Source organism: Aeromonas sp. 160P, from assembly GCF_055193095.1.
Genome location: NZ_JBUXKV010000001.1, coordinates 169168 through 225521, shown reverse-complemented (window position 1 = coordinate 225521; position 56354 = coordinate 169168). Strand labels below are relative to the sequence as shown.

Annotated in this window: 50 protein-coding genes, 5 tRNA genes, 1 pseudogene and 1 riboswitch (2 of these 57 only partly in view); of the genes and pseudogenes, 28 read left to right on the top strand and 28 right to left on the bottom strand. The window is 60.6% G+C overall.

Annotated elements, in window-relative coordinates; translation table 11 throughout:
• Together ACY8FN_RS01095 and ACY8FN_RS01090 are read left to right on the top strand one after the other, a co-directional pair.
• A protein-coding gene (locus tag ACY8FN_RS01095) for a DsbA family protein (protein ID WP_463099005.1) crosses the window boundary here: on the top strand, positions 1-193 show its 3' end. It extends 557 nt beyond the left edge of the window; 193 of the gene's 750 nt are visible here — the last part of the coding sequence; its start codon lies off the left edge, out of view; its stop codon occupies positions 191-193.
• Positions 194-491: 298 nt separating this feature from the next.
• Positions 492-1394 (top strand): TSUP family transporter, encoded by a 903-nt coding sequence (locus ACY8FN_RS01090; RefSeq protein ID WP_463099004.1) that lies wholly within the window; start codon positions 492-494, stop codon positions 1392-1394.
• On the opposite strand, the gene ACY8FN_RS01085 is transcribed toward ACY8FN_RS01090, so the two are convergent.
• Positions 1309-2124 (bottom strand): hypothetical protein, encoded by an 816-nt coding sequence (locus ACY8FN_RS01085; protein WP_463099003.1) that lies wholly within the window; start codon positions 2122-2124, stop codon positions 1309-1311. The genes ACY8FN_RS01090 and ACY8FN_RS01085 overlap by 86 nt on opposite strands.
• 214 nt (positions 2125-2338) lie before the next feature.
• On the bottom strand, positions 2339-3625 hold the full coding sequence (gene hemL / locus ACY8FN_RS01080; protein WP_463099002.1) for a glutamate-1-semialdehyde 2,1-aminomutase: 1287 nt from the start codon (positions 3623-3625) through the stop codon (positions 2339-2341).
• Positions 3626-3868: 243 nt separating this feature from the next.
• Between hemL and clcA the strand changes: the two genes are divergently transcribed.
• The 3 genes from clcA (at position 3869) to erpA (ending at position 6482) form a co-directional block, all read left to right on the top strand.
• Positions 3869-5257 (top strand): H(+)/Cl(-) exchange transporter ClcA, encoded by a 1389-nt coding sequence (gene clcA / locus ACY8FN_RS01075; protein ID WP_463099001.1) that lies wholly within the window; start codon positions 3869-3871, stop codon positions 5255-5257.
• A gap of 91 nt (positions 5258-5348) precedes the next feature.
• Positions 5349-6044, top strand: a complete 696-nt coding sequence (locus tag ACY8FN_RS01070; protein ID WP_042658046.1) for a DUF6776 family protein — start codon at positions 5349-5351, stop codon at positions 6042-6044.
• A gap of 87 nt (positions 6045-6131) precedes the next feature.
• Entirely contained in the window at positions 6132-6482 is a 351-nt protein-coding gene (erpA, locus tag ACY8FN_RS01065; protein ID WP_042020983.1) for an iron-sulfur cluster insertion protein ErpA, read from the top strand.
• Positions 6483-6618: 136 nt separating this feature from the next.
• Here the strand turns inward: erpA and nhaC are convergent, their stop codons facing one another.
• Complete coding sequence (gene nhaC, locus ACY8FN_RS01060; RefSeq protein WP_463099000.1) at positions 6619-8028, bottom strand: Na+/H+ antiporter NhaC; 1410 nt, start codon at positions 8026-8028, stop codon at positions 6619-6621.
• A gap of 295 nt (positions 8029-8323) precedes the next feature.
• On the opposite strand from nhaC, the pseudogene ACY8FN_RS01055 reads away from it, so the two are divergent.
• A pseudogene (locus tag ACY8FN_RS01055) lies at positions 8324-8538 on the top strand (hypothetical protein).
• Here the strand turns inward: ACY8FN_RS01055 and ACY8FN_RS01050 are convergent.
• The 9 genes from ACY8FN_RS01050 to rsmC all read right to left on the bottom strand — a co-directional run bounded on the left by ACY8FN_RS01050 (position 8533) and on the right by rsmC (position 13539).
• A complete protein-coding gene (locus ACY8FN_RS01050) occupies positions 8533-8805 on the bottom strand; it encodes a late competence development ComFB family protein (protein WP_101323520.1) in 273 nt (90 codons plus the stop codon). The pseudogene ACY8FN_RS01055 and the gene ACY8FN_RS01050 overlap by 6 nt on opposite strands.
• A 109-nt stretch (positions 8806-8914) precedes the next feature.
• A tRNA-Leu gene (locus ACY8FN_RS01045) sits at positions 8915-9000 on the bottom strand.
• Between the two features lie 71 nt (positions 9001-9071).
• Positions 9072-9157, bottom strand: a tRNA-Leu gene (locus tag ACY8FN_RS01040).
• Positions 9158-9201: 44 nt separating this feature from the next.
• Positions 9202-9287 (bottom strand) — tRNA-Leu (locus tag ACY8FN_RS01035).
• Between the two features lie 44 nt (positions 9288-9331).
• Positions 9332-9417, bottom strand: a tRNA-Leu gene (locus ACY8FN_RS01030).
• Between the two features lie 53 nt (positions 9418-9470).
• Positions 9471-9556 (bottom strand) — tRNA-Leu (locus ACY8FN_RS01025).
• Between the two features lie 135 nt (positions 9557-9691).
• Positions 9692-11152 (bottom strand): glycogen synthase GlgA, encoded by a 1461-nt coding sequence (gene glgA, locus ACY8FN_RS01020; RefSeq protein WP_463098999.1) that lies wholly within the window; start codon positions 11150-11152, stop codon positions 9692-9694.
• A complete protein-coding gene (gene glgC / locus ACY8FN_RS01015) occupies positions 11142-12359 on the bottom strand; it encodes a glucose-1-phosphate adenylyltransferase (RefSeq protein ID WP_101323522.1) in 1218 nt (405 codons plus the stop codon). The genes glgA and glgC overlap by 11 nt, the downstream gene beginning before the upstream one ends.
• Before the next feature lie 151 nt (positions 12360-12510).
• Entirely contained in the window at positions 12511-13539 is a 1029-nt protein-coding gene (rsmC, locus tag ACY8FN_RS01010; RefSeq protein WP_463098998.1) for a 16S rRNA (guanine(1207)-N(2))-methyltransferase RsmC, read from the bottom strand.
• A 280-nt stretch (positions 13540-13819) separates the two neighbouring features.
• On the opposite strand from rsmC, the gene dapA reads away from it, so the two are divergent.
• Positions 13820-14692 carry a 4-hydroxy-tetrahydrodipicolinate synthase gene (gene dapA / locus ACY8FN_RS01005; protein ID WP_139694247.1) on the top strand — a complete coding sequence of 291 codons (873 nt, stop codon included), beginning with the start codon at positions 13820-13822 and terminating at the stop codon, positions 14690-14692.
• Between the two features lie 70 nt (positions 14693-14762).
• Here the strand turns inward: dapA and ACY8FN_RS01000 are convergent, their stop codons facing one another.
• Positions 14763-15731 (bottom strand): CYTH domain-containing protein, encoded by a 969-nt coding sequence (locus ACY8FN_RS01000; protein ID WP_463098997.1) that lies wholly within the window; start codon positions 15729-15731, stop codon positions 14763-14765.
• A 168-nt stretch (positions 15732-15899) separates the two neighbouring features.
• Between ACY8FN_RS01000 and ACY8FN_RS00995 the strand changes: the two genes are divergently transcribed.
• Positions 15900-16580: a TIGR00153 family protein gene (locus ACY8FN_RS00995; protein WP_042024112.1), complete on the top strand. Its 681-nt coding sequence runs from the start codon at positions 15900-15902 to the stop codon at positions 16578-16580.
• Positions 16581-16605: 25 nt separating this feature from the next.
• Complete coding sequence (locus ACY8FN_RS00990) at positions 16606-17871, top strand: inorganic phosphate transporter (protein ID WP_463098996.1); 1266 nt, start codon at positions 16606-16608, stop codon at positions 17869-17871.
• A 92-nt stretch (positions 17872-17963) separates the two neighbouring features.
• Here ACY8FN_RS00990 and ACY8FN_RS00985 read toward each other — a convergent pair whose 3' ends face one another.
• Positions 17964-20414: a bifunctional aspartate kinase/homoserine dehydrogenase II gene (locus ACY8FN_RS00985; protein ID WP_463098995.1), complete on the bottom strand. Its 2451-nt coding sequence runs from the start codon at positions 20412-20414 to the stop codon at positions 17964-17966.
• Positions 20414-21586, bottom strand: a complete 1173-nt coding sequence (metB, locus tag ACY8FN_RS00980; RefSeq protein WP_463098994.1) for a cystathionine gamma-synthase — start codon at positions 21584-21586, stop codon at positions 20414-20416. The genes ACY8FN_RS00985 and metB overlap by 1 nt, the downstream gene beginning before the upstream one ends.
• 210 nt (positions 21587-21796) lie before the next feature.
• On the opposite strand from metB, the gene metJ reads away from it, so the two are divergent.
• The gene (metJ, locus tag ACY8FN_RS00975; RefSeq protein ID WP_042024118.1) at positions 21797-22120 is read left to right on the top strand and encodes a met regulon transcriptional regulator MetJ; all 324 of its coding nucleotides are present in this window, start codon (positions 21797-21799) and stop codon (positions 22118-22120) included.
• 75 nt (positions 22121-22195) lie between these two features.
• On the opposite strand, the gene ACY8FN_RS00970 is transcribed toward metJ, so the two are convergent.
• The 3 genes from ACY8FN_RS00970 to nudE all read right to left on the bottom strand — a co-directional run bounded on the left by ACY8FN_RS00970 (position 22196) and on the right by nudE (position 25363).
• Complete coding sequence (locus ACY8FN_RS00970) at positions 22196-23467, bottom strand: aromatic amino acid transport family protein (RefSeq protein WP_463098993.1); 1272 nt, start codon at positions 23465-23467, stop codon at positions 22196-22198.
• 437 nt (positions 23468-23904) lie between these two features.
• Positions 23905-24717: a 3'(2'),5'-bisphosphate nucleotidase CysQ gene (gene cysQ / locus ACY8FN_RS00965; protein ID WP_463098992.1), complete on the bottom strand. Its 813-nt coding sequence runs from the start codon at positions 24715-24717 to the stop codon at positions 23905-23907.
• A gap of 37 nt (positions 24718-24754) precedes the next feature.
• On the bottom strand, positions 24755-25363 hold the full coding sequence (nudE, locus tag ACY8FN_RS00960) for an ADP compounds hydrolase NudE (protein ID WP_172954769.1): 609 nt from the start codon (positions 25361-25363) through the stop codon (positions 24755-24757).
• A 147-nt stretch (positions 25364-25510) separates the two neighbouring features.
• On the opposite strand from nudE, the gene yrfG reads away from it, so the two are divergent.
• Positions 25511-26191 carry a GMP/IMP nucleotidase gene (gene yrfG, locus ACY8FN_RS00955; protein WP_463098991.1) on the top strand — a complete coding sequence of 227 codons (681 nt, stop codon included), beginning with the start codon at positions 25511-25513 and terminating at the stop codon, positions 26189-26191.
• A 163-nt stretch (positions 26192-26354) separates the two neighbouring features.
• Here the strand turns inward: yrfG and ACY8FN_RS00950 are convergent, their stop codons facing one another.
• The 4 genes from ACY8FN_RS00950 to ACY8FN_RS00935 all read right to left on the bottom strand — a co-directional run bounded on the left by ACY8FN_RS00950 (position 26355) and on the right by ACY8FN_RS00935 (position 29018).
• Complete coding sequence (locus tag ACY8FN_RS00950) at positions 26355-26567, bottom strand: hypothetical protein (protein ID WP_101346191.1); 213 nt, start codon at positions 26565-26567, stop codon at positions 26355-26357.
• Between the two features lie 177 nt (positions 26568-26744).
• The gene (locus ACY8FN_RS00945; RefSeq protein ID WP_303844658.1) at positions 26745-27083 is read right to left on the bottom strand and encodes a DUF1294 domain-containing protein; all 339 of its coding nucleotides are present in this window, start codon (positions 27081-27083) and stop codon (positions 26745-26747) included.
• Positions 27080-27670, bottom strand: coding sequence for a sugar O-acetyltransferase (locus ACY8FN_RS00940; protein WP_463098990.1), 591 nt, complete (start codon positions 27668-27670; stop codon positions 27080-27082). The genes ACY8FN_RS00945 and ACY8FN_RS00940 overlap by 4 nt, the downstream gene beginning before the upstream one ends.
• Before the next feature lie 85 nt (positions 27671-27755).
• Positions 27756-29018, bottom strand: a complete 1263-nt coding sequence (locus tag ACY8FN_RS00935) for an MgtC/SapB family protein (RefSeq protein WP_463098989.1) — start codon at positions 29016-29018, stop codon at positions 27756-27758.
• A 215-nt stretch (positions 29019-29233) separates the two neighbouring features.
• On the opposite strand from ACY8FN_RS00935, the gene ACY8FN_RS00930 reads away from it, so the two are divergent.
• The 6 genes from ACY8FN_RS00930 (at position 29234) to cbl (ending at position 35030) form a co-directional block, all read left to right on the top strand.
• Complete coding sequence (locus tag ACY8FN_RS00930) at positions 29234-30235, top strand: sulfate ABC transporter substrate-binding protein (protein ID WP_303844665.1); 1002 nt, start codon at positions 29234-29236, stop codon at positions 30233-30235.
• Positions 30236-30291: 56 nt separating this feature from the next.
• Positions 30292-30867: an RBBP9/YdeN family alpha/beta hydrolase gene (locus tag ACY8FN_RS00925; protein WP_463098988.1), complete on the top strand. Its 576-nt coding sequence runs from the start codon at positions 30292-30294 to the stop codon at positions 30865-30867.
• Between the two features lie 270 nt (positions 30868-31137).
• On the top strand, positions 31138-31977 hold the full coding sequence (cysT, locus tag ACY8FN_RS00920; RefSeq protein WP_101346196.1) for a sulfate ABC transporter permease subunit CysT: 840 nt from the start codon (positions 31138-31140) through the stop codon (positions 31975-31977).
• On the top strand, positions 31974-32864 hold the full coding sequence (gene cysW, locus ACY8FN_RS00915) for a sulfate ABC transporter permease subunit CysW (protein WP_463098987.1): 891 nt from the start codon (positions 31974-31976) through the stop codon (positions 32862-32864). Before cysT ends, cysW begins: the two co-directional genes overlap by 4 nt.
• A gap of 27 nt (positions 32865-32891) precedes the next feature.
• Positions 32892-33959, top strand: a complete 1068-nt coding sequence (locus tag ACY8FN_RS00910; RefSeq protein WP_139730094.1) for a sulfate/molybdate ABC transporter ATP-binding protein — start codon at positions 32892-32894, stop codon at positions 33957-33959.
• Between the two features lie 123 nt (positions 33960-34082).
• Entirely contained in the window at positions 34083-35030 is a 948-nt protein-coding gene (gene cbl / locus ACY8FN_RS00905) for an HTH-type transcriptional regulator Cbl (RefSeq protein WP_139730093.1), read from the top strand.
• Between the two features lie 61 nt (positions 35031-35091).
• Here the strand turns inward: cbl and gbpA are convergent, their stop codons facing one another.
• Positions 35092-36516, bottom strand: a complete 1425-nt coding sequence (gene gbpA, locus ACY8FN_RS00900) for an N-acetylglucosamine-binding protein GbpA (protein ID WP_463098986.1) — start codon at positions 36514-36516, stop codon at positions 35092-35094.
• Positions 36517-36581: 65 nt separating this feature from the next.
• Positions 36582-36667: riboswitch (cyclic di-GMP riboswitch) on the bottom strand.
• A 264-nt stretch (positions 36668-36931) separates the two neighbouring features.
• Positions 36932-38614 carry a methyl-accepting chemotaxis protein gene (locus ACY8FN_RS00895; RefSeq protein WP_139721266.1) on the bottom strand — a complete coding sequence of 561 codons (1683 nt, stop codon included), beginning with the start codon at positions 38612-38614 and terminating at the stop codon, positions 36932-36934.
• A gap of 300 nt (positions 38615-38914) precedes the next feature.
• Here ACY8FN_RS00895 and ACY8FN_RS00890 point away from each other — a divergent pair, with 300 nt between their 5' ends.
• Complete coding sequence (locus tag ACY8FN_RS00890; protein WP_463098985.1) at positions 38915-39877, top strand: IS1595 family transposase; 963 nt, start codon at positions 38915-38917, stop codon at positions 39875-39877.
• A 54-nt stretch (positions 39878-39931) separates the two neighbouring features.
• The gene (locus ACY8FN_RS00885; RefSeq protein WP_463098984.1) at positions 39932-41797 is read left to right on the top strand and encodes a M3 family metallopeptidase; all 1866 of its coding nucleotides are present in this window, start codon (positions 39932-39934) and stop codon (positions 41795-41797) included.
• Between the two features lie 79 nt (positions 41798-41876).
• Here the strand turns inward: ACY8FN_RS00885 and ACY8FN_RS00880 are convergent, their stop codons facing one another.
• Complete coding sequence (locus ACY8FN_RS00880) at positions 41877-42113, bottom strand: hypothetical protein (RefSeq protein WP_463098983.1); 237 nt, start codon at positions 42111-42113, stop codon at positions 41877-41879.
• Positions 42114-42420: 307 nt separating this feature from the next.
• On the opposite strand from ACY8FN_RS00880, the gene ACY8FN_RS00875 reads away from it, so the two are divergent.
• Positions 42421-43725: a ferredoxin reductase family protein gene (locus ACY8FN_RS00875; protein WP_463098982.1), complete on the top strand. Its 1305-nt coding sequence runs from the start codon at positions 42421-42423 to the stop codon at positions 43723-43725.
• 10 nt (positions 43726-43735) lie between these two features.
• Here the strand turns inward: ACY8FN_RS00875 and ACY8FN_RS00870 are convergent, their stop codons facing one another.
• Positions 43736-46903: a S41 family peptidase gene (locus tag ACY8FN_RS00870; RefSeq protein ID WP_463098981.1), complete on the bottom strand. Its 3168-nt coding sequence runs from the start codon at positions 46901-46903 to the stop codon at positions 43736-43738.
• A gap of 279 nt (positions 46904-47182) precedes the next feature.
• Here ACY8FN_RS00870 and ACY8FN_RS00865 point away from each other — a divergent pair, with 279 nt between their 5' ends.
• The 6 genes from ACY8FN_RS00865 (at position 47183) to ACY8FN_RS00840 (ending at position 51829) form a co-directional block, all read left to right on the top strand.
• Entirely contained in the window at positions 47183-47659 is a 477-nt protein-coding gene (locus ACY8FN_RS00865; RefSeq protein WP_042059638.1) for a L,D-transpeptidase family protein, read from the top strand.
• Between the two features lie 120 nt (positions 47660-47779).
• Positions 47780-48472 (top strand): AzlC family ABC transporter permease, encoded by a 693-nt coding sequence (locus ACY8FN_RS00860; protein ID WP_463098980.1) that lies wholly within the window; start codon positions 47780-47782, stop codon positions 48470-48472.
• The gene (locus ACY8FN_RS00855; protein WP_438579107.1) at positions 48469-48804 is read left to right on the top strand and encodes an AzlD domain-containing protein; all 336 of its coding nucleotides are present in this window, start codon (positions 48469-48471) and stop codon (positions 48802-48804) included. Before ACY8FN_RS00860 ends, ACY8FN_RS00855 begins: the two co-directional genes overlap by 4 nt.
• Before the next feature lie 122 nt (positions 48805-48926).
• On the top strand, positions 48927-50453 hold the full coding sequence (locus ACY8FN_RS00850; protein ID WP_463098979.1) for a YjjI family glycine radical enzyme: 1527 nt from the start codon (positions 48927-48929) through the stop codon (positions 50451-50453).
• 11 nt (positions 50454-50464) lie between these two features.
• Positions 50465-51367: a YjjW family glycine radical enzyme activase gene (locus ACY8FN_RS00845; protein ID WP_463098978.1), complete on the top strand. Its 903-nt coding sequence runs from the start codon at positions 50465-50467 to the stop codon at positions 51365-51367.
• Positions 51368-51505: 138 nt separating this feature from the next.
• Positions 51506-51829 carry a DUF1820 family protein gene (locus ACY8FN_RS00840; protein WP_463098977.1) on the top strand — a complete coding sequence of 108 codons (324 nt, stop codon included), beginning with the start codon at positions 51506-51508 and terminating at the stop codon, positions 51827-51829.
• A 63-nt stretch (positions 51830-51892) separates the two neighbouring features.
• On the opposite strand, the gene ACY8FN_RS00835 is transcribed toward ACY8FN_RS00840, so the two are convergent.
• Positions 51893-52825 (bottom strand): LysR family transcriptional regulator, encoded by a 933-nt coding sequence (locus ACY8FN_RS00835; RefSeq protein WP_463098976.1) that lies wholly within the window; start codon positions 52823-52825, stop codon positions 51893-51895.
• Between the two features lie 178 nt (positions 52826-53003).
• A complete protein-coding gene (locus ACY8FN_RS00830) occupies positions 53004-54200 on the bottom strand; it encodes an amino acid aminotransferase (protein ID WP_463098975.1) in 1197 nt (398 codons plus the stop codon).
• A gap of 315 nt (positions 54201-54515) precedes the next feature.
• On the opposite strand from ACY8FN_RS00830, the gene bcsG reads away from it, so the two are divergent.
• Together bcsG and ACY8FN_RS00820 are read left to right on the top strand one after the other, a co-directional pair.
• Complete coding sequence (gene bcsG, locus ACY8FN_RS00825) at positions 54516-56174, top strand: cellulose biosynthesis protein BcsG (RefSeq protein ID WP_463098974.1); 1659 nt, start codon at positions 54516-54518, stop codon at positions 56172-56174.
• Between the two features lie 15 nt (positions 56175-56189).
• Positions 56190-56354 carry the 5' portion of a cellulose biosynthesis BcsR family protein gene (locus tag ACY8FN_RS00820; RefSeq protein ID WP_463098973.1) on the top strand. 39 nt of this gene lie beyond the right edge of the window, so only the first 165 of its 204 coding nucleotides appear in the window; it begins with the start codon at positions 56190-56192; the stop codon falls past the right edge of the window.

The following is a 56354-nucleotide window of genomic DNA, read 5'->3' as shown; positions in this document are numbered from 1 at the left end:
GGTGGAAGCCAAGATCAAGGATGGCAGCATTGACCAGAACCTCGGCACCAACCGTGCGCTGGCTGAAGCGCTCGGTATTTCCGGGACTCCGGCCTTCATCATCGGTGATCAGATCCTGCGCGGTGCCCCCCGTGATCTGGCCAGCCTGAAGGGGTTTATCAAGGATGTGCGTGCCGGCAAGAGCATTCAATAAGCGCTTGCCGTGGCAAGGGGACGGAGCGCCCCAAGCCAGATACAGAAAGAGGGTCGGTATCGCTACCGGCCCTCTTTTTTATTATGTCCTTTGGCACAGGTGGTCGTCGCGAAAGGACCATAACAACGTGCTCAGGACTCGGCCTTTTGGCCTCAGTAACAAGTATTAGCAGAGTCGTTCGACTTCCATCTGGAAAAACCTCAACTCCTTCTGACTGGCCGTGACGCTTGCTTAATTACAGCCAAGACTTTTTCTGTGCCCTGCCTTAGAATCGCCGCCCGGTGCAGGAGAAACCCATATGTTAGTTGATATTTTGCGGATTATTTTTATAGCCGGTGGCCTGGCATTTGTCTTTATGCTGGTGCAGGCCTGCTGGCAGAAGAAGCGTAACGGCACGCTCGAATCTACGCCCTTCTGGCCGGTGGCGTTGATCGGTGGGGTTGCCAACTTCCTCGATACCCTGGGGGTGGGCAGCTTTGCGGTAAAGACCGCCTGCTACAAGCAGTTCAAGCTGATCGATGATCGGGTGCTGCCGGGTACCCTCAATGGTCAGTGCGTGCTGCCGACCGTGACTCAGTCGCTGATCTTCGTCGGCGCAGTGGCGGTAGATCCACTGACGCTGATCACCATGATGATTGCCGCCGCAGCTGGCGCAGCCTGGGGCGCCCGCCATGTGGCCTCGTTTGATCGACAGACTATCCGGCTGGTGATGGCCATCTCCCTGCTGCTTGTCGCCGGGTTGATTTTTGCCGGTCTGCTGGGTCTTTTCCCCGTTGGCGGGGATGCGATGGGGCTCAGTGGCTATAAGTTGGCGATCGCCCTGCTCGGCAATTTCATCTTCGGGGTGCTGATGAATGTCGGTATCGGCCTGTTTGCCCCCTGTATGACACTGGTCTATCTGCTGGGGATGAATCCGCTGGCGGCGTTTCCGATCATGATGGGCTCCACCGCCGTGCTCAGCGTTTTCTCTGCAGGCACCTTTATCCGCAAAGGGGCGTTCGATGCCAAAGCGGTGCTGGCGGTGGCCATCTTCGGCCCCATCGGCGTGGTGCTGGCCGCCATGCTGGTCAAGTCCATGGACATGGAGATGCTGAAGTGGCTGGTTGCCTTTATCGTCATCTATACCTCCTGGACCATGTACGCCTCCTGGCGGGCGGCACGTCGCTCCCCTGTGCAACTGGCGGTGGAGAGCGCAGGCTAGCCTGTACCAGTGCTGCTTCGGCCTTGGCCCCCAGAAAGACATAGAGGCCGAGCGCCAGCAGCAAACCCACCGCACACCCCATCACCCCGACCGCAGGCCAGAGCAGCTCGCTCTGGCCGAGCGACCCTTTGAACAGCAGCAACAGCCCCTCGATGGAGACCGCGATCAAAATGGCGGCGATAAAGCGGGTGATGGTGCGGCGAATGGCGCTGTGGCGGAAGATATCCTTATGCAGCAGCACCTCTTCTTCCAGAATGGTCTTGCCCAGATCGAATACCGCAAGTGCCAGCGTCAGGAAGATGATGGCGCTAAAGGCGCCGAGCTGGTTCTGCTGCTCACCGCACAATAACTGGTAGAGCTGCTCCAGCCCGTGCCAGATCAGGGTGGCGACGATGAGGAACAGCGCCATGCTGAGCACCACATAGACCGCCTTGAACCAGGGCATGGCGCGGCGGCGCTCCCTGTCCCCCATCAACCAGCCAATCAACTGATTCAGACAGACGGTGATCTCCCGCCCTTGCCCCTGCACGATAAGATGCAGCCGGTTATGGGCCGCCGGTACTGCAGGTTGGATGCACGCTGGCCCCTGATAGCGGTCAATGCTGACAACAAAGGGATACCTCTTGAGTGAGGCAAGGGGGGCACTGAGCAGCCCCTGCAGTAGCGGGGTCAGCTCCTCCTGATACTCCTGATAGCGCCGCAGCACATCGATGGGGCTCATCTCTGCCATATGGATCTCGGTGACGTGGGCTCTGTAGTGGATGTGCAAATAGTGGGCCTGCTTTATGACAGGGATGGCGGGGCAAGTTGCACCAGAGGATGACAAAACGACGGATGACGAGGGGGGAATGCACCAGAAATGGGCGTGCTGCCCTGTGTGATGATGGATGCACTGCAATAGAAAAGGGCCCGTGACGGGCCCTTTTGCGATAACCAGCGGCGATTTAGCCAGCCAGCTTGGCGAAGCTGCGCTCGGCGGCAGCCAGAGTGTGCTCAATCTCCTTGTCGCCGTGAGCCAGCGACAGGAAGCCCGCCTCGTAGGCGCTCGGCGCCAGATAGACGCCCTCTTCCAGCATCAGATGGTAGAAGCGCTTGAAGCGTTCCATATCGCAGCGAGTGACTTGCTCGTAGCGGGTGATTTCGGGCTCATCGGTGAAGAAGAAGCCGAACATGCCACCGACGTAGTTGATGGCAAGCGGGATGCCGTGTTTGGCTGCGGCCGCTTTCAGCCCTTCTGCAACCCGTGCAGTTTTGGCGTTCAGCTGCTCATAGAGGCCCGGCTCCAGCAGCAAGTCCAGCATGGTCAGACCGGCTGCCATGGCCACCGGGTTGCCGGAGAGGGTTCCCGCCTGATAGACCGGGCCGGTCGGGGCAATGTATTGCATCACCTTCTTCTTGCCGCCGAAGGCACCGACCGGCATGCCAGCACCGATGATCTTGCCGAGGGTGGTGAGATCCGGGTCGATGTTATAGTGGCCCTGAGCACCGCGCAGGGAGACGCGGAAGCCGGTCATCACCTCGTCCAGGATCAGCAGGGCGCCGAACTCGTCACAGATGGCGCGCAGCCCTTCCAGGAAGCCGGGGACCGGCGGGATGCAGTTCATGTTGCCAGCGACCGGCTCGACAATGATGCAGGCGATCTCGTTGTCGTACTGGGTGAAGGCTTCGCGTACCGACTCCAGATCGTTGAACACGCAGGTCAGGGTGTGCTTGGCGAAATCGGCTGGCACGCCCGGGCTGTTGGGCTGACCCAGAGTCAGGGCGCCGGAACCGGCCTTGACCAGCAGGGAGTCGGCGTGGCCGTGGTAGCAGCCCTCGAATTTTACGATCTTGTCGCGGCCGGTGTAGCCACGGGCCAGACGGATGGCGCTCATGGTGGCTTCGGTGCCGGAGTTGACCATCCGCACCTGCTCCATGGAGGGAACGATCTGACGGACTTTCTCGGCCATCAGCACTTCGATTTCGGTCGGCGCACCGTAGCTCAACCCCTTCTCAACGGCTTTGATGACGGCGGCCTTGATGGCGGGGTGGTTGTGACCCAGCAGCATGGGGCCCCAGGAGCCGATGTAATCCACGTAGGCCTGACCATCCACATCATAGAGATAGGCGCCATCGGCATGATCGATGAAGCGGGGCGTGCCACCGACCCCATTGAAGGCGCGGACCGGTGAGTTGACGCCACCCGGAATGGTCTGGCGGGCCTGTTCAAACAGCTGATCTGATTTTGACATGGATCATCCTTAATGGGATTTTGGGCGTCACACAAGGGATTGCAGCCGATTGAGACTCGGCAGGCCGGGGCATCAGGAGTATGCTTTGCGCTCTCGCCACCCGGACTCTCGGTCTGCTCCCGTGACAAAAATTTAACGGGCCGACTATAGCAGAAAGCCCCAGCCCTGGGCAGCCGAGCACGCGCCGGGTGATCCTGATCTCAGCTAGCTGACGATGTGATTTTTCCAAGTTGGTGTAACAAGATGGCGCAACAAGCTCTCTCCTCTGAACCCGATATCTCTTCGCGGGGGTCACTTTCCCGCATTATCCGGCAAGACAAGATGCCCTTGCTGGTTCTACTGCTGGCTGCGCTGGTCGGCACCTTGGCCGGACTGGTGTGCGGTCTGTTCGAATCGGGTGTCCACTGGCTGGCAGAGCAACGCATTGCCTTGCTGGCCGACCGTCCCTGGTGGCAGCTCGGTCTGCTCGGCTTTGGCTTCAGCGCCTTGCTGGGATTTGTCGGCTACTTCCTTACTCATACCTTTGCCCCCGAGGCAGGCGGCTCCGGCATTCCCGAGATCGAGGGGGCGATGGACGATCTGCGCCCGGTGCGGTGGTGGCGGGTGTTGCCGGTCAAGTTCTTCGGTGGCATCTGCACCCTGAGCTCCGGCATGGTGCTGGGGCGGGAGGGGCCTTCGGTGCAGATCGGCGGCAACCTCGGCAAGATGGTGGCGGATATCTTCCGACTGCCCAAGGAGCATGGCCACGCCCTGCTGGCCGCCGGTGCGGCGGGCGGTCTGGCGGCAGCCTTCAATGCGCCGCTGGCGGGCATCCTGTTCGTGATGGAGGAGATGCGACCGCAGTTTCGTTACTCCTTTCTGGCCATCAAGGCGGTGGGGATCTCCGCCATCATGGCGACCCTGATGTTGCAGAACATGAAAGGGCAGGGGGCGGTGATCACCTTGCCCCACTACGATGCGCCAGCCCTCAAGGCGCTCTGGCTATTCCTCTTTATGGGTGCCACCTTCGGGGTGCTGGGCTTTGTCTTCAACAAGCTGGTGCTGGCCTGTCAGGATGGTTATCTGGCACTGCATCAGAACAAGCGCCACCGTTTCGTGGCCATCGGCATGCTGGTCGCCGGAACGTTTGGGGTGCTGTCGCTGTTTGCCCCCTCGGTGACGGGCGGCGGCACCGAGCTTATCCCCCACCTGATGGGGGATGAGTATGCGATGGCGACCCTGTTCCTCATCTTCTCGGTGCGGCTGGTCGCGACCCTCATCTGCTTCTGCTCCGGTGCCCCGGGCGGGGTGTTTGCGCCGACCTTGGCGCTTGGCACCCTGTTTGGCGTGGTGTTCGGCCATCTGTTTCATGCGGCGTTCCCCGAGCTGGGCATCGAGCCCGGCGCCTTTGCTATTGCAGGGATGGGGGCGCTGTTTGCTGCCACCGTGCGGGCCCCCATCACCGGCATCGTGCTGGTCACCGAGATGACCGACAACTATCAGCTGATCCTGCCGATGATGATCACCACGGTCGGGGCGACCCTGGTTGCCCAGTGGCTGGGTGGCCGACCCATCTATTCCCAGATCCTGGAGCGAACTTTACGGCTCGCCGCGCGTCAAAAGCGGGGAGATGGCAGCGCCACGGCCAGTTAATTTTTCCCTTTATCGCCTTTGGCTCCGGTCCGGGCGGTATAGTGAAGGGAGAGGCGCTGCCGTAAATGGCGTGATAACGGGATGAGGGGCTATGTCCAATCTATTGAAGTTATTGGTCGTGTTAGCCGTTGGCGGGCTCATCGGTTACTTTGCCGGTAACCGTCAGGAGCTGGCCCAGAGCAGCCTGTTGGTGGTGCAGCAGGAGACGCTGGATCGCCAGGGCAAGGCCATCGGTCAGCTCAAGACCGAGCTGGGGGTGAAAGATACCCAGCTGGCGACCCAGCGGGCAGCCTTCGAGCAGTTGCAGACCACCCTCAAGAGTCAGGAGGCGCAGGTGCAGGAGCTCAAGCGCCAGCTGGCCTTTTTCGAGCGGATCATGCGCCCCACCGGCGAACAGGTGGGGGTGGTGATCGACAACCTGACCCTGCAGGAGACCAGCATTCCCGGTCGTTACCACTACCGTCTCGCCCTGACCCAGCCCGCCAAGAAGCGGGAGCTGTTTCGTGGTCAGGTGCAGATCCGGGTCGAGGGGAGTCTGGCTGATAAGCCGAAGACGCTGACGGGACGGGATCTCGGGATGAAAGTGAGCGAGTGGCGCTATGCCCTGCGTTATTTCCAGCTGCTGGAAGGGAACTGGCAGTTGCCGGAAGGCTTTGTGCCGGATCGGATCCGTGTCACCATCAACAAGGATGGCAGGCAACCGGCGCAAGAGCTGCTGGTTGAGTGGGGGGAGGTGATCAAGCCGCTGGTCGCCGCACCGCCTGCTCCGGTTCCCGCTGCTGGTTAAACGTGGTGAATACTTGAACTGAATGGTCGGGTATTGGATAATTTCGCGGTTTCCATGTTTGTGGATCTAATGGTTGTGAGGTCAGTAATGAGTGCAGTAGCAGAAGCCCCGTTGCCCATCCAGATGACGGATGCGGCGGCCAACAAGGTGAAGACCCTGGTCACCGAAGAAGAGAATCCCGAGCTGAAGCTGCGGGTGTACATCACGGGTGGGGGCTGCTCCGGTTTCCAGTATGGCTTTACCTTTGATGAGAAGATCAACGACGGGGATACCGTGGTCGAGAAGAACGGCGTCACCATGGTGATCGATCCCATGAGCCTGCAATATCTGGTAGGCGGTAGTGTGGATTACATCGAGGGTCTGGAAGGTTCACGCTTCACCGTGACCAACCCCAACGCCACCACGACCTGTGGCTGTGGCTCCAGCTTCTCCATCTGAACGGCGTTATCAGTCTGATGAAATGGCTCTCGGCGACGAGGGCTGTTTTTGTTTGTGGGCTGGGATGACGGTCAAACAGCATACCCCTGAAACAACAAAGGCGCCTTGATGGCGCCTTTGTTGTTTGCAGGATGACTTAGCGGGAGCTTGCGGCTGCGACCAGCGGGAGCCGGTTTACCCCTTTGCCCATATAGGCGAGTGACACGGTCACTATGATGCAGGTGAAGCTGAGCCACATGTAGGGCAGGTAGTCGAGGGTCGCGACCCCCAGCACCCCGGCCATGAAGATGCCGTTATCGCTCCAGGGCACCATGCCGCAGGTGAGGGTGCCACCGAACTCGGCGTTGCGAGAGAGGTTCTTGCGCGCCAGTCCCAGTCGATCGTAGTTCTTGGCCATGATCTTGGGGGTCAGGATCAGCGACACATACATGGCCGAGCCAAACACGTTGGCCAGAAACGCGGTGCCTATGGTGTGGCTGGTCAGGCTACCGACGCTGTTGATGCGCTTCTCGAAGGCGCTGGCGATCACGTCCAGAATACCGACCTTCTCCAGCAGACCGCCGAAACCCAGCCCGAAGATGATGACCGCGACCGAGCCCAGCATAGACTCCATGCCGCCGCGACCGAGAATGTTGTCGATAAAGTCGATGCCGGAGGTGATGGCAAACGGGCTATAAGCCGAATGCATCGCCTTGACCGGATCCATGCCCTGGAAGGCGATGGCCCAGATCAGGCCCAGCAGGGCGCCGAAGCTGATCACCGGGAAGGCGGGCTTACGGTTGGCCAACAGGCCCAGCACCAGTATCACCGGCACTATGGCCAGCGGGGTGATATTGAACTGACTGTCGAGCGCCTCCATCACCAGATTGACCTGCTCCAGGCTGACATTGCCTGAGTACTGCATGCCTACCACGGTGAACAGTACGGCGGTGATGATATAGGAGAGCAGGCTGATGGGCAGCATCCCTTTGATGTGCTCCACCACGTCGACGTTGGACATGGTCGAGGCCAGCACCACGGAGTCGGAGAGCGGAGAGAGCTTGTCACCAAAGTAGACGCCAGAGAGCACGGCACCCGCTACCAGCGGCGCAGGCACGCCGAGGCTGTGGCCGATCCCCATCATGGCGATACCGGCGGTGGCGGCAGAGCCCCAGGAGGTGCCGGTGGCCAGCGAAGTCAGGGAGCAGATGATCAGGGTCGCCAGCAGGAAGATGGACGGGTGGATCACCTTGAGGCCGAAGTAGATGATGCTGGGCACAATGCCGCCAGCAATCCAGGTGCCAACCAGGGCGCCGACGGAGACCAGGATCAGGATTGCCCCCATCCCCTTGGCGACGCCGTCAACGGCAGCCTGCTCCAGGGATTTGTAATCGTGGCCGAGTTTGATGCCTAGCCCCATGATGACGAACCAGGCGATGAACAGCGCCAGCTGGATCGGCAGATCGAGCACGCTGGTGAACGAGAATGCCAGTGCCAGGAAAATGGCCAGACAGGCAAACACCTGTGCCATGCCCGGTAGTCGGATGTGGTTTTGTTGGTTTTGCATAGATACTTCCTAAACTCTTGCTCGCCAAGGTCGGTCCCTCTCGTCCTGTGGATACACGTATCCCGAGGGGCCAACCCAAAAAGAGGCCGCAATCTACCACAAACCTGGTGGGTTAAAGCCCCATCAAATTGGTAAAAATGCACATTTGATTGAAAAAATCACAAATTAGTTGATCTCATAACCCGTTTTTGAGTGCCCTGTTGACAGGGTTGGCCACATACGACACTGGCTCACCACGGGACTTGCAGCCCTGATAGATGATGATTCTCATCAATGGTTGGTGGAGGATAAAACAATGCGCTGGCTATTGCGGGGGATGATGTTGCTGGTGGGGCGTACTCGCATGGGGTCAGGATAAAGCGCTCGACACTTGGAGTTCCGCTTGTCTGCTGGCGGCCTGGGAAATGCTGGAGCCCGGATGACGGCCTGCCTTGATCTTGCTGCCAGTAGCTGGGAGTAGCTGGGTTGACCGGTATCGTCACCTTGCTCTGGCAGCAGTCCAGGTTATGAGGTCTTGACGGGAGCCTGCATGATTTTCTGCAGTGCCAGCGTGAGTGCGTCTAGCACCAGTCTCTCCATCTCGGTGCGTTTGGCATCGGTCAGGAAGTAGATCATGTCGACATTGTGGCGAATATAGTGGGAAGGGAGCTGATTGAGGGTCAGGCAGCAGAGGTCGGCCATCTGATCGCCGGTGAGGGTCTGTTGCAGGTTTTGTTTTTCAATTTCCTTGAGTACCAGATGTTCGTAAAAGTTGTGAATATCGGTATCCAGTATCATATGCATTCCTTGGTATGACGATCGGTGGGAGTTGTCAAAAGCATAGTCATAACAAGGAGTAAAAACAAAAGGCCCGTCACTTTCGTGAAGGGCCTTTTGCAGAAATGAATGGTGCGAAGAGAGGGACTCGAACCCTCACATCCGTGGGACACTAACACCTGAAGCTAGCGCGTCTACCAATTCCGCCACCTTCGCACACTGATTTTCTCCATCTGATTTTTAAATGCGGTTGGAACGCATTGCTCTGTTTTTACATGTCAGAATCATGGTGCGAAGAGAGGGACTCGAACCCTCACACCCGGGGGGCACTAACACCTGAAGCTAGCGCGTCTACCAATTCCGCCACCTTCGCACATTGTGTTACCAGTTTAGATTTACATGCTGTCTGGAGAAGCATGGTGCGAAGAGAGGGACTCGAACCCTCACATCCGTGGGACACTAACACCTGAAGCTAGCGCGTCTACCAATTCCGCCACCTTCGCACATTGTGTTACCAGTTTAGATTTACATGCTGTCTGGAGAAGCATGGTGCGAAGAGAGGGACTCGAACCCTCACACCCGGGGGGCACTAACACCTGAAGCTAGCGCGTCTACCAATTCCGCCACCTTCGCACATTCGGGTTTTCTAGTTGGATTTACATGCTGCTGAATCAGCATGGCAGTATTGGTGCGAAGAGAGGGACTCGAACCCTCACATCCGTGGGACACTAACACCTGAAGCTAGCGCGTCTACCAATTCCGCCACCTTCGCATCACTGCGGAGGGGGATTCTATAGAGTTTTGGGGGAGCGTCAACAAGCAAAAGGTACTTTTTTCGCTGTTGACGCCCAAAGTGGCGCCAAGGGTACAAAACTTCAGCAATTAGCCCAGGTTGGTGACTCGTTGATTAGCTGCGCTCCATTGCGCCGTGATACATCTGCTCGTACTGGGTGATGGAGTCAGGCCAGTTGAAGCGGGTGTTCATGGCGTTGTGCAGCACCTTGGCAAATTGTGTCTTGTCTTGCAGGAAATAGAGCAGACTGCGGCGCATGGTGTCGAGCAGGATAGCGGCGGTCGGATCGTTGAAGCAAAAGCCGGTGGCATGTTCCGGGTCCGCATCCCAATCCACCACGGTATCTTTCAGGCCACCCACGGCGCGCACCAGTGGCAGAGTGCCATAGGCGAGGCTGTACATCTGGTTGAGGCCACAAGGCTCGAACAGCGAGGGCATCAGGAAGAAGTCGGCACCGGCTTCCACCAGATGAGCCAGGCGATCGTCATAGGTGTTGATGAAGGCGAGCTTGCCTGGGTTCTGCTGGGCCATGGTCTGCAGCTGCGTGGCGAGCGCAGGATCGCCAGAGCCTACGATCACCACTTGCACCTGATGGTGGAGGAATTTCTCCAGCGCCGGCAGCAGCAGGGGGACTCCCTTCTGCTCGGTCAGGCGGCACACCATGCCGTAGATAGGCAGGTCCGCAACGGGCAATCCCGCTTCCTGTTGCAGGTGCTGTTTGCAGACCTGTTTGCCTGCCATGTTGTCGATGCTGTAAGTGGCGGGCAGGAAGGCGTCAAACTCCGGATCCCAATCTTTGTAGTCGCAGCCGTTGAGGATGCCGCACAGGTCATCCCTGCGTTGCTGAAAAATGCTCGCCATACCGTGGGCGCCAAGGTGAGTCAGCAGCTCCTGGGCATAGTTGGGGCTGACCGCATTGATCTTGTCGGCGTAGAGCACCCCGCATTTAAGCAGGTTGACGTGGCCGTAGTCGTGGTTGATGCGGCGTTCGTAATCGGCAATTTCGGGCATGGCCCAGAACTGTTCGCGGCCGAACACCCCTTGAAACGCCGCGTTGTGAATGCTGATCACGCTGCGAGTTTGCTGGAAGAAGGGGTTGTTGGCATGGCGGGTTTTCAGCAGCAAGGGTAGCAGCCCGGTGTGCCAGTCGTTGCAGTGGACGATATCCGGTGCGAAGCCGAGCTGCTCGCAGGCATGGAGGGCTGCCGCCGAGAAGAAGGCAAAGCGCTCGCCGTTATCCGGATAGGCTTGATTGTTCTCGGCATAGAGCTGGGGACGATCAAAGTATTGCGGGCAGTCGAGTAGATAGACGCAGACGCCATCCAGCTCCATCTGGTAGATGCGATAGCCGATATCCGGCAGGCCCGGATGGGTGGGTAACCAGCGTGACGCTACCAGTTTGGCCTCATCCCGTCGTTTAATCGTCTTGTAGAAGGGCAGCATGATCCTGACATCATGCCCCTTCTGGACCAGGTACATAGGCAAGGCTTTGGCAACATCTGCCAGGCCCCCGGTCTTGACCAGCCCCTCAACTTCCGAGGCAACAAACAGGATTTTCAGTGGGTTAATAGCCAACTCTTGCTCCCTTAGGTACCACCACGATACCGCCTTCTGATACGGTAAATCGCTCTCTATCATGGTCGAGATTTTCACCGATAACGGTGCCGGGCGCAATTTCAACGTTTTTGTCGATGATCGTCCGCCGGATGGAGCACCCTTCACCAATCTTCACATCCCCCAGCAACACGGATTCGCTGATGTGGCTGCAAGCGCCGATATTGCAACGAAAACCGAGAATGGATCGCTGGATTTGGCTGCCCTGAATGAAGCAACCGGCGGAGATCAGGGAGTTGGCAATATTGACCTTGCACACGTCGCTGTCGATGAAGGTCGCTGGCGGCAGTGCCGGATAGTGGGTGTGCAGTGGCCACTTGCGGTTATAGAGGGAGAAGGGGGGATTGTCCGCCACCAAGTCCATGTGAGCCAGCCAATAGGAGTCCAGAGTGCCCACATCCCGCCAGTAAACACTCGGCTTTTCACCGGGGATGACGTTGGTGCTGTAGTCGTAAACATAGACGGGGGCGCGCGGGTAGAGGCTCGGGATCACATCCTTGCCAAAGTCGTGGCTGGAGCTATCTTCGCCAGCATCCCGTTTCAATTCCCGGCAAAGGGCGTCAGTCTCGAAGATGTAGTTGCCCATGGAGACCAGCGCCTGGGTCGGATCGCCCGGGATATGCTTGGGCTGCTTGGGTTTTTCCTGAAAACCGATCATCCGCCCTTCGGTATCTACCTCAATCACCCCGAATGAACTCGCCTCTTCGATGGGCATGCGCAGGGCGGCAACCGTCATGGCCGCACTCTTTTGCTTGTGGAAGGTGACCATCTGGCTCACATCCATCTTGTAGATGTGGTCGGAACCGAAGATGCAGACATGATCCGGTTCGGCCCGCTCGATAAAGCCGAGGTTCTGGTAGATGGCATCGGCGGTGCCGTCATACCAGCGTTTACCCATCCGCATCTGGGCCGGAATGGGGTCGATGAAGCGGTCGGTGATGCCGACGATATTCCAGCCCTTCTTCATGTGCAGATAGAGGGATTGGGATTTGAATTGGGTCAGTACATAGATGCGCAGAAAGTCTGCGTTGACGAAGTTGTTGAGGACGAAATCGATCAGCCGGTAACTGCCGCCGAAGGGGACGGAAGGCTTGCTGCGGGTGGTGGTGAGAGGCTGCAGACGGGTGCCTTCGCCGCCAGCCAGGATCATGGTCAAGATGCCTGCCATCGTATTAATCTCCCTGCATGAACACTATGAAAAGGTTTTCAATGCTCGGTATAAAAACACCCCTTAAGGGGTGGTTTTATAGTCCTTTTAGTACCTTACCAGATACCGGATGGCGCTCTCTAGCGGTTTTCTTGTACTGCTTGCACTTACTTTACACTTTGCTCATATAGACCTTGAACTTGGCATCGCTGCTGATCACTTCCGTCCGTTTGAAATGTGTTTCCAGTATAGGCAGGTAGCGCAAGAAGGCGTTGGCAACAATGGTCAGCGAGCCATTGGGCAGCAAAAATTCCGGTGCCTTGGCGAGGAAGGTTTCGGTCGCTGCATAGAAGGTCTTGAGACCCGCATGGAATGGCGGATTGGAGACGATGTGCTGGAAACGGGTGGAGACATCCGAATAGACATCGGAAGCGGTGACCTTGCCCTCTAAACCATTGATCGCCAGGGTGCGGCGGCTAGACTCCAGCGCCAGCGCGCTGATATCCACCATGTTGACCTGCAGATCCGGATTGCGCTTGGCCAGCACAGATCCAATCACCCCGGCGCCACAGCCGAAATCGAGCAGCTCGCCCTTCATCGGTGGCACCGCCGCCAGCAGCATCTGGGTACCGAGATCCAGTTCGGCAGCGCTGAAAACGCCGGGCAGGGCCAGCACGGTCAGCTCGGTGTCACCGGCCTTGCACTGGTAGCGGCCAAACCAGCTATCCAGCTCGAACGGTTCAACCGGCTTGCAGAGCTCACCGTGATAGAGGGAGCAGCGACGGGCCGAATCGCGCTTGATCGGTTTTTCGCTGTAGGGCGCCAGCAGCTTGTCGGCGCCATTGATGCCGCCACGGTTGTCACCGGCTAGCAACAGGTCGGCACCCGCCTCCAGCAGGGGAGTCATCATGGCCAGCAGATATTGCGCCTCGGCCTTGGCCTTGGGCATCAGCAGCAGCAGGGCATCGAAGCGGGGGGCACCACCGAGCTGGTGGTCGAACAGGATGGCGTCACCCAGGGCGGCCTGCTGGCTGCGGTAATAGCAGTAATCCGTGGTAAAGACGGTCAGGGTCTCGGCTAGAGTGGCCAGCTGGCGCGGGTAGTCATCATCCAGCGCGCCGCAGACAAGTAGCCGCTTGCCGACAAAGAGGGCTTGGTTTCGTTCCAGCATCTGGCTGACGGCACTGATTGGGCTGCTCATCGGGTCTCTCCACGCAATTTTGGGCGGCCATTATACATAGCCCCTTTCGCCTTGACATTTATGCTGTGTTCCCGAAATATGCCCAGACACCATTTTTTGACCAGAGATGACGAAATGCGGTTCAACGAGTTGAAACGAAAGCACAAAAAAAGCCTGACATTCGGGCCTGCCGACGTTCGCGCGTAACCTCTCATCCCTGAGAAACTTCAAACCCCGGTTGCGCACATCGTACCGGGGTTTTTTATTGCCATATGCGAGTCATTCAGGAGAAGGAAATCCCATGTTTCAAGGTTCTATTGTTGCGTTGATCACCCCGTTTCGACAGGGCAAGCTGGATGAAGAGGCGCTGTTGCGTCTGGTTGAGTGGCATATCGAGCAGGGAACCCACGGCATAGTGCCGGTGGGTACTACGGGGGAGAGCCCGACTCTGACCCACGACGAACACTGTAAAGTGGTCGAACTGGTGGTGAAACAGGTGGCGGGGCGCATTCCGGTGATCGCCGGGGCGGGTTCCAACAACCCGGTCGAAGCCATCGAGTACACCCTCCACGCCGAGCGAGTGGGCGCCGATGCCACCTTGCATGTGGCCGGATACTACAACCGCCCCAATCAGGAGGGGCTCTACCACCACTTCAAGGCCGTCCACGACGCCACCGCCAAGCCGATCATCGTCTACAACATTCCGCCGCGTGCCATCGTCGATGTGCAACCCGCGACCTTGGCCCGTTTGGCCGAGCTACCGCGCATTGCCGGGGTGAAGGATGCCACCGGCGATCTGGCCCGCCCCTGGACCGAGCGCCAGCTGATCAACAAGCCCTTCGCTTGGCTCTCCGGGGAAGATGCCACTGCCGTCGCCTACAACATCGGTGGCGGTCAGGGTTGTATCTCGGTGACCGCCAACGTGGCCCCAAAGCTGGTGGCTGAGGTGCAGAACCTCACGCTGGCGGGCAAGTGGCAAGAAGCGCGTGAACTGCAAGACCAGCTGATCCCGCTCCATCAGGCGATGTTTGCCGAGCCGAGCCCCGCCGGTGCCAAATATGCCGCTTCCCTGCTCGGTTTCTGCAGCGAGGAGTGCCGCCTGCCGGTGATGCCGCTGTCGGAAGCGACCCGTGAGCGCATTCGCAGCGCCATGCAGCAGCTCAACTTGCTGTAATGCAAAACGGGTGAGTCAAGGCTCACCCGTTTTGTTTCTGGCGTTGTCCCACTGAGGCCGCTCGTGCCGGTTAGGCGGCGCTATGCAGCCAGGCAGCGATGGCCAGCTGTAACTCGACATACGCCGGATAAAGGAAGAGATCGGCCAGTTCGGTAGGCCACTGGTCATGCTCGTCCGGTCTGGTTTGCAACTGTGCTTGCAGGCTGGTCAGTGCTGGCAACCAGGGCGCTGGTTGTGGCAGCTTGGCCGCACTGCGGGCGACCAGATCGATTCCCTGACACAAGGCGGCGAACGCCTGCTGTTGAACGCCTTCATTCTGCGGATGCTCCAGCCAGAGCTGCTCGTGATGCTGCCAGTGGCGCAGCCCCTCGCTTACCCCCGTCATGCTATCTATATCCTCACGCGCCACCAGCGCCTGCAGGGCCAGTGGCTTGCCAAGGCCAGCCAGTCGATAGCCGCGCTGGGCCTTGGATTGGGCTCCGAGCCGCAGTCCGCCCAGCTTGGCAAGATGCTGGGCCAGCGCAAACAGTGCTGCGGTGTCGCCGGATTTGAGCTCCAGTTCCAGCTCGTTGATGGTGGTGCTGCCCTGGCTACCGACTATCTCACCCTGATCCCAGGCCAGTTCTATCTCGGCCCCTTCGAAAGCGATCAGCCAGTGGCGACGCAGGAAGTCGGTGCGAAACTGGGCGACCAGCTGTTGCTGGATGCTGTCGCGCTCGGGCAGGGTCGGCCAAATCTCATCGGGAAAGGCCGAGAGGGTCGGCAGATCGTCGCTGACGGGGACGTTGTATTCGGGTCTGGCGTGCAGACCACCCACTATCTGACCGCGACACTTGATGGTTTGTTCGGCAAAGCTATCGCAGCGGCGGATCCGCAAGCCCATATCCAGCTGGCGCAAGGCGAGGGTTGGCGTATCGAAATAGACGTTGCCGAGCTGTTGTTGGGATGATTCCTTAATTTCAAGAGAATTCAGCAGGTTGGATAACCCTGCTTGAATGTCGCAGGCGACAAAAAACTTTATCTCGATCTCGATTTGCATAGTCATTCCGGGCTGGCAGGTAACTTTGAGGGGCGGGATTCGGGTCGCGAGGATATAATGCCGCGAGGCGACTAGATTAATTCGCGGTTTAATTGAGTGCGCAGTTCGGTTACCATGCGCGCCTCATAAAATCGTATCGAGTGTTTTTTCACCGACACAGGTTTGACCATGCCAGTAAATACTATTTTGGGGCTTTTTGCCAAGTCCCCCATCAAGCCGTTGCAGAAGCATATCGTCAAGGTTCACCAGTGCTCCCAGCAGTTGGTACCCTTCTTTGACGCCGTTGCGGAAGACCGTTGGGATGATGCCGAGAAGATCCGGCAGCAGATTGCCCAGTTGGAAAAAGAGGCGGATATCCTCAAGCGTGAAATCCGTCTGAAACTGCCTCGCGGCCTGTTCCTGCCGGTCGCGCGTACCGACCTGCTGGAGCTGTTGACCCAGCAAGACAAGATTGCCAACCGTGCCAAGGATATCTCCGGCCGCATGCTTGGTCGTCGCATGGAGTTCCCTGCTGAAATGCGGGTTGATTTCATGGCCTATCTCAAACGTTGTATTGATGCGACCGCTCAGGCCGAGAAAGCGATCGGGGAGCTCGACGAGCTGCTCGAGACCGGCTTCAAGGGACGGGAAGTGGAAATGGTTGCCGAGATGATCCACCAGCTGGATCTGATCGAGGACGATACAGACACCATGCAGATCGGACTGCGCCAACAGCTGCAAGCGGTTGAGCACAATTACAATCCGATTGATGTGATGTTCCTCTACAAGATCCTCGAATGGGTAGGTGACCTGGCAGATCAGGCCGAGCGTGTAGGCGCCCGTCTGGAACTGATGCTGGCTCGTTCGTAATCGACTGACTGGGTAAACACTATTAATGGACATTATCGCGAATTACGGCACCACTCTGGTGCTCGTGGCGGCCTTGTTCGGCTTTTTGATGGCCTGGGGCATTGGTGCAAACGACGTTGCCAATGCCATGGGCACATCGGTCGGCACCAAATCCCTGACTATCCGTCAGGCAATCATCATTGCCATGATCTTCGAGTTTGCCGGTGCTTATCTGGCGGGCGGCGAAGTGACCGCAACCATCCGCAATGGCATCATTGATACCAATGCATTTGCCGATACACCGGACCTGCTGGTACTCGGCATGATCGCCTCGCTGCTGGCGGCCGGCGCCTGGTTGATCCTGGCCTCCTACTTCGGCTGGCCGGTCTCTACCACTCACTCCATCATCGGCGCCATCGTCGGTTTTGCGGTGGTGAGCATTGGTCCGGAAGCGGTGCAGTGGAGCAAGTTTGGCGGCATCGTTGGCTCCTGGGTCATCACCCCGGCCATCTCCGGTGTGCTCGCCTACTTCATGTTTATCAGTGTGCAGAAGCTGATCTTCAACACCGATGATCCGCTGGCTAACGCCAAGCGCTATGTGCCGTTTTACATGTTCCTGACGGCGCTGGTGATCTGTCTGGTGACCATCAAGAAAGGGCTGACCCACGTTGGTCTGCACTTGAGTGATAGCGAGGGCATTCTGCTCTCTGTGGCTATCTCTATTGCGTTGGCGATTGCCGGTTTCTTCTATATCCGCGGTCAGAAGTACAACCCGCAGGATGACAGCAAGATGCACTTCGCCAACGTGGAGAAGGTATTCGGTATCCTGATGGTGATCACCGCTTGTGCCATGGCGTTTGCCCACGGCTCCAACGATGTGGCCAACGCCATTGGTCCGCTCTCCGCCGTGGCTTCTATCGTGGCCTCCGGCGGTGAAATTTCCAGTCAGGCGTCTATCGCTTGGTGGATCCTGCCGCTGGGCGGTATCGGTATCGTGATCGGTCTGGCGACCATGGGCGAGAAGGTGATGGCGACGGTCGGTACCGGCATCACCCACCTGACCCCGAGCCGTGGCTTTGCCGCCCAGCTGGCAACGGCCGCGACTGTGGTGATTGCTTCTGGTACCGGTCTGCCCATCTCCACCACTCAGACCCTGGTCGGTGCTGTGATGGGTGTCGGTCTGGCGCGCGGGATTGCGGCGCTGAATCTGGGGGTGCTGCGCAACATCGTGGTCTCCTGGATCATCACCTTGCCTGCCGGTGCCATTCTGGCCATCGCGATCTTCTACGTGCTGCAAGCCTGCTTCTCCTAATCGAAGCGGCATTCAGCAAAAAGCCCGAGTCATCGACTCGGGCTTTTTTTATTGTGCGCGGGAGCTGAGGGGCTCCCTTTGCATTCTCTGCCTTAGAGGCTGGCGCAGATCTGCCAGAGATCGTACTGGATTGCCGCGGCGGTCACTTCTCGACCCGCCCCCGGCCCCTGGATCACCAGCGGGTTGCTGCGGTAGCTGTCGCTCTCGATGGCAAAGATGTTGTCGCACGGCAGCAGGTTGGCAAACGGGTGGTGCGGTTCCAGCGTCTCCAGTCCAACCCGTGCCTTGCCGTTACGCTCGAAGCGTGCCACGTAACGCAGCGCCTTGCCAAGGCGCTTGGCTCCCTCAAAGGCGGTCTGAATTGGGCCATCCAGCTCCTTGAGCCGATCCATGAATTGATCCGCGCTCACTTTGCGCAGGGTGACGGGCACCAGATTTTCCAGGGTGATATCGGCAGAGTCGAGCTCAAAGCCAGCCTCCCGCGCCAGGATCAACAACTTGCGCCGCACATCCTGACCGGAGAGATCTTCGCGGGGATCCGGCTCGGTCAGACCGTGCTGCCACGCCTCGTCCACCAGCTCGGAGAAGGGCCGAGTGCCATCATACTGCTGGAACAGCCAGGAGAGGGTGCCGGAGAAGATGCCAGAGACCCCCTGAATACGGTCGCCGCTCTGACGCAGCATCTGGATGCTGGACTGGATCGGCAGCCCGGCCCCCACGGTGGCGTTATAGCGCCACTGCACCTGATGGTCACTGCAGGTCTGTTTAATGCGCTGGTAGAACTCGCTGTCGGCGGCACCGGCAAACTTGTTGGCAGCGATGATGTGGATGCCGAGTTGGGCAAAATCCGGGTAGTAGCGACTCACGGTTTCGCTGGCAGTCATGTCCAGCGCGATCAGCGCATCGAAGCTGTGCTGCTCCAGTTGGGAGAGTAACTCCGGCCAGATCAGCGGTTTGCCATCGACACTGTTTTGTACCTTGCGGGGGTCCAGCCCCTCTTCATCCAGCAGGCCACCTTCCGAGCTGAACACCCCGTAGAGGGTGAGCGCCAGATTGAGTTCATGTTCGAGCCGGGCTTTTTCGCGGCTATAGAGGGTGAGCCAGTGGCCGCCGATATTGCCCTTGCCGAATACCACCAGACCGACCCGGGTCGGGCGGCTGAACAGGGCGCTGTGCAGGGCGATCAGCAGCGGCTCCAGCACCACCTGACGCAGCACGGCCACCAGACTCAAGCCATCTCTGGCCACCTGGACGAACTCCAGCGGCTGATCCGCCAGCAGCTGATAGAAGCGATGGCACTGCTCGGCGTTGTCGGTGACACCGGCCCCCACCAGCGCCACCAGACTGAACCCCTCTTTCTGGATCAGGCCAGTGAAGCTGCCTTGCAGCTGGAAGTCCCGCAGGATCTCGAAGGCACCCTGTGCCACTTCGAGGGTGTAGGCGAGACGCAGCACCCGCCGATCTGGCTGGCGCTGCAGGGTAAGCGGGTTGAGGCGGTGGCGGGCCAGATGGGCCTCGATGGTTGCCACCGTCTGCTCATAATTGGTCTGCGGCAGCACTTTGAGCTCGATGAGGGCGATCTGATCCACCGAGGAGACGATGCGGGCACCGCCGGAGCGCGGAGCTCGGCGCAGGATATGGGTGCAACCCTCGTCCGGGTTGTAGCTGCAGCGCAGGGTGAGGCGCTGGCGACTGTCGGCCACCGGTTGCAGAGTACGGGAATGGAGCACCGAGGAGCCGAGGCGGGCCAGCTCGTTGGCCTCGGCCAGGCTGAGGCGCTCCAGCAGGCGCGCCTCTTTGACCCGGCGCGGGTCGGCGCTGTAGACACCGGCCACGTCACTCCAGATGGTGGTGGATTCGCCGTCCGCCAGCAGCGCCAACAGGCTGGCGCTGTAGTCGGAGCCGTTGCGACCGAGCAGCAGGGAGCGCCCTTCCATGTCGGCGGCGATAAAGCCGGTCACCACGATGCGGCCGGCATGTTCCGCCAGTCGCGCCTTGAGCAGTTCGCTAGAAAGCGCAGTATCCACCTTGACCAAGGCGCCATCTTCGGCGCGCAGGAAGCTGCGGGCATCGAGCCAAGCGGCTTTGTCGCCACGGCTGGAGAGCAGGGCCGCCAGCAGGCGCGCCGACCACACTTCGCCAAAGGCGAGCAGGCCGTTGCGGGCGAAGCGATCAAACTGCCCCTCCAGGGTCTTGGCGATCTGTTGCACGTCGCTGGCGAGCTGAGCGCTGAGGTCGCGCTGCAACTCCCCTTCCAGCAGGCCATCGATCAGACTCTGTTGATAGGCTTGCAGGGCCGAGATAGATTCACCTGCGGCTTCGTCACCGGTATCAGCCAGTTCCCCCAGCTGGATCAGCCGGTTGGTGGTCTTGCCCGCGGCCGAGACCACGATCAGCTCGTCACCTCCGGTCTGTTGTTCAATGATGCTGGCAACCCGACGATAGCAGACCGGGTCCGCCAAACTGCTGCCACCAAACTTGTGGACGTGACGTCGCTTCAAACCTGCCTCTGTCACCGCGATCTCTCCTTGTTGCTGTTCCATTACTTCGCTACCTGTTCTGCCTGCTGCGCCTGTTCAAAAGCCTGAGCCAGATCGGCCACCAGGTCTTCACCGTGTTCAATACCGACCGACAACCGCAGCAGCTGGGCGCTGATGCCTGCTGCCTGCTGCGCAGCCGGGGTCATGGCCCTGTGGGTCATGCTGGCCGGATGGGCCACCAGACTCTCTACCCCGCCGAGGGACTCGGCCACCGAGAAGAGGGTGAGGGCCGCGAGGAAGGCGCGAATGCCCGCCTCGCTGCAATCGAGTTCAAAACTTAACATGGCGCCGAAGCCGGACTGTTGACGGCGCGCAATATCGTGGCCGGGATGGCTCGGCAGGCTGGGGTGATAGATGCGTTTCACCAGCGGCTGCTGTTGCAGGAAGGCGAGGATGCGATCGGTGTTCTCCTGATGGCTGCGCAATCTGGGGGCCAGGGTGCGCAGGCCGCGCAGGGTCAGGTAGGAGTCAAACGCCCCGGAGGTGAGCCCCAGACAGTTGGCCCACCACACCAGCGACTCGGCCAGTGCGGCCTCTTTGGCAATCGCCACCCCGCCCACCACGTCCGAGTGGCCGTTGATGTATTTGGTGGTGGAGTGCACCACCACGTCGGCACCGAGGGCCAGGGGTTGTTGCAGCAGGGGGGAGAGGAAGGTGTTGTCCACCACCACCTGGGCACCCACCTCGTGGGCGGCGCTGGCGATGGCGCTGATATCCACCACCCGCAGCAGCGGGTTGGAGGGGGTCTCGACCCACACCAGCGCAGGCTTTTGCGCCAGTGCGGCGGCCAGTGCAGCCTCGTCACCCTGATCGACAAACTGCACCCGGTAATGGCCCTTGGCCGCCAGATACTCAAACAGCCGCCAGGTGCCGCCGTAGCAGTCGTGGGGGGCGATCAGCAGATCCCCCGCCTTGAGCAGGGCGGTAGTGACCAGATGGATGGCGCCCATGCCGGTGCCGGTGACCACGGCACCGGCGCCCCCTTCCAGCGCCGCCAGCGCGTCCGCCAGATTGCTGCGGGTCGGATTGCCGGATCGGGCATAATCGTATTGACGGGGCTCGCCAAAGTCGGCAAAGGTGTAGTTGCTGGAGAGGTAAATGGGGGGCACCACGGCACCGTGCTGTTGGTCTGTCTCAATCCCGGTGCGAACCGCCAGGGTGGCCTTGTGGGTCATATCACTCTCTCCTTGAACTGTCTCTGGGCGATGGCTGCTTTGCCTCAACCACGGCGATCCTGCCATTGTTGGCCTATGGTGAACCACCTTACGCCAGCACAAAAAAGCCGTCAACACTTCCAGACGTCTAAATGGCTTTGCTGTTGGATTGCCATTAATTTCCTTAAGGGTTAAAATCCGCGCTCACGGCTAAATGAGAACAGGTGAGTCATGGGAACAGAGTGGAACGGCGACTACGTCAGCCCTTATGCGGAACACGGTAAGAAGAGCGAACAGGTCAAGAAGATTACCGTCTCGATCCCGCTCAAGGTGTTGAAAGTGCTGACCGATGAGCGCACCCGTCGTCAGGTGAACAACCTGCGTCATGCGACCAACAGCGAGCTGCTCTGTGAAGCCTTCCTGCACGCTTTCACCGGCCAGCCGCTCCCTTGCGACGAAGACTTGCGCAAGGATCATCCGGACAGTGTCCCCGCCGAAGCGCGCGCCATCATGGAAGCGCTGGGCAAAGAGATCGAAGATTTCGATCAAGAGTAAGCGATTTGCAATGCACAAGAGGCGACCCCCGGGTCGCCTCTTGTCGTTTCAGCAGCCCCGTATGTGGGGCAGTGGTTATTTCAGCAGGCTGAAGATCAGCGCCGATACCGCCAGCGAACCGGTCAGCAGGATAAAGCCGTTGGCCCAGCCGTGACGGAAGCGGGCCAGCGCCTCCACCTTATAGATTGCAATCACCGGCATGATGAACAGGATCATGGCGATGACGGGGCCGGAGAGGGTCTCCATCAGCCCCAGAATGCCCGGGTTGATAACGGCAGCGCCCCAGATAGAGAAGAACATCAGGGCGATGCCCAGCTTGTCCGCCTTGGCCTGCGGCAGGCCGGTGGGCTTGGCGATCAGGCTTTTCAGGCTTTCGCGGGCACCGAGGAAGTGACCGAGGAAGGAGGAGCTGATGGCGATAAAGGCGATGAGCGGCCCCAGAGTCACGATCACCGGGTTGTCGGTGATGTTGGCGAGATAAGAGAGCACAGAGACGTTCTGGGCCTTGGCTTCGGCCAGCTGGGCTGGCGAGAGGCTCAGCACGCAGGAGAAGACGAAGAACAGCACGAAGCCCACCAGCATTACTGTGGTGTTGCGCAGGATCAGGCCGCTCTTGGCTTCTGCCTGCTCGCCATATTCACGGCGCTGCACGTTGGCAAAGCCGGAGATGGCGGCGGCGTGGCTGAAGGCGAACACGGTGACCGGCAGCGCCAGCCAGACGGTGTTGAGGAAGCTGACTCCTTCAAACGCGGTCACTTCCGGCCACTGCCACTGAGGGATCAGGTAGCAGGAGAGCGCCGCCAGAATGGCCGCCAGCGGATAGACCATAAAGGCGAAGGCGCGCAGCATCGCTTTCTCACCCGCCAGCATCACGGCGATCATGGCAAACACCAGCACGCCGGAGAGCATCACCCGATCCGGGGTCGCCATGCCGAGCTGGTTGACCATAAAGCTCTCCACCGTGTTGGTCAGCCCAACCCCGTAGATGAGCAGGATCGGGAAGATGGAGAGGAAGTAGAGCGCCGAGATAAGGCGGCCGGCCATCTTGCCGAAATGCTCCTCCGCCACTTCGGTGAAGTCGGCGTGGGGGCGTGACGAGGAGAGCACGAAGCGAGCCAGCCCGCGGTGGGCGAGGAAGGTCATGGGGCCTGCCAGTACTGCGACGATGACGAGGGGCCAGATGCCGCCCAGACCCAGATTGATGGGCAGGAACAGGATGCCTGCGCCAACGGCGGTGCCAAACAGGCTGATAACCCAGTGGGTGTCGTGACGGCGCCAGCGGGTGGTGCTGGCTGTGGTGGAGCAGGAACCGGATAGCTCCTTGGTAGCCTCTACAGATAAACTCATTACTAATTCACTTTTTGTCAGTGTTTTAATCTGAGTTTATTGTGATTTATCGGGATTTAATTCTCAAAAGGCGAGACTGAAACATATCACTGCCATTGCGGGGCTTAGCCAGCGAGATTGGGAATGGAATCTGGGTCACAGAATGCAACAAAACTGATATATGTGGTTTTTGTGAAATATAAAACCAAAATTTGATCTACAGTCATTTTTTTATTTTGGCTAATCAGGTGTTTTCAGAATTACGTGAAAAATCGTACCATTTCTCGCCGACCGATTGTGATGTTTCACTATCATTTTGCCGCTTTGCCAGCGTATCACGCTGTTCAAGGGCACCTTGACCAGCGGATCACACCGGCCATCACCCGGGGCAACTTCCCTGAAAAAGCAGGCGGCCATCGGGCCGCCTGCTTGTCTGGTGTGATGACATCGCTATCCGCCTAGTGGGCCAGAATGCTACCCCAGGCGAGATCCGGATCCCCCATCACGATAAAGTCCGGGTTCTCCAGCGACTCGGTTTCGTTGTAGCTGAGTGGCTGCAACGCCAGGCTGAGGATGCGGCCACCGGCTGCCTCGACGATGCACTGGGCGGCGGCGGTGTCCCACTCGCCGGTGGGGCCGAGCCGCACGTAGCAATCGGCCGCACCTTCCGCTACCAGACAGGATTTGAGGGAGCTGGAACCAAGCGGGATCAGCTCGTAGTTGATGGCCGGGTTGAGGCGGCGGGTGAGGTTATCCAGCTTCTGGCGACGGCTGATAGCCACCACCAGTGAGTCGGGCTGGTCATGCTCGTGATGCATGGCGCTGATGGGCAGTACCTCGCCATTCACCTCCTTGAAGGCGCCGTAGCCGCGCACCGCCCAGTAGAGCACGTCTGACTCGGGGGCGTAGATGACCCCGAGCACCGGCACGTTGTCCCGCACCAGGGCGATCAGGGTGGCGAAATCGCCGCTGCCCGCGATAAATTCACCGGTGCCGTCGAGGGGATCCACCAGCCAGTACTGCCGCCAGTTGGATCGCTGGCTGAAGGGCACATCGGCCGCCTCTTCGGTCAGCACCGGCACATGGGGGGTGAGCGCCGACAGCGCCTGCTTGAGGTAGGCATCGGCAGCAAGATCGGCACTGGTGACCGGGGTCGCATCCTCCTTCAGTTGACGCTCGAACTGACCGCCATGATAGATGTCGTGAAGGATCCTTCCGGCTTCGCGGGCTATCTCCTTGACCCCCGGCACCCAGGCCAACAACTCCTGCATCTCGTTATCCTCTGTCTGTTAACTGCCCGTCTGCGGGCTACTCTGCCTGCTCTGCCAGCCACTTGTGGGCCAAGAGCAGGGCACTGATGCTGCGCGACTCGGTGAAGTCGGGGCGCGCCAGCAATTCGTCGATCCGGTTGAGGGGCCAGGGGATGACCTCAAGCGGCTCCGGCTCGTCGCCAATCCGCAGCTCGGGGAAGAGATCCCGCGCCAGCAGGATATCCATCCGGCTGGAGAAGTAACCGGGCGCCAGCGACACCTGCTTGAGCAGGGTCAGGCTGTTGGCGCCAAAGCCCGCCTCCTCCATCAGCTCCCGGTTGCCCGCCTCAAAGGCATTCTCGCCCGGGTCTATCAGCCCCTTGGGAAAGCCCAGCTCGTAGGAGTGGGTGCCCGCGGCGTATTCGCGCACCAGCAGCAGGGTGTGGGCATCGAACAGCGGCACCACCATGACGGCGCCCCGGTTTCCGCCGCGCATCCGCTCGTAGACCCGCTCTTCGCCGTTGGAGAATTTAAGGTGTAGCGATTCCACCTTGAACAGTCGGCTCTCGGCTACGATTTCGGCCTTGAGGATCTCAGGTTTGCACTTGGGGTGATCCAGTTGGTCGGCAGAGATTTGCTCGGGTTTGCTGTTGTGGGGGTCGCTCATCGGACGCTGGCTGCTCGTTAAAAAATAGTGCTTCAAGAGTAAACGACTCTCACACCGAACACCACGGGCCCGGGATGGCAAAGGGGGAGGAAAAATCCGCTATACTGCCGCTCCATTTCTTCCGCGATACCGAGATCAAGAGACCCGATGCCACACTCCCGCTCCATCACCTTGCCCTGGCAGCAGATTGATACCGTCTTGCTCGATATGGATGGCACCCTGATCGATCTCCATTTTGACAACCACCTCTGGCAGCAGCTGGTGCCAGAGCGTTACGCCGAGCGGCTCGGTCTGCCGCTGGCTGAGGCCAAGGCGCAGATCGAGGTGCACTATCAGGCGGTCAACGGCACCCTCAACTGGTACTGCGTGGATTACTGGAGCGAGACCCTGGGGCTCGATATTCGCGCCCTCAAGCAGGAGCTGCTGGCGAAGATCCAGTGGCGTCCTCACGCCATCCCCTTTCTGGCCGAACTGCGTGCCGCGGGCAAGCAGCTGGTGCTCTTCACCAATGCCCACCCCGCCAGCCTGTCGGTGAAGGATGCGCAGCTTGGCCTTGCCGACCATCTGGATCTGATGGTGAGTACCCATGAGCTGGGCTGGTCGAAAGAGAGCCAGCTCTGCTGGCAGGCGCTGGCACAGCGATTGGCGTTCGATCCGGCCCGCACCCTGTTTGTGGATGACAGCGAGCGGATCCTGCGGGCCGCCGCCGACTATGGCATCGGCTATCAGCTGGCGATCCAGAATCCGGACAGCTGCAAACCCGAGCAGAGCATCACCGCGTTTCCGGCGATCCGCGATTATGCCGAGTTGCTGCCGCTGGCCATCTGACGCGGCGTCGGGTGTTGGCAGGCGTATGGGGGAGCTCACCGCTTTCCCAGATATGTTCCGCGATTATGCGGAGCTGCTGCCGCTGGCCATCTGAATCTGTTCAAACGAGAGAGGGCTGCATCATGCAGCCCTCTTTCTTTATCTGAAGCCTGATGACGAAAAATCACAGTTCCCGAAACGGGCGTCGCTTCTCCTCTTCGATGACGATCGCCTCCAGATTGGCGACCCGCTCCTGTAGCTCCCTGATCACCAGATCCTGCTTGCCGAGGCGGTCGGTGATGCGGGCATCCCCCAGCTGGTAGCGAGCCCGTTTGCCGAGATATCCGAACAATAGGCTGATAAATACGATCAGGACTATGCCTGTCCACATGGTCATGTCACGACTCCTTGTCGTTATCACTATGGTCGTCATAAACGGCGAAAACGCTGATGGATCAGCGCTGTTTTCTCATAGCCGCCAATTGGCCGCAATGGGGCCCGTTTCGCCTTTGTGATGCAGTTGGCTATTGCTGCCAGAGGGGGCGACCAAGCCACAACTTTGTTACCCAGGTGGCTATTGCTGCCAGAGGGGGCGGCCAAGCCAGAGTCCCCACAGGGTCAGGTGTAGCAGCACGATAAACCAGAACACCAGCCGGTAGCTGCGTTTCTGGGTCTTGTGGCGCAGCCACTGGCGGGCCACCAGCGCCCCCGGCCAGCCGCCGCACAGCTCCAGCAGATGCAGGCGGGATTCGGGAATGCGCCACTCACCGCGCACCGCTTGCCGCTTGTCCCAAGCGTAGGCGGCCACGGTGAGCAGGCTCATGGTCAGCAGTATTGCCAGCGGCCACCACTGCTGGCCGTCGAGGCCGAGCCAGAGGGCGGCGCCCAGTGGCAGCAGCGCCAGCGCCATCACTGGGCCAGCTCCCAGCAGCGCTCCTCATCCTGCTTGAGGGTGCGGATCACCTTGGCCGGATTGCCCACTGCCACCGAATCGGCCGGGATGTCGCGGGTGACCACGGCACCCGCGCCAATGATGGAGCGTGGCCCAATGGTGACACCGGGGCAGATGATGGCGCCGCCGCCAATCCAGCAGTCGTCACCGATCTGTACCGGCTTGTTGTAGGCGGTCCAGTTGCGGCGCTCCAGATAGTTCATGGTGTGGGTGGCGGTGTAGATCTGCACGTTGGGGGCCAGCAGCACATGGCTGCCGATGTGCACTTCGCCCACGTCGAGAATGGTGACGTTGAAGTTGAAGAAGGTCTTCTCGCCGATATGGATGTTGCGGCCAAACTCGCAGGTAAACGGCGTGCTGATCCAGCAGGAGTCGGGGCAGTGGCCGAACAGTTCGCGGCAGATCTGCTGGCGCAGAGGGCCATCGCCCGCTGATGACCCATTGAGTTGGGCCAGCAGCGCCTGACCGCGAATACGGTCGTTGGCTATCTCCTCGCTCTGGCTATCCAGTGCCCCGCCTGCCAGTACCTTGTCCCAGTCGCTCGCCATTGCTACCTCCTCATGCTGCAAGAGCGGGCAGTATACGTGACAGTCAGGGGGCCGTCAGTCTGTCACTTGTTGCAGATGACCCCCGTCAACCTGCAGGCCAGATGAGAGGCAGGATCAGCAGGGCCGAGATGAAGTAGGGCAGCAGCACTCGTAGCCCGAGGCTGCGACCGCCGATGCCAAGGGCCAGCAACCCCTTCACCAGCGAGTTGACCAGCCCGGCCAGCAGAATGCCGCGAGCCGCTACCTCCAGCGCCAGCTCCTTGTGGGAGAGCTGGGAGAGCGACAGGGTTATTGCATCCACGTCGGTGATCCCCGACACCAGCGCCAGCAGATAGACCCCGGAGTTGCCCACCTTGTCTTGCAGCAGGGTGGCCATAAAGCCGATCAGCGCCAGCAGCAGGCCGAACTTGATGGCGGTTGGCAGGTCGAGGGGGTTGCTGGTTTCCGGTTTTACCGGGCCGTCGGTCAGCTCTTCGCGTTGGCGCCAGAACCAGAAGGCAAAACCGTAGACGGTGGCCGCCAGCAGCAACAGGGGGGCGGCGAGGCGCATCGCCAGCTCGTTGTGGATAAGCAACACCAGCACCAGCAGTCGCAACCACATGGTGGCCCCCGCCAGTAGAATGCCGGTGGCCAGCAGCCGCTCCAGACCGCCCTGCTCCCGGTTGAGGCGGGCGAACTGCAGGGTGAGGGCGGTGGAGGAGGCCAGCCCCGCCAATATGCTGGTGAGCACCAGCCCGGCACGGGTGCCGAGCAGCCGCACTGCGAAGTGGCCAGAGAAGGAGATGCCAGCGATCACCACCACCATCAGCCAGATCTTGAAGGGGTTGAAGGCATCGAGGGGGCCCATCTCCTCGTTGGGGAGCACCGGCAGCAGCACCAGCGAGATAAGCAGAAAGCGCAAGGTGGCGTGAAACTCGGTTTCGCTGAGAAACAGCATCCCCTGCTGGATCTTGCCCTTGAGCCCCATCAGCAGGGCGGCCAGCACGGCGCAGGCCACCGCCTCGCTCGGGCTCAGCAGCACCGACATCAGCCCCAGCAGATAGGTGAGCAGCATGGCCACCGAGCTGGTGAGGCCAAACTCCCCCTGCCAGCGCTGGGCCAGCCAGACCGAGAGGCCGCAACCGATCACCACCGCCAGCAGGCCGAGCAGCGGCAGCCAGGGGCCTAGGGTTGGCAGCAGCAAACCGCACACCCCGCCGAGCAGGCCGATGAGGCCGTAGGTGCGCATCCCGGCGATGCGCTGGTTATCCCCCAGCTGGCGCACCTGCCAGCCCCGCTCCAGCCCGATGATAAGGCCGATGGCCAGCGAGACCAGGGCTCCGTTGACAGGGTCTGCATTGATCCACATGGCGGCTTCCTTTCGCGTCGTTGCTGCCTGATCCCATGATGGCACAGGGTGCAAGGTGGCAGAGGGGCATGGCTCACAGAGTCTGCGTCCGGCTCCCTGTGCGGGGTGAGGGGCTGATATGAACAAAAGAGATAAGCAAAGAGCTATTTCTTTCTTCTCGGCATAACAACTCCACGGCATGCTGCTCTCAACCCAACGAGATATGGAGTATCACCATGAAACTGCGAATGACCGCCCTGACCCTGCTCTCCCTGCTGGCATTTGGCCAGGCCAATGCCGCCGAGATCCGCCTGCTTAACGTCTCCTACGATCCTACCCGCGAGTTGTTTCAGGAGTACAACGCCGCCTTTGCCAAGGAGTGGAAGGCGAAGACCGGCGATGACGTGGTGGTGAGCCAGTCTCACGGTGGTTCCGGCAAGCAGGCCCGTGCCGTGGTGGATGGGCTGGAGGCTGATGTGGTGTCGCTGGCACTGGCTTATGACGTCAATGCCATCGCCAAGGAGGGATTGATCGCCGCCGACTGGCAGAGCCGCCTCGGCAACAATTCAGCGCCCTATACCTCCACCATCGTCTTCCTGGTGCGCAAGGGCAATCCCAAGCAGATCAAGGATTGGGACGATCTGGTGCGCAAGGATGTCGCCATCGTCACCCCCAACCCCAAGACCTCCGGCGGGGCGCGCTGGAACTATCTGGCCGCCTGGGGCTACGCCCTGAAGAAGAGCGGCAGTGAAGAGGGGGCCAAGCAGTTTGTCGGCGATCTCTACAAGAACGTGAAGGTGCTGGACTCTGGCGCGCGCGGTGCCACTACCAGTTTTACCGAGCGCGGTCTTGGTGACGTGCTGCTGGCGTGGGAGAACGAAGCCCTGCTGGTGCTCGGTCAGGCGGGGGCCAGCGACAAGTTCGAGCTGGTGGCGCCATCGGTCTCCATTCTGGCCGAGCCGCCGGTTGCCGTGGTGGACAAGGTCGCCAAGAAGCACGGTACCGAAGCGGTATCGAAAGCGTACCTCGAATACCTCTACTCCGATGAGGGGCAACATATCGTCGCCAAGCATCACTACCGCCCCAGCAACCCGGCGATCCTGAAAGAGACAGCGGCCCAGTTCCCGCAGCTTGCCCTCTTTACCGTCAAGGATCTGGAAGGGGATTGGGAGAAAGCCCAGAAGAAGCACTTCGCTCAGGGTGGTCTGTTTGACCAGATCTACCAGCCGGGTCGTTGATAGCCGCCATATCCATCACTGAACTGGCCCCTGTGCCAGCCGATAGGAGCACCAAGATGAACAAGATCCTCCTGGTTCCCGGTCTGCACAACAGCGGGCCGGATCACTGGCAGAGCCGCTGGCATGATCACTTTCCCCAATGGCAGCGCATGACGGGGCTGCCGTGGGACAAACCAGACCTCAGGGTCTGGAGTGCCAAGCTGGCGAGCAAGCTGAGAAGTCGTCGCGGCCGGGTTCATCTGGTGGCCCACTCCTTCGGCGCTTTGACCGCCATCGCGGCGGCCAGGTTACAGCCGGAGAAGGTCGCCTCGATTTTTCTGGTGGCCCCCGCCGATCCCGCCCGTTTTGGCATTGCGGATGAGGCATTGGCCGAGCCGCTGCAGGTGTCGGCCCAGCTGGTGGCCAGCCGCAACGATCCCTGGATGAGCTTTGAGCGGGCCGAATACTGGAGTCGTCAGTGGCAGGTGCCGCTGTTCGATGCCGGTGAGGCGGGCCATATCAATGCCCAGTCTGGTCATGGGGATTGGCATCAGGGGCTGAATTTGCTGGGTGCCCTCTATCGCCGTGGTGAGCTGGTGGTGGCGCAGGTCAAGGCCGCCTCGCCCCGGCCCGTGGTGCTCGGTTTTCGCTAGTTAGCTGTGAAGTGGTTGGAGGGCTGGCGATAGCGCGGTTTGCTGGTTGCGCCATGCCCCGTTCTTTGAATGTTCCGCTCCGTATTGCTCCATTTCTTAGGTCTTTTATTTATATAAAAGACCTTTTTTTATTTGGATCGCTCTAAAAGCCTTGTCCCACCGTTGTTAGACAAAAAAGTAATTAGCAAAGTCGCAAACGGTGTTTGTTGCTGACAGGAAGAGTGCGCAGAATCACCACATCTTAAATTATTCATAACAGACGGATGTGTTATGCGATTTGGTTCTTATTCTGTCTTGCCGGGTTTCGGCCCTACCTTTGGCTTCACTCTGCTCTATCTGGGCCTGCTGGTGCTGTTGCCGCTCTCGGCGCTGGTGCTGTTTGCGCTGAACAATATGACCGCCGCCGAGTTCTGGCAGGTGATCGGTTCGCCGCGAGTGCTCGCCTCTTTTCGCCTGAGTTTCGGTGCGGCATTTATTGCGGCACTGCTTAACAGTCTGTTCGGGCTGATCCTGGCCTGGATCCTGGTGCGCTACACCTTCCCCGGTCGTCGACTGGTGGATGCGCTGATCGACCTGCCGTTTGCCATGCCGACCGCCGTCTCCGGCATCGCCCTGTGTGCCATCTTCGCCCCCAATGGCTGGATTGGTCAGTGGGTCGCCCCCTTTGGTATCGAACTCGCCTACAACCCCATCGGGGTAGTGATTGCGCTGACCTTTATCGGATTGCCGTTTGTGGTACGCACCCTGCAGCCGGTGCTGCGGGAAGCCGAGATCGAGCAGGAGGAGGCGGCCGCCAGCCTCGGCGCCGACCGCTGGCAGACCTTTCTGCGGGTGCTGTGGCCGACCCTGATCCCGGCCCTGCTCACCGGTTTTGCCCTGGCGTTTGCCCGTGGGGTGGGGGAGTACGGCTCCGTCATCTTTATCGCTGGCAACTTGCCGATGGTTTCCGAAATCGCGCCGCTGATGATCATGAGCCATCTGGAGGAGTACGACTACGCCGGTGCCTCCGCCATCGCCGTGGTGATGCTGCTGATTTCATTCATTTTGTTACTGCTAATCAACAAGTTGCAGGCCTGGAGTTGGTCTCGCATCGGAGGGAGCCGGATATGAGTTCATCTGCCATCGCCATCGAGGTTGCCCCTGTGGAGGCGGCCCCCGGCCGCAAGGCTCCGGTCGTGATCCGCGAGCCCCAGTGGGTCAAGTGGTTGCTGATCACTGTGGGTCTGGGCTGGTTTGCCGCCCTGCTGCTGCTGCCATTGGCCACCGTCTTTATTCAGGCGCTGACGCCGGGGCTCGCCTTTTTCTGGCATGCCATCAGCGAGCCGGATGCCCTGAGTGCGCTCGGGCTGACTGCGCTGGTCACGCTCTGCGCCGTCCCCCTCAACCTGCTGTTCGGGATCGCGGCGGCCTGGGCCATCGCCCGCTTCCGTTTCCCCGGTCGTCAGCTGCTGATCACCATCATTGACCTGCCGTTTTCGGTGTCGCCGGTGATAGCCGGGCTGATGCTGGTGCTGCTGTTTGGCAGCCGAGGCTGGTTTGGCGACTGGCTGAGCGAGCACGACATCAAGATCATCTTCGCGATGCCGGGGATCATTCTGGCCACCACCTTTATCACTGTGCCCTTCGTGGTGCGCGAGCTGCTGCCCCAGATGGAGGCGCGCGGCCCGGAAGAGGAGGAGGCGGCCATCATGCTGGGGGCGAGCGGCCTGCAGATGTTCTGGCGCGTCACCCTGCCCGGCATCCGCTGGAGCCTGATGTATGGCCTGCTGCTCTGTACCGCCCGCGCGGTCGGGGAGTTTGGTGCCGTGTCGGTGGTCTCCGGCCATATTCGCGGTCAGACCAATACCCTGCCGCTGCATATCGAGATCCTCTACAACGAGTACCAGACCGGTGCCGCTTTTGCGGTGGCCAGCCTGCTGGCTCTGTTCGGGATCTTCACCCTGCTGGGGGAAACCCTGTTGGCCCGGTTGCGTGGTCAGCCTAACAAGTCCCACTGATTTGACGATTATTGAGAAGAGGCATCCATGAGCATTCAGGTTCAACAACTTAACAAGCATTTCAATCAGTACGCGGCGCTGGCAGACATCAACCTCGACTTTCACGATGGCGAGCTGGTGGCGCTGCTTGGCCCCTCCGGCTGCGGCAAGACCACCCTGCTGCGGATCATCGCCGGGCTGGAGCAGGCCGACAGTGGCAGCGTCATCATCCGTGGCGAGGATGCCTCGGATCTGCACGTGCGTGAGCGCAACGTCGGCTTCGTATTCCAGCACTACGCCCTGTTTCGCCACATGACGGTGTTCGAGAACGTGGCGTTCGGCCTGCGAGTCAAGCCGCGCAGCGAGCGCCCGGCGGAGGCGGCCATTCGCGCCCGGGTCAAGGAACTGCTGGATCTGGTGCAGCTCAGCCATGTGGCCGATCGCTATCCGACCCAGCTCTCCGGCGGTCAGCGTCAGCGGGTCGCACTGGCCCGCGCGCTGGCGGTGCAGCCCAAGGTGCTGCTGCTGGACGAGCCCTTCGGCGCCCTCGATGCCCAGGTGCGCAAGGAGCTGCGCCGCTGGCTGCGCGAGCTGCACGACGAGCTGCATGTCACCAGCCTGTTCGTCACTCACGATCAGGAAGAAGCGCTGGAGGTGGCGGACCGGGTAGTGCTGATGAATGCCGGGCGGGTCGAGCAGATCGGCACCCCGGCCGAGGTCTACGACCAGCCCGCCAGCTCCTTCGTCCACAGCTTCCTTGGCAGCGTCAACCAGTTCCGCGGTCGGGTGGCGGAGCAGGGATTCGGCATCGGCGAGCAGCTGCTTGGCGGGCCGTCGGCCTCCCATCTGGCCCACGGCAGCGCCGCCATCGCCTATGTCCGTCCCCACGAGCTGGATATTCTGCCTGCTGATGCGCCCGGCGGGATCCGCGCCACCATCACCCGCTTGTTGCCCATGGGGCCGCGCATTCGGGTGGAGCTGCGTGGCGACGGCGAAACCAAAGGGGCTCACTACGAGGCGGAGCTGACCAAGGAGGCAGCCAAACTGTTTGCGCCGGGTCAGGGGGTGAAGCTGGTGGCCAGACAGGCGCAGTTCTATCCCGATTACCAGATTTGATGCTGGGTTGTGGGCGGTGTGGTCGCCCGGTTCAGGCTGTTAGCCGGGCATGATCCCGGCCATATAACAAAAAATGAGGGTGTTGACCAAGCAGCGTCGCCACCCTTCGCAGGAGGCGACAAGGTGAATTTTCAGCAGTTACGTATTATCCGGGAGGCGGCGCGGCGGGATTACAACCTGACCGAAGTGGCCAACGCGCTCTTTACTTCCCAATCCGGGGTGAGCCGCCATATTCGCGAACTGGAAGAGGAGCTTGGGCTAGAGCTCTTTATCCGCTACGGCAAGCGGCTGCTCGGCATGACCGAGCCCGGCAAGGAGCTGCTGGTGATTGCCGAGCGTATCCTGGGTGACGCCAACAATATCCGCAAACTGGCCAGCACCTTTGCCAACCGCGACTCGGGCCGTTTGCTGGTGGCGACCACCCATACCCAGGCCCGCTATGCGCTGCCGCGGGTGGTGAAGGCGTTTCGCGAGCAGTTCCCGCTGGTACAGCTGGAGCTGCGTCAGGGCGGCCCGGAGGAGATAGTGCGGCTGGTGCAGAGCGGCGAGGTGGATATCGGCATCAGCAGCGAGCGGCTCGACAAGAGCGAAGGGGTGGTGGCATTTCCCTACTACCGCTGGCACCACAATATCGTGGTGCCGGAGCAGCATCCGCTCGCTGACGAACGGGAGCTGACTCTGGCGGCGCTGGCCAACTGGCCCATCATCACCTATCAGGCGGGGTTGACCGGGCGGGCACGAGTGGACGAGGCATTTGCCGAGGCGGGCATCGAGCCGCAGATCCTGCTGACCGCGCAGGACTCCGACGTCATCAAGACCTATGTCGAGCTGGAGATGGGAGTCGGCATTCTGGCCGACATGGCGTTTGACGCCCAGCGCGATCAGGGGCTGGTGCAGCTCGATGGCAGCCATCTGTTTGCCCCCCACACCGCCTGGATCGGCCTCAAGCAGGGGCAGTTCCACCACAACTTCGCCTGGCAGTTTATCCAGCTCTGCAACCCCGAGCTGGCGCTGGCGGATATTCAGGCTCGCGCCATGGGCAGCGAGCCCGCCATCGACTTCCAGATTTGAATGGGAAGAGAAGACAAGAAGGGGAGCCAATGGCTCCCCTTCTTGTTGTTCATGTCGAGATTTATTTCAGTTCAATCCAGGCATCTTGCCAGTGGGAGCCGATGCCCGGCTCGTACTGGGTGGCGGTGGTGGTCCACTGCTGGCAGTAACCGCTGTAGGGGAAGGGTTTGCACTGATAGACCTTGCCATTTTTCGGCTGCTGCACCTTGGTACCGGCGGTGTAGGACTTGATGTCGTTCGGGAAGATGAACTGGTAGTCGCCGCCACTGCTCGCCTCCTTGAACATCAGATCCATGGTCTGCTGGATGGTATCGCCGCCCGCTTTCGGGGTGGCCTTGATCACCAGCTGGTGGTGACCTGCCTTCAATCCTTCCAGCGCCATGGTGAAGGTGTGGCTGCTCTCCTTGATGTCGGCACTGCTTTCACCCTTGGCGACGCCGCCGTGGTCGTAGAGGGTGTTGGTGACGGTCAGATCGCCCTGTGCGGTGACGGTGAAGTCGAGGGTTGCCTTGCCGTTGTCCAGCACATAGTCGCTGGCCAGACCGCTGACGCTGATGCTGTCCACCACCGGCGGTTGTTGCTGTTGCAGGTCAATCTCGACCCGCTCCAGCTTGCTGTCACGCTTCAGATAGACCGGGTTCATGCCGTAGATCGGGTTGAACTGGCCATCGGCCCCTTGCTGACCGGCACGGATCAGGCTCTGTTCGGCGTTGATCTTGCTGGCGAGGGCGTGGGCCCAGTTGTTCTTCTGGCCCTGCTCGGCAGTGGCGATGGTCAGCACGGTCTGCAGCTCTGGGCGCTCGCCGTTGGCATCGAATACCCGGGTCATCGCCTTGTCACCCACCACGAGGTCGATGGAGGGGTAGATGGTGCCTGCCTGGCTCCACGCCAGCGGCGGCTGGCTGCCATCTTTGAACTTGGCGTCGATGATGTTGTAGAAGCTGTTGGTGGTGTCGCCCACTTCCCACACCCCGAGGATCAGCTGATAGCCGGTGCGCTCCGGCAGGGTACAGTTGTGGGTCACCTGCTTGGGCGGTTGCACCATGTTGCCTTCAATGACGCAGAAGGGGGTCAGATCGAACGAGGCGCGGCTCAGGGGTTGGTTGGGGTTCCAATCCTGCTTGGTGAGGTAGTAGCGCCAGTTGCGGGTGACGTGGTTGGCGGTGAAGGTCCAGCTGATGGCAAAGGGGCCAGCCTGCACTTCATGCTTGCTCCAGCGGTCGCTGGTCTGGACGTTCAGCTCGCTCCAGCGCGGGCTGCCCGCTGAGGCGATTTGACCATCTTGCGGGCCAGACTGCGGGAAGCCGGAGGGGCCCTCCACGCTTTGTGGCTCCCACTGCACGCCGCCACACTGGCTGTTGCCGCCGGTTTTGCACAGGTAGTTGCGGCTCTCGGGTTGGCTGATGTAGCCATGAGCCAGGGCGCTGCCGCTGGCCAGCAGCGCCAGCACTACGGCGATCTGATTGAGTTGGATTTTTGCTGCCATACATTCCTCTGTTCGATAGATGTGGGCAGTCAGTTGGCCGGGGTGTTCCCCGACGCACACTTGCGTGTGGCAACCCCGCTATCCTGGACAAAACGTCTGTAGACCGGAGGCTTTGCGTCCCGACCTTTCGGTCAGTTTGCCAAATGACTAGATGTTTAGTGATGGGCCAAATATTCAGCCATCAGCATTGCGCACTGCATTGATTAATTATTTGAAGTTAAATGTTTAAACGCACCGTTAAACGGCACGCGAATCATTCTAACTGACTGTTTTTAAATTGTTCTCTTATTTGTGAATGACGTCGAATGCCGTTGAATATGTCGATAAGATGCATGCCAATTGCGTGTTATTGATGTGAAAAAAACTGCCAGCTGAGCTGGCAGGTCGGGTTACAAGGCGACACTGCGTGACGCTGTCAGTGACGGGCGCGCTGCTCGCCAGAGGGGTGATATGTGGGGGCCATCATCGGGGTTGTTGCAGACTCTTTGCCCAGTTTGAACACCGCAAGCCGTTCATCCAGACTGCGGGAGAGGCCTGCCAGCAGCTCACTCTCTTGAGCCAGTTGTGAGGCTGACTGGGACATCTCCAGCGCCGAGTCGTTGATGCCGCTGACGTTGCGGTTCATATCCTCGGCCACCATGCTCTGCTGTTCGGCGGCGGTGGCAATCTGGGTCGCCATATCGCTCACATGCTGGATGCGGTTGACGATTTGGGTGAGATCCTGACCTGCCTGGCGTGACTGATTGACGCTGCTCTCCGCCAGCTTGCGGCTGGCATCCATGGCGCTGGCTGCACTAACCGCTCGCTGTTGCAGCAGGGCAATGGTGCTCTGGATCTCTTCGGTGGACTGGCGGGTGCGGCTGGCCAGCTGGCGCACTTCATCGGCCACCACGGCAAAGCCACGGCCCTGCTCGCCAGCGCGAGCGGCTTCGATGGCGGCGTTGAGGGCCAACAGGTTGGTCTGATCCGAAATGGCGCTGATGACAGCCGTCACTTCGCTGATCTGCATCACCCCCTCCTTGAGTTGATTGACTTGCACGGTTGCCTGTTCCACCTCGGTAGCCAGCGCCTGAATACCGTTGACGCTGGCATGAACGTCACGGTTGCCGAGCCCGGCTTCACCGGTCGCTTCCTGGGTATCGCGGGCGGTATTTTCAGCATGACCCGCCACATCGGTGATGGTGGCACTCATCTCGTTCATGGCGGTGGCGAGCTGGGCCAGTTGATCCCGCTGGCTGGTGACCGCCTGATTGGTCTGCTCGGCAGAGGCAGCGATGCGCAGGGCTGCATCCGCCACGTTGCGGGCCCCCAGACTCGCTTCCAGCAGGGCATGACGGATGGCATCCAGACTCTGGTTGGTGCAGCGGGCGACCATACCCAACTCATCTTTGCCGTGCACCGGGATGCTCACCACCAGATCGCCCTTGGCAACCCGCTGCATGGCGTGGTTGATCTGATTGAGGGGGGAGACAATGGAGTGAGTGATGCGCCAGCCCAGCAGCCCCATCAGCAAGACCGCGATGGCGGTGGCGGTACCCATCTTCATGTATTGGGCCCAGATGGTCTGCTGGATATCCTGCAGCAGCATGCCGGAACCGAGGATCCAGCCCCACGGCTGATAGCCGGAGACCATGGAGAGTTTGTCAGCCGTCTCGCCTGACGGGCCGGTCCAGACATATTGCAGGGTGCCCTGTTTGCCCCCTTTGGCGATATCCACCATCTGGAACCAGAACTGCCCGGCGGTGGCTGCTCCACCTTCCCCCATCTTCTGACCGACCAGCTCGGGGCGGATGGGGTGAACCAGCATGGTGCGGTTCTCGTCGATGACAAACAGGTAGTTGTTGCCATCAAAGCGGGTGTTGGTCAGCAGCTTGCGGGCTTCCTGCTGCGCCTGTTCAGCTGGCAAGGTGCTGGCCAGAAACTGGATCTGGCTCATGGTTTGTCCCAGCACCGCATTGAGCCGCGCCTCTCGCTCGCTCATCAGATTGCGCTGGAGCGCGTTGGCCGAGATAAACAGCAGCGAGATAAAACCGACAAATGCGACCGTGAGCAGCAAAATCAATTTGCGGCTCACAGTGATATCACCGAGCTTGAACATGACGAAACCCTCATTATCCCTATTGATGTGACGTGGCTCGTTACCGCAGTAGCCTAGTTTCATAAATTAACGACTCATTGTTGCAGCCGTTCATCGGCCTTTTTCAAATGAGTGTTTTGACAACAGTATAGCCAGCAGACAGCGATACTCACTTTTTGGTAGCGTGTTCATGCGCGTCCCTGCGTCATTTTTGCCAAAGAGTGTGAATGGTTTGGCATTTCAGCAAAAAATAAGGCTCTGTCCCAATTATGTGTTGAAAGGCTAAGCTTGAAGTAGGCCATCACCTTGAGGTCTACCATCATGGATACCCCAGCCTTTCAACACCTGTTGTCTCTCTTTCCACTGCTTACTCTGCGCCAACGCCGTGTTGCCCGGCAGGAGCTCACTGCGCCCCACGCCATTACCTCACTCAATACCCAACTACCTGCATGCAGTGGTTGCCCACATTGTCAGGCTGATGCCAGTCAGCTGGCACCCTGGGGATGGAGTCGGGGACTACGTCGCTACCGTTGCAAACTGTGTCTGCGCACCAGCACTGTGTTGACAAAGACCCCCTTGGCCAGATTACGTAAAGCCCAATGCTGGGAAGACTACGCGCAAGCCCTCATTGAAGGACTGACTGTCCGCCAGGCAGCTTTGCGTTGCGGGGTCAGCAAAAACACCGCTTTCCTCTGGCGCCACCGCTTCTTGCGTGCGATGGCCGCCCATCAAGCCACACGGGAAGAGGGTATCGTTGAGGTCGATGAAACCTTCTTCCTCGAATCGTTCAAGGGGCAACGGGGACTGCCGCGTCCAGCACGGCATCGCGGTGGTAAAGGGCGAACCCGGGGAACCGGGCTGGATTACATTCCGGTGATGGTGGTACAGGACCGTGCTGGCCATCATGCCGATTTTCAGTTGGAAAAGATGAACGCCGAAACAGTTATCGCGGTCTTGAAGCCCCTTGTCTCGCCGGATGCCGTGCTGTGTAGCGATGGCGCGGGCGTGTATGCCAGTTTCAGTAAAGTGCAGGGAGTGACTCATCAAGTAGTGCGCAATCGTCAGGGTGAGCGAGTGGTCGGAGCATTCCACATTCAACATGTAAACGGCTATCACCATCGATTGAAAGAATGGATGGTGCGCTTTCATGGCGTCGCAACTCATTATCTGAGGAATTATCTGGGTTGGCGCAGGATGCTGGAGCGTTACGGGAAGGGAGTGAATATCAAAGCGTGTTTGCATGAGGCGCTGGGGCACCCCATGCAACACGTAATTGGGACATAGCCAAAAATAAGGAGTGGGCCCCGCTGCGGGTGCCGCCACAACAAGAGGGAATTTATGAGTTCCATTGCCAGGAATTACTTCAACCAGCTCAACGCCGACTACCTGCAGGTACACAGGTGCAAGGAGGATCTCTTCTGGTCCACCTATATGGGCACCAGCGATGATCAGCCCGGTTTCACCGCAGCCGAACAGGCTTACAAGGCCTTTTGTGCCAATCCGGCCCGCCTGCCCGCATTACGGGAGATGCTGGCGCAGGCCGAACAGGATGATCTCAAACGGGGTCTGCAAGGCTGGATCGCCTTCTTCGAGTGCAACGTGATTGAAGATCCCGCCGCTGCCGCCCTGATGGATGAGCTGGTGGCCGCCGAGGCGGATCTGTTTGCCCGCCGCAAGGGGTTGAAACTGACCTTGCTGGACGAGCAGGGGCAGCAAGTGGCCGGTAGTCTGCCCGCCGCCAGCACATCGCTCGCCGCCAGCCCGAACGAGGCGGTGCGCCAGAGCGCGCTCGCCATGTTCCACGCCCTGGAGCAATGGGTGGTCGGCAACGGTTTTCTCGAGGTGGTGGCGATCCGCAATCGCTTTGCCCGCGCCATGGGCTATCGCGACTACTTCGACTACAAGGTGCGCAAGAACGAGCAGATGAGCCCGGAGCAGCTGTTCGCCATCCTCGACGACTTTATTGCTCGCACCGATGGGCGGTTGCAGCAGAGTCTGGCCGAGCTCAACGCAGCCAAGGGGGCGGCGGCGCTGTTGCCCCACAACCTGCGCTACAGCGTGAGCGGCGACGTGACCCGCCAGCTCGATCCTTATGTGCCCTTCTCGCGGGCGTTGAAGGATTGGGTCGAGAGCTTCCGCCGCCTCGGCATCCAGTATCGCGGGGCGACCTTGACGCTGGACTTGCTGACCCGGGAGGGGAAATACGAGAACGGCTTCTGTCACGGCCCGGTGCCGAGCTTCTGCCAGCAGGGCGAGTGGGTGCCTGCGGTGGTCAACTTCACCAGCCTGGCCGATCCGGCGCAGGTGGGCAGCGGTTGGAGTGGCCTCAATACCCTGTTCCACGAGGGGGGCCATGCCGCGCACTTTGCCAATGTCACCGGCAACGCCCCCTGCTTCTCACAGGAGTTTCCGCCTACCTCCATGGCCTATGCCGAGACCCAGTCGATGTTCTGCGACAGCCTGCTGGACGATGCCGACTGGCTCAAACGCTACGCCAGAAACGCGGCGGGAGAGCCCATCCCCGATGCCCTCATCAAGGAGTTGATCGCCGCGCGCCAGCCGTTTCGTGCCTTCAACGAGCGCCAGATTGCGCTGGTGGCCTACTTCGAGCGGGATCTTTACGCCATGGATGAGGCTGAGCGCACTCCCGATGCAGTACTGGCGCTGGCCCGCCAGTGGGAGCGTAAGATCGTCGGAGTGGAGAGCCCGCGTCCGCTGCTGGCCATTCCGCACCTCCTTAATCAGGAGTCGGCCTGCGCCTATCACGGCTACCTGCTGGCGCTGATGGCGGTGGAGCAGACCCGCGCCTATTTCCTGAAGCGCGATGGCTACCTGACCGACAACCCGCGCATCGGGCCGGACTTGGCCGCCCACTACTGGGGGCCGGGCAACGGCATGAGCCACGATGAGACCCTGCGAAGCCTGACTGGCGAGGGGTTCAGCGCGGTGCCGCTGGCCGAGGCGTGCAACCTGAGCACTGCCGAATCATGGCAGCAAGCGCAAGCCTGCATGGCCGCCGCCCAGCAGCGCCCCGCTGCAGGTGAGGGTACCCCGCTCGATGCCCATATCCGGGTGGTACATGGCGCAGAGCTCATCGCCGACAACCGCGAGTCGGAAACCCGTATGCTGGCCGACTTTGAGGCGTGGATTGCCCGGTGCTACTTTGCTGGGGGTGTCGGAGAGGAGCAGAGCCGCGCGCAGTAAGTGATGATATGGAGGCAGGCTTGTTCTGAATAAGCAATTGGCAGGAGGGGGACCTTCCTGCCATTTTTTTGCTCATTATTCACGACTCATCAATGACTTTATTTCCGCAACTTTCGCAGATGACGTGGCGTTCAAAGCGATCCATGTTGGCCAGGAAGGGGCCTGCTGCCCAGCCGGTAATGAAGTCCTTGATAAACTCTTTGCGCTTTTGCTCCGGTGTCGGCTGTTTGCCAAAGGATTTGTCGACCAGCACCACGACATGGCGGGTCTCGCGCTGACAGCTGGGGCAGAAGCGTTTTTCATTGGATGCAAGCAAGGGGTTCTCCTTGTCCGTGGGCGGGTAATAGGTTCTCCCACCGCAGATGGTTATCGTCCCCATTTGATTCCTTTTGTTGGCCGGGTGTCAACCAACCCAGAGACAACAGTTGCGCCATCCCCTATGCAGAGAGATCGAGCCAGCAAGCGTGATCACGAGGGGCATGCAGGCCCCTCTGTTGTTTTCGTTTGTCACACATTGCCACACAACCTTCCCCCTCTGGCAAAGTCTTGTGACTTGTAGGGTTTTTAATGGTGCTATGAGCAGGTAGATGAGGCCCTGCAGCGATGGAACCAAGGAGCATGTTATGACGGGCAAACGGATGTGGTGGCTGTTGCCATTGCTGGCGGTCGGGGTCTGGTGGCTGGGCTATGGGGGGGACGCCAACGGGGTGTGGCCATGGCGCCATGAGATGTTGCTGCTCACTGGCCTGCTGGGAATTACCTATATGGCGATTTCGCTGGTGCTGGCGTTGCGCCTGCCGCAGCTGGAGGTCTGGTGTGGCGGTCTGGATCGGATGTTGCGGTTGCACCGTCAGACGGCCATCGGGGGTGCATTGGCGCTGACCGCACACTGGCTGCTGGTGGAGGCGCCCAAATGGGCGGTCTCGGTCGGCTGGTTGAGTCGTCCCGCCCGGCGCGGGGCTGGTGGCGCCGGAGTTGGGGGTGGTGCGGGTGTAGGAAATGGCATTTCGCTCCATGAGCTTGGCAATACCCTGGGGCAGTGGAGTTTCTATCTGCTGATCGCGCTGGTGGTGGTGAGCTTGCTGGCGCTGGTGAGTTATGGCCGTTTTCGGCTGATCCACCGGCTGGCACCGATCATCTATCTGGCGGGTTGGGGTCACGGGCTCTGCTTGCTGCCTCAGGTGGGGGCCATGACCCCTGTAGGGGTGTCGATCTGGCTGATTGGCGGGATCGGGGCGATCGGCGCCCTCTACTCTCTGCTGGGGCAAGTGGGGGCGCGGGATCGCCATCCGGGCCGGGTCATTGCGGTACAGGCGCTGGCGGATCAGACCTGTGAGCTGACCATGCAGCTGGAGAGGCCGCTGACCCACTATCGCCCGGGCCAGTTTGCCTTCTTCGAGTTTGATGCCAAGGAGGGGCCGCACCCCTTTACTCTGGTGCGGGTGTCAGCGGATCGGCGGCAACTGGTGATCGCGGTGCGGGCGCTCGGGGATCACACCCGTCAGCTGGTGGCGCAGGCTCGCGCCGGGGATGGGGTGGTGGTGACCGGGCCCTATGGCGCCTTTGTGGCGCCCCAGAGAGGAGGGCGAGCCCTCTGGCTGGGAGCCGGGATCGGTATCACCCCCTTTGTCGCCTGGTTGGAGTCGTTGGCGGCACAGGGTGGCAGTGGCGAGGGGATCACACTGATCCAGTGCGCGCCAGATATGGCGGGCGCTGTCTATCAACAGCGGCTGGCTGAACTTTGCCAGCGTACCGGGGTGAGTTACCAGCTGCATCTGGACAAGGCGGCCGGGCGGCTGGATTTGACACGCATCGCGCGGGATGCGCCTGAGCAGGTGTGGTTTTGCGGGCCCGAGGGGATGGCTGACGCCCTGACCCGGCTGTTGCCGGACGGGCGTCTGCATCGCGAGTTGTTTCGCTTTCGTTGAGCTCTGACCGTTACCGGGCGCTGGCTGGCAACTGCTTGAGCGCGGCTTGTACCGCCGCCTCCAGTTGCGGGTCGCGTCCGGCCAGTATATCGGCGGGGGTGAGTGGCACCTGCACGTCCGGGATCAGCTCCTGATTCTCGTAGAAGGTGCCGTCCGGCTTGCGCAGCCCCAGGGTGGGAATGCCGTAGGCCAGCCCCGGGATCAGCCGCGATTCGTGGCTATACACCATGGTGCCGGTGCCGGGCACCGGCTCGCCGACAATGGGGCCAATCTTCAGGGCGCGGTAGTATTCGGGAAAGGCCGACCCTTCCGAGTAGCTGCCAGCATTGACCAGCACCACCGAGGGCTTGGTCCACTGGCGGGTGGCTGCGTCAGTCTCTCCCTTGCCAAGCCGTGGCCAGCTGCTGGCCATCCCTTTGGTGCTGCCGTTGCCGGTCAGGAACTCCACCAGGGTATTGGCCAGATACCCCCCCTTGTTGAAGCGAACATCGACGATCAGCGCCTCACTGCTGCGCAGTCGCCCGAGCGCCTCCGCCACCAGCTCTTCATAGACGGCACTGTTCATCTCCGGTAGATAGACATAGCCCACCTTGCCATCGCTCAGTTGTGCGACCAGCTCTCGCCGCTTGGCAATCCAGCTATCGAGTTGCAGGCGATATTCCTGTTGCAGGTCGATGGCGCTGACCTCGATCTCGTCAGGATCTTTGCTGCCGGTTTGCTGGAAGGTGAGGGCAAGCCGGGCACCGGCCTGATGATTGAGGGCCTGATCCAGTTCGGCCAGATTGGCAATTGCCACGCCGTTAATGGCGAGCAGGCGAGCGCCTGCGGCAATGTCGCTCTCCTGATCCAGCGGGCCGCCCGCCAGCAGGGCGCCGAGTACGACCCCGTGCGCACTCTCTTGCCAGTAGCCGCCAAGGCTGGCGGTGTCGTCCGCCATGCGCGGGAAGGGGGCCGGACCACCCCCCCAGGTGTGGGAGACATTCAGCTCACCGGCCAGCTCTGCCAGCAATGTGCCAAAATCCCGCGGGTTGCCGATACCCGGCAGCAGGCGGCGGTAAGACGCGACATAGCCATCCCACTCCACGCCGTTCATATCATCCCGATAGAACTCATCCCGGGTGAGCCGGGCTATTTGATCGAAGGCGGCCTCCATCCGTCCTTGCCAGCGGACATCGGACTGCAGAGTGAACGGGGCCGTGATAGCGTCGCCAGACTCCAGGGTGATCTGGCTGATCTCACCATCCCGTACCAGTGTTGCGAGGGTGGCCTGCTGATTGAGGCTGGCCAAGGCCGGGCCCGGTTGCTCGGCAAATAGCAGCTTGGTATCACCTTTGCGCAGGTCCCTGGCGTACCCCTTGATCTCGCTCTCCTCGTTGGCGCCAATCTCCTCCACCAGGTAGATCAGCTGATCATCGACGATCCGGCTGGCCAGCAGATTGCCGGTGGGGAACAGTTGCAGTGCCTCCCGATGGGCAAGACGATCGGTTTCAAAGCCATAGCCCTCTTTGGGGGGCACTTGTTCTGCCAGAAAGTCAGCCTTGGCGGCACGACTGCTATAGATGCCGAGCAGGGTGTTGCCAAGGGGTTCGCCATCGGCGGCCAGCACCCCGTATTTGGTCGATTGCCAATAGAGCACACTGCCATCCTGACTCCAGGCCGGCGCCCCATCCTGATAGCCATTGAGGCTGACATTGACCGGCGTGGCTTTGGGGTCACGGGTGTCGATGACGGCGATCTCCTGCTGGGCAGAGTCGGGGCGAAAGGTGATAGCCAGATGGCGGGAGTCGGGGGCAAAGGCGAGATGCGCCTCATGGCGCGAGGGGTTGAAGCTGGCAGGCACCAGCTCCCGCTGCTGGTTGCTCGCCAGATCCAGCAGATGGATGGCTTGCCCATCCACCACGAAGGCGAGCTGCTTGCCGTCGGGGGAGAGCAGCGGACGGCTGATCCCCTTGCCGGGAATGGCCAGCAGCAGGCTCTCGGTCAGGGCGCCCGGATCGCTGAACAGCCGATCCGGTTGCGTCTTGTGCAGCCGATAGAGGGCGGCAGCCCCCTTCTGTTCGGAGAGGTAGATGAGGGAGCTCCCCTGCTCTGCATAGAGGGGGCTTGATTGCTCGCTCGGGGAGCGGGTCAGCTGGCGCACTCGCTCCCGTTCGGGATCGACGGCAAACAGGTTACCCTCGCTGACCAGGATCAGCTCATTGCCCTCTTCATTGACCAGCGCTTCGTCCGCCAGTGTGAGCTGTTGGCTCTCCTCATCCGGTTCGCTGGCTACTTGCGGTGTGATAGCCAGCTTGCGTGGCTCGCTGCTGCCGGCATCGAGGCGATAGAGTTCCCCCAGCCATGACCAGACCAGATCCCCGGCTCGGGAGGCGCTGAGCCCCCGCACCGGATGGCCCTGATAGTGGGTCAGCTGTTGCTCCTGGCCGCTGGCAAGATCCCGGCGCCAGACGTTGAAATCGCCGCTGCGCTCGCTCAGGTAAAAGAGGCTATCCCCCTGGTCGCTCCAGACCGGATCGGTGGCGGCGACCCGATCTTCGGTCAGCTGGCGATGCTGCTGGCCATCAAACAGCCAGAGGCGGGGCACTGCGAACGATTGCTGGTGCTTGCGAAAGGGCTGATCCATCGCCGGCATCTGGTAGGCGAGCTGCTGCCCACGGGGGCGAGCCAGGGTCGCTGGCAGCGGCAGATCAGCCTGTAGCGACCCCCCGCCAATGGGTGTCCAGTAGAGGGCGCTCCCCTGAACTCCTTCGGCCACGAAGTGGTCGGCATCCGCTGACCAGGGGCGCTGGCTGCTCAGCAGCAGCCGTTTGCCATCCGGGCTGAAGGCTTGTGGCAGGTCAGCGCGCGAATCGCGGGTGAGGCGCACCATGGCGCCGCCGCTGGCAGGCATCACGAACACATCCTCGTTGCCATAGAGGTTGGCGGCAAAGGCGAGCTGTTTGCCATCCGGCGACCAGAGCGGCCGCTGGCTCAGGTAGTCGTTGCCGGTGAGCGCCGTGGCGGGGCCACCCTCGGCACTGGTCACAAAAATGCGCCCCTGCCAGGTGAAGGCAAGCTGCTTGCCGTCGGGGGAGAGGGCTGGCTCGCGCAGCCAGAGTGCATCGGCCGCGAAGGTAGCGGGCAGCCAGAGCAGCAGCGGCGAGAACAGCAGAGTGGCGAGGCGGCACGAAGAGCCCATGGCATGATCCTGTCGGAGAGTGGAGTGTTATCTTCGCCGATCATTGCCCCGGGTGCCAGCGCGATAATTTTTGGTATCTTGTTGTTTTAACTGTTAATTGCCAAAGCCAGCTGACGCTATTCAGGGCCGATGTCGTTGCCACGGCAAGATATGTTTTGCCGGGCATATTGAGTATTGATGGCGATCCAATATCATGGCGCTCGCTCGCCGCTCGGCGGGCATAGTTCAGATGATCTGGTAACAAGAAAAGCCCGCACCAGAGGCTTGTCGAGGGATGGAATGAGAGCCGTATTACTGTGTTTGTTGGGGCTTTGGCCCGCATTGAGTTTTGCCAACCTGTCTGCCGACATGGTGATAGTCAAGAAGTCGACCTACAGCCTGACCCTGATGAAGGATGGCAAAGAGGTGAAACGCTACTGGATTGCCCTGGGCCCGGCGCCCAAGGGGCACAAGCAGCAGGAAGGGGATCAGCGTACCCCGGAAGGGCGCTATACCCTCGACTACAAGAAGACCAATTCCGGCTACTACAAAGCCATCCATATCAACTACCCGAACCTTGATGACATCAAGCGAGCCAATGAGCTGGGTGTTCGCCCGGGTGGCATGATCATGATCCACGGTCAGCGCAACAGCATTGGCAACCGCAGGGTTCAGCCCTCCAACTGGACCAACGGCTGCATCGCCATGCTCAATCACGAGCTGGACGAGGTGTGGAGCGCCATCGAACCGGGCACGCCCATCATCATCGAGCCCTGATCCCCTCATTGACGCCCGCGACTCCGCGGGCGTTTTATTTCCCCCCTGTGATGGCGTGACAGCGCTTGCTGTCCCGTGTTAGCTTTTTCGGCTCCCATTGGCAGTGACAAGGATGATCACATGATGTCAGCAACGAGCTTGCCCGAGCCTACGGGGAGGCTCTGGTGGCGCGCTACGCTGGACATGCTCCCGCTCTCCATTTCGGTGATCCCCTGGGGGATCCTGTGTGGCGCCCTGGCGCTGCAGGCGGGGCTGAGCCCGCTCCAGGCCCAGCTGATGTCGCTGCTGGTCTACGCTGGCGCCGCCCAACTTTCGGCCACCACCCTGTTCGGGGCGGGCACGCCTCTGCTGCCCATCATGGGTTCCACCATGGTGATCACCTCCCAGCATCTGCTCTACGGCTTCACCTTCCGCCGCGATGTGTTGCCGCTTTCTCTGCGCTGGCGGGCTAGCCTTGCCTTCTTCCTGACCGACGAGATGTTCGCGGTGGCGCTGAAAGACAGGGAGCGCAGCGGCCGCTTCAACCCGGCCTACGCCCTGATCGCGGGCTTCGTCTTCTATCTGTGCTGGAATCTGGCGACCCTGCTTGGCATTGCCGCTGGCCAGTACATCGACGGACTGGACAGCATGGGGCTGGATTTTGCCATCGCCGCCACCTTTATCGCCATGACGCTCCCTGCCATGAAGAATGTGCCCATGGTGGCGGCCACCCTGGTGAGCGGCGGCACTGCGTTGCTGACCAAGCCGCTGCTGGCGGAGATCCACATCATCGTCTCGGCCCTGGCTGGCACACCGGATGAGGAGGTAACGTGAGCTGGCTGATGATTGGCCTGCTGGCCCTGATCACCTTTTTCAACCGCTTCGCCTTCTTTTCTCGGCTGACCCGCTATCAGCCGGGCGCCGAGATGGGGGCGTTTCTCAGCTTCTCGGCCCAGTCGGTGCTGACCGCCATCTGGTTGCCCATCGTCTTCAGTTACGAGCCGGGGATCGGTCTTGACTGGGATCCTGACTACCTGGCCGCCACCCTGTGGGTGACGCTCTTGACCCTGCTGCGGCTGCCGACCCTAATCGTGGTGGTGGCCGGTATGGGGGGCTTCTTCCTGTTGCGCTGGCTGGGAGGCGTGGCCGAGCTCTGGCCCTGGTGAAGAGCGAGTGGTAATTGCACCTTGCGGATGTCTCTATCTGACATTCGCCATGTCATGAATGTCACTTCAAAAAAAGCCTGCAAAAGGTGAGGATATGGGCTCTGTCCGTGAAGGAGTGTCCCATGTCTTTGATCGAAACCTGTCAGCGCATCGTGCGTGATCCCCATCTCTCAGCCGCCCAGAAGAGCCATGCTCTGGCGCTGACCGCCGAGAATGCCTTGCCTTACCCCGATCTGCCTGCCGCAGTCGCCGAGGCGATGGATCAGGGATTTCTCTGTGACATGTTCGAAGGGCATGCCCCCTACAAGCCGCGCTATGTGCTGCCGGACTATGAAAAATTCCTGACTCAGGGCTCAGCCTGGCTGGAGCTGGCGGCGCCGCAGGATTTCGACGAGGTGCTCAACGCCCTGCGCATCCTCTATCACCATGTCCCCTCCGTCACCGGCATGCCGGTCTGGCTGGGTCGCCTCGACCATTTGCTGCTGCCGTTTGTCGGTGAGCTGGATGACGAGACCCTCTATCGCAAGCTGAAGGGGTTCTGGGTCTATCTGGATCGGGTGCTGCCGGACGCCTTCATGCACGTCAACATCGGGCCGGATGACAACCGTATCTGCCGCCTGATCCTGCGCATCGACAACGAGCTCAAGCAGGTAGCGCCGAACCTCACCTTCTTCCACGATCCGGAGCAGACCCCTGACAGCCTGCTGCTGCAGGCGGTGAAGAACATCGCCGAGTGCAGCAAGCCGCACATCGCCAACTACCCGATCCATCGCGACACCTTCGACGCCCGCGGTTTTGGCATCGTCAGCTGCTACAACGCCCTGCCGCAGGCCGGTGGCGCCAATACCCTGGTGCGCATCTCCCTCAAGCGGGTCGCCGAGCAGTGTCAGGGGATCGATGATTTCCTCGGCTGCCTGCTGCCCCACTACTGCCGTCTGGCCTCCCAGTTGATCGAGGCGCGTGCCGCTTTCCTCCATGATGAGTCTGGCTTCTTCGACAGCTTCCTGGTCAAGGAGGGGCTGCTGGATGAGGATCGTTTCGTCCCCATGTTCGGCATCTACGGCATGGCGGAAGCGGTCAATATCCTGATGGATAAAGAGAATCTGCCGGATCGTTACGGCCGTGACGAGGAGGCCAACCAGCTTGGCTATCGTATCTCGGCCCAGCTCTCTGGCTATGTGACCAGCACGCCGCAGACCCACGCCTGGGGTGGCCGCGCGCTGCTGCACTCGCAAGGTGGCCTCAGCGTCGATGTGGCGGTCACCCCCGGGGTGCGCATTCCCTACGGTCAAGAGCTGGATCCGGCCAGCCATGTGCTGGCGTTGGCGCCGCACCACAGCTATTACCACTCGGGGATCAGCGAGATCCTGACCCTGGATCCCACCATCCGCCAGAACCCGCAGGCGCTGTTGCAGCTCTGCAAGGGGGCGCTCGCCATCGGCATGCGCGAGTTCACCGCCAACGTGGCCGACAGCGATCTGATGCGGGTGACTGGCTACATGATCCGCAAGAGCGACTTGGCTCGCTTCGCAGAGGAGGGCTCGCGGCTGCAGACCACCTGTCTCGGTGCCGAGGCGAGTGAAGTGACCGCCATCCGGCAGCGGGCACCGCGAGTGGTCGCCCACGAATCGACCATCTGCGAGTATTGAGTTCGCTCCTGATGGCTGATGTCTTGCCAACACGCAGCGCCCTGGTAAGCAGGGTGCTGCCGTTCTCCTGTGTCGACGGGCCGGGCAACCGGCTGGTGCTGTTTCTGCAGGGGTGCAACTTTCGCTGCCCCGGCTGCCACAACCCGCACACCATAGGGCTGTGCGACGATTGCGGCGACTGCCTCGCGGTCTGCCCGAGCGGCGCCCTCACCCTTGCTGAGGGACGCCCTGGCGAGAGCAAGGTACGCTGGCAGGCGGCGCTCTGCACCGATTGTGACGCTTGTCTGGATGCCTGCCCGCGCAGTGCCAATCCCAAGACCGCCACCATGACGGTGGCCGAAGTGTTGGCCCTGCTGCGCCGCTACGGCCCGCTGCTGAGCGGGATTACCGTCTCCGGCGGTGAGGCGACCACCCAGCTCCCGTTCGTGGTTGCGCTGTTTTCCGCCATCAAGGGATCGCCGGATCTGGCCCATCTCAGTTGCCTGCTCGACAGCAACGGCTCGCTCGCCGAGACCGGCTGGCAGCGGTTATTGCCGGTACTCGACGGCGCCATGCTCGATCTCAAGGGGTGGCGCGACTCGGTACATCACTCGCTGACCGGCTATGGTCGCGAGCGGGTGTTGGCTTCGCTGCAACTGCTGGCAAGCCACGGCAAGCTGACCGAACTGCGGCTGCTCCATGTGCCGGGCAAGAGCGATTTTCTGGACGACCGCGGTGAGCTGGAAGCGGATCTCGCCGCCTTCTTGCAACGGCTTGGGCCTGTGCCCATTCGCCTCAATGGCTTTCGCCATCACGGGGTGAAGGGGGCGGCGGCGCAATGGCCGCAGGCTAGCCAAACCGAGCTGGAACAGCTGGCCAGCAGCTTGCGCGCAGCGGGGCTGGGGCCGGTGTCACTGCCTGCCTTGCTGCGCTGAGTGGCTGCGTCATCCGGTGACCGTCATGGCGTGAGGAGCGGCATGTAAAGACCGCAACTGTGATTTCTGTCTATTGGAGGGGAGCGCAACGGCGGCTAGAATAATGGCCACCATCTTCCCCCTCAATGACAGATAATCATGAGTGAAAGCAAGGCGTTATATCGGGTTCAGTTTATGTGCCACAGCGAGCGCTACGAAGTCTATGTGCGCGAAGTCAATCAGGGCCAGCTGTTCGGTTTTATCGAGATTGCCGACTTCGTCTGGGACAACCACACGGCGCTTATCGTCGATCCCAGCCACGAGAAGCTCAAGAGCGAATTTGCCGATGTGCGCCACACCCTGATCCCCATGCATCAGGTGCTGCGCATCGATCAGGTCAGAAAGCAGGGGGCGGCCCGCATCACGGATCTGGGCAACAACGTCGCCTCCTTCCCCAGCCCCATCTATACCAAACGCCCCTGATCCCTCATTGCCATTGATGTTTCGCCGCGGCGAAACATCAACTTGTCATGTCTGTCACCCGGCTCAGGGTTGTATCAACTCGCGACCCAGTTGCAGGATCCGCTGGCGGAACCAGTGACGGGCCGAACCGTCGCCGGCCGGGCCATACCAGACCAGGCTGTGACTCACTTTGCCGTAATCGAACGGTGCCGGACGTAGTACCAGATCCGGCTGGCTGGCCATGCAGGCCGCCCAGCCACCGATGGCGGTGAGGATCAGGTCGGTCTGGGGCAGCAGGGCCGCGGCGCTGGCAAAATCGGGCAGGGTGGCGCCAATCTGGCGGCGCACCTGTTGCTGGGCCAGGCTCTGCTCGAAGAAGGGGTTGGCCAGCTCCTGATCGCGGATGGCGATATGGTGCCAGCTCAGGTAGGCATCGAGATCCCAGGGTTGGCTCAGTGCCGGGTGATCTTTACGTAGCAGGCAGACCAGCTTTTCTTCCCGCAGGGTCTCCCACACCAGACCCGGTTGGCGGGGCAAGGGTTGGCTCTGGTCATGGGGCAGGATCACGAAGTCGAGCTTGCCTGCTGCCAGCGCCTCCAGCCCCTTCTCATCCTTGTTCCAGATCTCCGGCACCATGCCCGGCACCTCCTTCATCAGCTGTCCCAGAATGGGGCCCACCGGCCAGGTCATCACGCTCTCGCGCAATCCGAGCCGCAAGCTGCCCTGCCACTGCTGGGGGTTGAAGGCATTCTGGCGAGTGAGGCCGTTCAGCTCCCCCAACAGTCGATGCAGGGTGGGGGCCAGCCGATCGGCCATGGGGGTGAGCAGCAGCTGGTTGCCCTGGCGATAGAGCAGTTGATCCCCCAGCAGATCCCGCAGCTGGTTGAGGGTCTTGCTGACGGTGGAAGGGGTGGTGCAGAGCCGCTCGGCGGTGCGGGTGACGCTCTGGTTGTCGAGCAGCAGGTGCAGGGTGACCAGATGGCGACCTCCCAGCCGAGAGAGAGCGATCAGATCCATAGTGGCTCCTGAAGTGGATGAAGAGAAACGGATGAAGATAAACAGGTTCGGGATCAGGGAGATTCAGCATGACCCGCAGGCATTCTCTCACAGCTGGGGGAGGGTGAGCAGACCCATCACGGGGTGACAGCGAGCGCAACAGACAAAAAAAGCCCCGCCAAAGCGGGGCTGGGGCGGATCAGCCCTTGAGCACCGCCGCCATGGCGTCGGCCACGTAATCGACGTTGCGACTGTTGAGGCCCGCCACACACATGCGACCGGAGCGCACCAGATAGACGGCGAACTCTTCGCGCAGGCGGTCAACCTGCTCCGGCGTGAAGCCGGTGTAGCTGAACATGCCGCGCTGGTTGATGAAGTAGCCAAAATCACGGCCCGGCACCTTGGCACTCAGCACCTCGAACAGCTTCTGGCGCATCCCCTTGATGCGGGTGCGCATCTCGGTCACCTCATCGACCCAGAGGGCGTGCAGCGCGGGCTGGCTCATCACAGCCGCGGTGATTTGGCCACCGTGAGTGGGGGGGCTGGAGTAGTTGCGACGCACGGTAGCCTTCATCTGACCCAGTACCCGGCTCGCCTCTTCTGCATCTTGGCAGATCACCGACAGGCCGCCACAACGTTCGCCGTAGAAGGAGAGGTTCTTGGAAAACGAGTTGCTGACGAAGAAGCTGACCCCGGCGGCCACCATGGCGCGGATGGCGTAGGCATCCTCTTCCAGCCCGTCACCGAAGCCCTGATAGGCGATATCCATAAAGGGGATCAGGTTCTTCTCGACCACCAGCGCGATCACCCGATCCCACTGGGCGCGGGAGAGATCCACCCCGGTCGGGTTGTGGCAGCAGGGGTGCAGCAGCACGATGCTTTTCGCTGGCAGGGCGCTCAGGCAGTCGAGCATGGCATCGAACTGCACGCCGCCAGTAGCCGCATCGTAGTAGGGGTAGTCGTGCACCTTGATGCCGGCACCCTCGAACATCGCCTTGTGGTTGTCCCAGGTCGGATTGCTGACCCACACCTCGGAGGTCGGGAAGTAGCGCTTGAGCAGATCGGCCCCGATCTTCAGGGCGCCGGAGCCACCGATGGTCTGGATGGTGGCGATACGTCCCCCTTTGACCGCTTCATGGTCGGCACCAAACAGCAGGTGCTGCACTGCGGTGCGGTAGTTGGCGGCGCCTTCCATCGGCTGGTAGGGGCGTGGCGCCGGGGCAGCAGCGCGCTGGGCTTCGGCCTGCTGCACTGACGGCAGCAACGGAATGCGGCCCTGCTCGTCGTAATAGAGGCCAATCCCCAGGTTCACCTTCTGCTCGCGGGTGTCTTTGTGGAAGGTCTCGACCAGGGTCAGTATGGGGTCGCCAGCATAGGCATCGACGTGTTCAAACATGGGGGATCCTTGAAATTGACTGTCCAGTAAAACCGGCGGTCAGCCGGGCTGGACATCATGGCGTAATCCCCATTACGCCTCAAGCAGTTCGCATCCATCCCCGAGCTCCCCCTGGTTTCAAGTTGTGGTGGCTGGTGGTCGCTCCCCAGGGATAGTCAGATTTATCGCCAAACCCGTGCTGACCTTGATCTCGCTTAAGCTCCAGTACATGGTTCATCGATTAATATGGTGAATCATCAATTATTTCATCTAGTTACAGACGTTATACCAGAGCGGTCACTGTCCGGTTCGGTGGCGATGGGTAGACCGGATTCTATGACACAACATACACCTTCTGATTCTCTCACCGCCCCCGGTGCTAACTGGCGCGGGCTGGGCGGCTGGAACCTCTATTTTCTGGGCAAACTGGCGCTGTTGTGGGGGGGATATCTTAATTTCCACCCGCTGGCCAATCTGGTCTTTGCCGCATTTCTGCTCTTCCCGCTTTCCTCGACGCTGATGCGGCGGGCAAGGTTGTTGATCGCCTTGCCGGCAGGTGTCGGGCTCTTCTATCACGACACCTGGCTGCCGGGGATCGAGAGCATCATGGGGCAGGGCAAGATGGTGTTCTCGTTCACCTTCGATTACTTCCTCGAGCTGCTGGGCCGTTTCATCAACTGGGACATGGTGGGGGTCGCCTTTGTCATGCTGACAGGGTACCTGTTTCTGGCCAGATGGCTGCGCTTTACCCCCTGGATGCTGATCTCCCTGTTGTGGCTGACGCTCTCACCCCACCTTGCCTCGCTGGGATTGCAATCTCCCTTCCGTGAGGCGCAAGCACAAGCCAATGTGCCGGGTGGGGCGGCGGTGGCCTCCATGCCGGTTACCGCCAGTCAGGCGCTGGATCCGGGGGCTGCGCCGACCAACGACAATCTCAATGGCTATCTGGATCGCTTCTACCAGTCGGAGCGGGATCGGCGGGTCAGCTTTGCATCGTCCCTGCCAGCTGACGCTGAACCCTTTGATGTGCTGTTGCTGCAAATCTGTTCTCTCTCCTGGAGCGATATAGAGGCGAGCGGTCTGACCGATCATCCCCTGCTGAGCCGCTTCGACGCCCTGTTCAAGAGCTTCAACTCGTCGACCTCTTACAGCGGGCCTGCCGCCATCAGATTGTTGCGATCCAGCTGTGGTCAGGTCAGCCATCACGATCTCTATCAGGCGCCCCAGGCTGAGTGTCTGCTGATGGATAACCTGGCCCGGCTCGGGTTTGCAAAAGAGATAGTGATGGATCACTCGGGCACCTATGGCAACGACCTCAAGTCATTGAAGGCTTACGCCGGGGTCAGTAGCGAGCCCATGGACAAACAGGGTCTGCCCTATGAGGTGACCTCCTTTATCGGGGAGGAGATCCCCAACAGCGATGCCTTGCTGGCGCGCTGGTTGCAGCGACGTGTCGAGAGTCCATCCAGCCGCAACATCGCCTATTTCAACATCACCACCCTGCACGATGGCAATCGCTGGGCCAGCTCCCGGCAGATCGCCCCCTTCAAGGCGCGGCTGCGTGCCTTGATGGATCAGCTCGATGGCTTCATCACCCGGCTGGAGCAGTCCGGTCGCAAGGTGATGGTGGTGATGGTGCCGGAGCATGGCGCGGCCCTTTCCGGTGATCGTCTGCAGATGTCCGGCTTGCGCGATATTCCCAGCCCCGCCATCACCCGGGTGCCGGTCGGTATCCGGCTGGTAGGTGCCCGTGCAGAGCATGCCCCCACCCGGATCATCGATCAGCCCAGCAGTCTGCTGGTGGTATCGGAACTGGTCGCCAGAGTGGTGGCGGGCAACTACTTCGGGAGCGACACCATCGACTGGGGCAGGCTGTTCAACAACTTGCCCCAGACTCCGGCCGTCTCTGAAAACCAAGGGGCCAGCGTCATCCAGTATCAGGGCCAGTACTACATCAAGCAGGGGAAAGGGGACTGGGTTCCCTATCCCCGTTAACGGAGCGTATCAGCAATGAATCTGGGAATCTTGACGGTCAACCCGCCGCTTGCTGCCAGCGCGGGCAAGCAGGAGAGTCAGAGCGACGTGGGCCGTTTGCAGCAGGAGTTTGCCCTGCATCTGAACTATCAGAATATCTTGCTGGAGGAGCAGTTGGCCGCCATCCGCCAGCACTATCCC

Bases quoted from the DNA above. Each gene is read 5' to 3' on its own strand.
- ACY8FN_RS00870 (WP_463098981.1), bottom strand. From the start codon at position 46,903: ATGGGCTCTTCGTGCCGCCTCGCCACTCTGCTGTTCTCGCCGCTGCTG.
- ACY8FN_RS00840 (WP_463098977.1), top strand. From the start codon at position 51,506: ATGAGTGAAAGCAAGGCGTTATATCGGGTTCAGTTTATGTGCCACAGC.
- hemL (WP_463099002.1), bottom strand. From the start codon at position 3,625: ATGTCAAAATCAGATCAGCTGTTTGAACAGGCCCGCCAGACCATTCCG.
- dapA (WP_139694247.1), top strand. From the start codon at position 13,820: ATGTTTCAAGGTTCTATTGTTGCGTTGATCACCCCGTTTCGACAGGGC.
- ACY8FN_RS00835 (WP_463098976.1), bottom strand. From the start codon at position 52,825: ATGGATCTGATCGCTCTCTCTCGGCTGGGAGGTCGCCATCTGGTCACC.
- ACY8FN_RS00935 (WP_463098989.1), bottom strand. From the start codon at position 29,018: ATGTGGATCAATGCAGACCCTGTCAACGGAGCCCTGGTCTCGCTGGCC.
- ACY8FN_RS00925 (WP_463098988.1), top strand. From the start codon at position 30,292: ATGAACAAGATCCTCCTGGTTCCCGGTCTGCACAACAGCGGGCCGGAT.
- ACY8FN_RS01000 (WP_463098997.1), bottom strand. From the start codon at position 15,731: ATGCAAATCGAGATCGAGATAAAGTTTTTTGTCGCCTGCGACATTCAA.
- ACY8FN_RS00865 (WP_042059638.1), top strand. From the start codon at position 47,183: ATGAGAGCCGTATTACTGTGTTTGTTGGGGCTTTGGCCCGCATTGAGT.
- cysQ (WP_463098992.1), bottom strand. From the start codon at position 24,717: ATGCAGGAGTTGTTGGCCTGGGTGCCGGGGGTCAAGGAGATAGCCCGC.
- gbpA (WP_463098986.1), bottom strand. From the start codon at position 36,516: ATGGCAGCAAAAATCCAACTCAATCAGATCGCCGTAGTGCTGGCGCTG.
- ACY8FN_RS00930 (WP_303844665.1), top strand. From the start codon at position 29,234: ATGAAACTGCGAATGACCGCCCTGACCCTGCTCTCCCTGCTGGCATTT.
- metB (WP_463098994.1), bottom strand. From the start codon at position 21,586: ATGACCCACAAGGCCACCCTGGCGGTTCGCACCGGGATTGAGACAGAC.
- ACY8FN_RS01070 (WP_042658046.1), top strand. From the start codon at position 5,349: ATGTCCAATCTATTGAAGTTATTGGTCGTGTTAGCCGTTGGCGGGCTC.
- ACY8FN_RS00990 (WP_463098996.1), top strand. From the start codon at position 16,606: ATGGACATTATCGCGAATTACGGCACCACTCTGGTGCTCGTGGCGGCC.
- metJ (WP_042024118.1), top strand. From the start codon at position 21,797: ATGGGAACAGAGTGGAACGGCGACTACGTCAGCCCTTATGCGGAACAC.
- ACY8FN_RS00910 (WP_139730094.1), top strand. From the start codon at position 32,892: ATGAGCATTCAGGTTCAACAACTTAACAAGCATTTCAATCAGTACGCG.
- nhaC (WP_463099000.1), bottom strand. From the start codon at position 8,028: ATGCAAAACCAACAAAACCACATCCGACTACCGGGCATGGCACAGGTG.
- nudE (WP_172954769.1), bottom strand. From the start codon at position 25,363: ATGAGCGACCCCCACAACAGCAAACCCGAGCAAATCTCTGCCGACCAA.
- clcA (WP_463099001.1), top strand. From the start codon at position 3,869: ATGGCGCAACAAGCTCTCTCCTCTGAACCCGATATCTCTTCGCGGGGG.
- bcsG (WP_463098974.1), top strand. From the start codon at position 54,516: ATGACACAACATACACCTTCTGATTCTCTCACCGCCCCCGGTGCTAAC.
- cysW (WP_463098987.1), top strand. From the start codon at position 31,974: ATGAGTTCATCTGCCATCGCCATCGAGGTTGCCCCTGTGGAGGCGGCC.
- ACY8FN_RS00830 (WP_463098975.1), bottom strand. From the start codon at position 54,200: ATGTTTGAACACGTCGATGCCTATGCTGGCGACCCCATACTGACCCTG.
- glgC (WP_101323522.1), bottom strand. From the start codon at position 12,359: ATGGCAGGCATCTTGACCATGATCCTGGCTGGCGGCGAAGGCACCCGT.
- ACY8FN_RS01050 (WP_101323520.1), bottom strand. From the start codon at position 8,805: ATGATACTGGATACCGATATTCACAACTTTTACGAACATCTGGTACTC.
- ACY8FN_RS00860 (WP_463098980.1), top strand. From the start codon at position 47,780: ATGATGTCAGCAACGAGCTTGCCCGAGCCTACGGGGAGGCTCTGGTGG.
- ACY8FN_RS00985 (WP_463098995.1), bottom strand. From the start codon at position 20,414: ATGGAACAGCAACAAGGAGAGATCGCGGTGACAGAGGCAGGTTTGAAG.
- ACY8FN_RS00970 (WP_463098993.1), bottom strand. From the start codon at position 23,467: ATGAGTTTATCTGTAGAGGCTACCAAGGAGCTATCCGGTTCCTGCTCC.
- ACY8FN_RS00940 (WP_463098990.1), bottom strand. From the start codon at position 27,670: ATGGCGAGCGACTGGGACAAGGTACTGGCAGGCGGGGCACTGGATAGC.
- ACY8FN_RS00950 (WP_101346191.1), bottom strand. From the start codon at position 26,567: ATGACCATGTGGACAGGCATAGTCCTGATCGTATTTATCAGCCTATTG.
- ACY8FN_RS00895 (WP_139721266.1), bottom strand. From the start codon at position 38,614: ATGTTCAAGCTCGGTGATATCACTGTGAGCCGCAAATTGATTTTGCTG.
- rsmC (WP_463098998.1), bottom strand. From the start codon at position 13,539: ATGAGCAGCCCAATCAGTGCCGTCAGCCAGATGCTGGAACGAAACCAA.
- ACY8FN_RS00875 (WP_463098982.1), top strand. From the start codon at position 42,421: ATGACGGGCAAACGGATGTGGTGGCTGTTGCCATTGCTGGCGGTCGGG.
- ACY8FN_RS00850 (WP_463098979.1), top strand. From the start codon at position 48,927: ATGTCTTTGATCGAAACCTGTCAGCGCATCGTGCGTGATCCCCATCTC.
- cysT (WP_101346196.1), top strand. From the start codon at position 31,138: ATGCGATTTGGTTCTTATTCTGTCTTGCCGGGTTTCGGCCCTACCTTT.
- ACY8FN_RS00890 (WP_463098985.1), top strand. From the start codon at position 38,915: ATGGATACCCCAGCCTTTCAACACCTGTTGTCTCTCTTTCCACTGCTT.
- ACY8FN_RS00885 (WP_463098984.1), top strand. From the start codon at position 39,932: ATGAGTTCCATTGCCAGGAATTACTTCAACCAGCTCAACGCCGACTAC.
- ACY8FN_RS01085 (WP_463099003.1), bottom strand. From the start codon at position 2,124: ATGGCAGAGATGAGCCCCATCGATGTGCTGCGGCGCTATCAGGAGTAT.
- ACY8FN_RS00845 (WP_463098978.1), top strand. From the start codon at position 50,465: ATGGCTGATGTCTTGCCAACACGCAGCGCCCTGGTAAGCAGGGTGCTG.
- yrfG (WP_463098991.1), top strand. From the start codon at position 25,511: ATGCCACACTCCCGCTCCATCACCTTGCCCTGGCAGCAGATTGATACC.
- ACY8FN_RS00995 (WP_042024112.1), top strand. From the start codon at position 15,900: ATGCCAGTAAATACTATTTTGGGGCTTTTTGCCAAGTCCCCCATCAAG.
- ACY8FN_RS01090 (WP_463099004.1), top strand. From the start codon at position 492: ATGTTAGTTGATATTTTGCGGATTATTTTTATAGCCGGTGGCCTGGCA.
- erpA (WP_042020983.1), top strand. From the start codon at position 6,132: ATGAGTGCAGTAGCAGAAGCCCCGTTGCCCATCCAGATGACGGATGCG.